45 protein-coding genes (1 of these 45 running past the window's edge) are annotated in these 57,671 nt (G+C 50.9%); 32 read left to right on the top strand and 13 right to left on the bottom strand.

All coding sequences use genetic code 11. From position 1 onward, the window contains the following. The coding region (locus tag ACWIUF_RS02440; protein ID WP_448570587.1) for an SDR family NAD(P)-dependent oxidoreductase at window positions 1-3,773 on the bottom strand (3,773 nt) is incomplete at its 3' end. A gap of 367 nt (window positions 3,774-4,140) precedes the next feature. Further along, a complete protein-coding gene (locus tag ACWIUF_RS02445) occupies window positions 4,141-5,610 on the bottom strand; it encodes a HAMP domain-containing protein (RefSeq protein ID WP_448570588.1) in 1,470 nt (489 codons plus the stop codon). A 164-nt stretch (window positions 5,611-5,774) separates the two neighbouring features. Here ACWIUF_RS02445 and ACWIUF_RS02450 point away from each other — a divergent pair, with 164 nt between their 5' ends. From ACWIUF_RS02450 to ACWIUF_RS02530, 17 genes are all read left to right on the top strand, one after another. Then, window positions 5,775-6,830, top strand: coding sequence for a glucokinase (locus ACWIUF_RS02450; protein WP_448570589.1), 1,056 nt, complete (start codon window positions 5,775-5,777; stop codon window positions 6,828-6,830). Between the two features lie 357 nt (window positions 6,831-7,187). After that, the gene (gene priA, locus ACWIUF_RS02455) at window positions 7,188-9,782 is read left to right on the top strand and encodes a primosomal protein N' (protein WP_448570590.1); all 2,595 of its coding nucleotides are present in this window, start codon (window positions 7,188-7,190) and stop codon (window positions 9,780-9,782) included. A gap of 325 nt (window positions 9,783-10,107) precedes the next feature. After that, window positions 10,108-10,452 carry a hypothetical protein gene (locus ACWIUF_RS02460; RefSeq protein WP_448570591.1) on the top strand — a complete coding sequence of 115 codons (345 nt, stop codon included), beginning with the start codon at window positions 10,108-10,110 and terminating at the stop codon, window positions 10,450-10,452. Window positions 10,453-10,465: 13 nt separating this feature from the next. Beyond that, the gene (locus ACWIUF_RS02465) at window positions 10,466-11,350 is read left to right on the top strand and encodes an Rpn family recombination-promoting nuclease/putative transposase (protein ID WP_448570592.1); all 885 of its coding nucleotides are present in this window, start codon (window positions 10,466-10,468) and stop codon (window positions 11,348-11,350) included. 2 nt (window positions 11,351-11,352) lie between these two features. Further along, window positions 11,353-13,149: an ABC transporter ATP-binding protein gene (locus ACWIUF_RS02470; RefSeq protein ID WP_448570593.1), complete on the top strand. Its 1,797-nt coding sequence runs from the start codon at window positions 11,353-11,355 to the stop codon at window positions 13,147-13,149. A gap of 83 nt (window positions 13,150-13,232) precedes the next feature. Then, window positions 13,233-13,670: a DUF29 domain-containing protein gene (locus ACWIUF_RS02475; RefSeq protein WP_448570594.1), complete on the top strand. Its 438-nt coding sequence runs from the start codon at window positions 13,233-13,235 to the stop codon at window positions 13,668-13,670. A gap of 14 nt (window positions 13,671-13,684) precedes the next feature. Continuing rightward, window positions 13,685-14,557, top strand: coding sequence for an Rpn family recombination-promoting nuclease/putative transposase (locus tag ACWIUF_RS02480; protein ID WP_448570595.1), 873 nt, complete (start codon window positions 13,685-13,687; stop codon window positions 14,555-14,557). A 120-nt stretch (window positions 14,558-14,677) separates the two neighbouring features. Beyond that, complete coding sequence (locus ACWIUF_RS02485) at window positions 14,678-15,124, top strand: DUF29 domain-containing protein (RefSeq protein WP_448570596.1); 447 nt, start codon at window positions 14,678-14,680, stop codon at window positions 15,122-15,124. A gap of 371 nt (window positions 15,125-15,495) precedes the next feature. After that, the gene (locus ACWIUF_RS02490) at window positions 15,496-16,356 is read left to right on the top strand and encodes a ribonuclease toxin HepT-like protein (RefSeq protein ID WP_448570597.1); all 861 of its coding nucleotides are present in this window, start codon (window positions 15,496-15,498) and stop codon (window positions 16,354-16,356) included. A 51-nt stretch (window positions 16,357-16,407) separates the two neighbouring features. Continuing rightward, window positions 16,408-16,902, top strand: coding sequence for a DUF4351 domain-containing protein (locus tag ACWIUF_RS02495; protein WP_448570598.1), 495 nt, complete (start codon window positions 16,408-16,410; stop codon window positions 16,900-16,902). Between the two features lie 93 nt (window positions 16,903-16,995). Further along, on the top strand, window positions 16,996-17,712 hold the full coding sequence (locus ACWIUF_RS02500) for a class I SAM-dependent methyltransferase (RefSeq protein ID WP_448570599.1): 717 nt from the start codon (window positions 16,996-16,998) through the stop codon (window positions 17,710-17,712). A gap of 34 nt (window positions 17,713-17,746) precedes the next feature. Continuing rightward, on the top strand, window positions 17,747-19,024 hold the full coding sequence (locus ACWIUF_RS02505; protein ID WP_448570600.1) for a glycosyltransferase family 4 protein: 1,278 nt from the start codon (window positions 17,747-17,749) through the stop codon (window positions 19,022-19,024). 9 nt (window positions 19,025-19,033) lie between these two features. Then, window positions 19,034-20,101, top strand: a complete 1,068-nt coding sequence (locus tag ACWIUF_RS02510; protein WP_448570601.1) for a glycosyltransferase family 2 protein — start codon at window positions 19,034-19,036, stop codon at window positions 20,099-20,101. 107 nt (window positions 20,102-20,208) lie between these two features. Then, on the top strand, window positions 20,209-21,525 hold the full coding sequence (locus ACWIUF_RS02515; RefSeq protein ID WP_448570602.1) for a hypothetical protein: 1,317 nt from the start codon (window positions 20,209-20,211) through the stop codon (window positions 21,523-21,525). A 51-nt stretch (window positions 21,526-21,576) separates the two neighbouring features. Next, the gene (locus tag ACWIUF_RS02520) at window positions 21,577-22,815 is read left to right on the top strand and encodes a glycosyltransferase family 4 protein (protein WP_448570603.1); all 1,239 of its coding nucleotides are present in this window, start codon (window positions 21,577-21,579) and stop codon (window positions 22,813-22,815) included. A gap of 6 nt (window positions 22,816-22,821) precedes the next feature. Next, the gene (locus tag ACWIUF_RS02525; protein WP_448570604.1) at window positions 22,822-24,024 is read left to right on the top strand and encodes a glycosyltransferase; all 1,203 of its coding nucleotides are present in this window, start codon (window positions 22,822-22,824) and stop codon (window positions 24,022-24,024) included. 73 nt (window positions 24,025-24,097) lie between these two features. Then, window positions 24,098-25,861: a carbamoyltransferase family protein gene (locus ACWIUF_RS02530; RefSeq protein ID WP_448570605.1), complete on the top strand. Its 1,764-nt coding sequence runs from the start codon at window positions 24,098-24,100 to the stop codon at window positions 25,859-25,861. 56 nt (window positions 25,862-25,917) lie between these two features. Here ACWIUF_RS02530 and ACWIUF_RS02535 read toward each other — a convergent pair whose 3' ends face one another. Then, window positions 25,918-26,499 carry a Uma2 family endonuclease gene (locus ACWIUF_RS02535; RefSeq protein ID WP_448570606.1) on the bottom strand — a complete coding sequence of 194 codons (582 nt, stop codon included), beginning with the start codon at window positions 26,497-26,499 and terminating at the stop codon, window positions 25,918-25,920. 406 nt (window positions 26,500-26,905) lie between these two features. Between ACWIUF_RS02535 and ACWIUF_RS02540 the strand changes: the two genes are divergently transcribed. The 3 genes from ACWIUF_RS02540 (at window position 26,906) to ACWIUF_RS02550 (ending at window position 29,153) form a co-directional block, all read left to right on the top strand. Further along, window positions 26,906-27,667: a hypothetical protein gene (locus tag ACWIUF_RS02540; protein WP_448570607.1), complete on the top strand. Its 762-nt coding sequence runs from the start codon at window positions 26,906-26,908 to the stop codon at window positions 27,665-27,667. Window positions 27,668-27,762: 95 nt separating this feature from the next. Then, window positions 27,763-28,734 (top strand): hypothetical protein, encoded by a 972-nt coding sequence (locus tag ACWIUF_RS02545; protein WP_448570608.1) that lies wholly within the window; start codon window positions 27,763-27,765, stop codon window positions 28,732-28,734. A 41-nt stretch (window positions 28,735-28,775) separates the two neighbouring features. Then, window positions 28,776-29,153, top strand: coding sequence for a hypothetical protein (locus ACWIUF_RS02550; RefSeq protein WP_448570609.1), 378 nt, complete (start codon window positions 28,776-28,778; stop codon window positions 29,151-29,153). Between the two features lie 106 nt (window positions 29,154-29,259). Here ACWIUF_RS02550 and ACWIUF_RS02555 read toward each other — a convergent pair whose 3' ends face one another. Beyond that, window positions 29,260-29,472 carry a type II toxin-antitoxin system HicB family antitoxin gene (locus tag ACWIUF_RS02555; protein ID WP_448570610.1) on the bottom strand — a complete coding sequence of 71 codons (213 nt, stop codon included), beginning with the start codon at window positions 29,470-29,472 and terminating at the stop codon, window positions 29,260-29,262. A 210-nt stretch (window positions 29,473-29,682) separates the two neighbouring features. Here ACWIUF_RS02555 and ACWIUF_RS02560 point away from each other — a divergent pair, with 210 nt between their 5' ends. The 3 genes from ACWIUF_RS02560 (at window position 29,683) to ACWIUF_RS02570 (ending at window position 30,985) form a co-directional block, all read left to right on the top strand. Further along, entirely contained in the window at window positions 29,683-30,276 is a 594-nt protein-coding gene (locus ACWIUF_RS02560; RefSeq protein WP_448570611.1) for a Uma2 family endonuclease, read from the top strand. 152 nt (window positions 30,277-30,428) lie between these two features. Then, window positions 30,429-30,695: a ribbon-helix-helix domain-containing protein gene (locus ACWIUF_RS02565; RefSeq protein WP_448570612.1), complete on the top strand. Its 267-nt coding sequence runs from the start codon at window positions 30,429-30,431 to the stop codon at window positions 30,693-30,695. An 89-nt stretch (window positions 30,696-30,784) separates the two neighbouring features. Further along, entirely contained in the window at window positions 30,785-30,985 is a 201-nt protein-coding gene (locus tag ACWIUF_RS02570; protein WP_448570613.1) for a type II toxin-antitoxin system RelE/ParE family toxin, read from the top strand. Window positions 30,986-31,029: 44 nt separating this feature from the next. Here the strand turns inward: ACWIUF_RS02570 and bchH are convergent, their stop codons facing one another. After that, window positions 31,030-35,067 (bottom strand): magnesium chelatase subunit H, encoded by a 4,038-nt coding sequence (bchH, locus tag ACWIUF_RS02575; protein ID WP_448570614.1) that lies wholly within the window; start codon window positions 35,065-35,067, stop codon window positions 31,030-31,032. Window positions 35,068-35,696: 629 nt separating this feature from the next. Here bchH and ACWIUF_RS02580 point away from each other — a divergent pair. The 6 genes from ACWIUF_RS02580 to ACWIUF_RS02605 all read left to right on the top strand — a co-directional run bounded on the left by ACWIUF_RS02580 (window position 35,697) and on the right by ACWIUF_RS02605 (window position 44,477). Next, window positions 35,697-35,840 (top strand): hypothetical protein, encoded by a 144-nt coding sequence (locus ACWIUF_RS02580; RefSeq protein WP_448570616.1) that lies wholly within the window; start codon window positions 35,697-35,699, stop codon window positions 35,838-35,840. 264 nt (window positions 35,841-36,104) lie between these two features. Next, complete coding sequence (locus ACWIUF_RS02585; protein WP_448570617.1) at window positions 36,105-40,061, top strand: PAS domain S-box protein; 3,957 nt, start codon at window positions 36,105-36,107, stop codon at window positions 40,059-40,061. A gap of 144 nt (window positions 40,062-40,205) precedes the next feature. Beyond that, a complete protein-coding gene (locus tag ACWIUF_RS02590; protein ID WP_448570618.1) occupies window positions 40,206-40,982 on the top strand; it encodes an HAD family hydrolase in 777 nt (258 codons plus the stop codon). A 76-nt stretch (window positions 40,983-41,058) separates the two neighbouring features. Then, window positions 41,059-42,048, top strand: coding sequence for an acetamidase/formamidase family protein (locus ACWIUF_RS02595; RefSeq protein WP_448570619.1), 990 nt, complete (start codon window positions 41,059-41,061; stop codon window positions 42,046-42,048). Between the two features lie 66 nt (window positions 42,049-42,114). Further along, the gene (locus ACWIUF_RS02600; protein WP_448570620.1) at window positions 42,115-42,945 is read left to right on the top strand and encodes a sulfite exporter TauE/SafE family protein; all 831 of its coding nucleotides are present in this window, start codon (window positions 42,115-42,117) and stop codon (window positions 42,943-42,945) included. A gap of 320 nt (window positions 42,946-43,265) precedes the next feature. Next, complete coding sequence (locus tag ACWIUF_RS02605) at window positions 43,266-44,477, top strand: 1-acyl-sn-glycerol-3-phosphate acyltransferase (protein WP_448570621.1); 1,212 nt, start codon at window positions 43,266-43,268, stop codon at window positions 44,475-44,477. An 18-nt stretch (window positions 44,478-44,495) separates the two neighbouring features. On the opposite strand, the gene ACWIUF_RS02610 is transcribed toward ACWIUF_RS02605, so the two are convergent. Then, window positions 44,496-45,761, bottom strand: a complete 1,266-nt coding sequence (locus ACWIUF_RS02610) for a CHAD domain-containing protein (protein WP_448570622.1) — start codon at window positions 45,759-45,761, stop codon at window positions 44,496-44,498. A gap of 377 nt (window positions 45,762-46,138) precedes the next feature. Between ACWIUF_RS02610 and ACWIUF_RS02615 the strand changes: the two genes are divergently transcribed. Next, a complete protein-coding gene (locus ACWIUF_RS02615; RefSeq protein WP_448570623.1) occupies window positions 46,139-46,357 on the top strand; it encodes a transposase in 219 nt (72 codons plus the stop codon). A gap of 189 nt (window positions 46,358-46,546) precedes the next feature. Here the strand turns inward: ACWIUF_RS02615 and ACWIUF_RS02620 are convergent, their stop codons facing one another. From ACWIUF_RS02620 to ACWIUF_RS02630, 3 genes are all read right to left on the bottom strand, one after another. Then, window positions 46,547-46,984 (bottom strand): RNA recognition motif domain-containing protein, encoded by a 438-nt coding sequence (locus ACWIUF_RS02620; protein WP_448570624.1) that lies wholly within the window; start codon window positions 46,982-46,984, stop codon window positions 46,547-46,549. A gap of 286 nt (window positions 46,985-47,270) precedes the next feature. After that, entirely contained in the window at window positions 47,271-47,552 is a 282-nt protein-coding gene (locus ACWIUF_RS02625; protein WP_448570636.1) for an RNA recognition motif domain-containing protein, read from the bottom strand. Window positions 47,553-48,485: 933 nt separating this feature from the next. Further along, complete coding sequence (locus ACWIUF_RS02630; protein ID WP_448570625.1) at window positions 48,486-51,239, bottom strand: adenylate/guanylate cyclase domain-containing protein; 2,754 nt, start codon at window positions 51,237-51,239, stop codon at window positions 48,486-48,488. A 142-nt stretch (window positions 51,240-51,381) separates the two neighbouring features. Here ACWIUF_RS02630 and ACWIUF_RS02635 point away from each other — a divergent pair, with 142 nt between their 5' ends. After that, window positions 51,382-52,065, top strand: a complete 684-nt coding sequence (locus tag ACWIUF_RS02635) for an esterase/lipase family protein (protein ID WP_448570627.1) — start codon at window positions 51,382-51,384, stop codon at window positions 52,063-52,065. A gap of 99 nt (window positions 52,066-52,164) precedes the next feature. Here the strand turns inward: ACWIUF_RS02635 and ACWIUF_RS02640 are convergent, their stop codons facing one another. The 4 genes from ACWIUF_RS02640 to ACWIUF_RS02655 form a co-directional block, all read right to left on the bottom strand. Further along, complete coding sequence (locus ACWIUF_RS02640; protein WP_448570628.1) at window positions 52,165-52,716, bottom strand: Npun_F5560 family protein; 552 nt, start codon at window positions 52,714-52,716, stop codon at window positions 52,165-52,167. Between the two features lie 32 nt (window positions 52,717-52,748). Beyond that, window positions 52,749-53,747: an NAD(P)/FAD-dependent oxidoreductase gene (locus tag ACWIUF_RS02645; RefSeq protein ID WP_448570629.1), complete on the bottom strand. Its 999-nt coding sequence runs from the start codon at window positions 53,745-53,747 to the stop codon at window positions 52,749-52,751. 27 nt (window positions 53,748-53,774) lie between these two features. Then, window positions 53,775-55,742 (bottom strand): ATP-dependent zinc metalloprotease FtsH, encoded by a 1,968-nt coding sequence (gene ftsH / locus ACWIUF_RS02650; protein ID WP_448570630.1) that lies wholly within the window; start codon window positions 55,740-55,742, stop codon window positions 53,775-53,777. Between the two features lie 258 nt (window positions 55,743-56,000). Next, complete coding sequence (locus ACWIUF_RS02655) at window positions 56,001-56,192, bottom strand: hypothetical protein (RefSeq protein WP_448570631.1); 192 nt, start codon at window positions 56,190-56,192, stop codon at window positions 56,001-56,003. Between the two features lie 858 nt (window positions 56,193-57,050). On the opposite strand from ACWIUF_RS02655, the gene ACWIUF_RS02660 reads away from it, so the two are divergent. Then, window positions 57,051-57,671 carry the 5' portion of a DUF2301 domain-containing membrane protein gene (locus ACWIUF_RS02660; RefSeq protein WP_448570632.1) on the top strand. The gene runs 48 nt beyond the window's last position, so only the first 621 of its 669 coding nucleotides appear in the window; its start codon is at window positions 57,051-57,053; the stop codon falls past the right edge of the window.

Here is a 57,671-nt window from a genome sequence, read left to right on the forward strand (position 1 = left end):
GGCTTGAGGGGAGCGATGTAGGCAGCGAGTGCCTGGGTTGGGTAGCTGGCCGCCTCAATGACGGGGGCAATTAAGGGGTGAAGACCATCGATGCCCGCCAGGATTTGGGCTTGATTGTGATACAGCGCCGTCAGCAAAGACAGGAGACCCTGGGGGATCGACATACCATAAAATCCCTGCGCCCGTGTCCCTTCCTTGCCCCGACTGGCCCCCACCTCATCCCAGGCGCTCGAGCAAAAGCCAAAACTTTGGGCAAACCCCTGTTGACGCTGATACGCACTGAAACTGTTCAGAAAAGTATTGGCCGCTGCGTAGGCCCCCACGGTTGCCCCGGCAAAAACGCTAATAACGGAGGAAAAATTGATAAACAGGCAGTTGGGATCATCTTTAACCAGTTGGTACAGACTCCAGGTGCCCTGAACTTTGGGGTAGAGGGTGGCGGCGAAGCTGGTGCGGGTTTCCTCCATCAATAACCGGTTAGGCGCAACTCCGGCCAGGTGGATCACCCCCTTAAGTTCACAGTGCCAATCCTGCTTCGCCTGCTGGACCACGGCCTGGAGGGCGATCGGATTCCCGATATCAACCGCTGCATAGGCGATCGCGCCGCCCAGTGATTGCAGGGCTTGGTAGGCCTGGAGGCGCTCGGCCTGTTTTCCCCCCTGGGCGATGCACTGGGGCCATGTCTCGTCAGGGGGTAAGGGGGTGCGGCCCAACAGGAGCAACTTGGCCTGATAGTGGGTTAATAGATAGCGGGCAATCTCAACCCCAATGCCGCCTAGGCCCCCACTGAGGACATACATTCCCCCGGTGTGGAATGGGAGGGGCTGGGTGGGCTGGTGCAAGAGATCAGCCGGTTCCAGGCGGGGGATCAACCGCTCCCCCTGACGGTAGGCGACCTCGCGGGCGCGGGGCAGGGCCGCCATCTCCGCCAGAAGCCGGTCGATCGCGGCTATCCCCAAACCAACGGGAACATCGATGTGGAAGCTGTCAAGCCAGGGCAGTTCCCGGGGAAAGGTTTTGAGCAACCCCAGCATTGGACTGTGGGCGTAGGCAATGCGATCGCCGGGGGTGACGGCCTGGACCTGACTGGAAACCACGGCGAGTTTCACCGATTCCGTGTGGCATTGGGCCTGGGCGATCGCCTGTACCAATGCCAGGAGGCTATAGGTCCCCACCGCCAGGATCTGTTGTAGGTGTTCGAGGCTATCCACCGCATCGATCGCCGCCTGCGGATCAGCCGCATTGGTCCAGGTGTGGATGATCTGACCGAGGGTCATCCCCTGGGCGGCGATCGCTGTGATCAATTGGGCATAGTGTTCCGGCTGGTGGGGGTCAAGGCTATAGTGATCGATCGCCCGTTGGGAAAATGCCGTTGCCGGGGTGACGGTAATGCAGCGATGTCCGGCCTGCTGGAGGCGATCGCACCACGCTACCTTCTGGGCCTCATCCACCAGCAGCAAGGTGTGCCCCACCGGTTGCCACGGCCCCTGATTAAGCAAGCGACAGGGCCGCCAGATGGGGCGATAGAACCAATCGGGGAGGGTATTGTTGTTGCCCAGGAGCAGATCCACCCGCTTGCGGATGGGGTCAAACGCACCGGCCTCAAATTGTTCCCGCAGTTGCGATCGCTGAATTTTGCCGATCGAGGTTTTGGGAATCACTGCTGGTTCTACGGGCAGGAGGGCCGCCGGCACAATGCCTAACTTTTGGACAACGGCGGTCTGAATTGCTTTGAGCAGGGTTCTAAGATCGACCTCGGCGGTTAAGGGGGTGTGGAAAAACAGGATCAGTTCATCTGTATCGCTGCCGACGGGGCGGCTGGCACAGGCCGCCGTATAGGAAACCACCACCCCTGGGATAGCCTCCACCACGGCTTCAATCTCGTGGGCGTAGTAGTTGCTGCCGTTGATGATAATGACATCCTTGCTGCGGCCCGTAATTGTCAATTGGCCGTGCTCGAGAAACCCCAGATCGCCCGTCTTAAACCAACCCGCATCAAAGGCTTCCTGGTTTAGGTCCGGGGCTTCATCGTAACCAGCCGTGACCGACGCCCCCTGCACTTGCAGCGCCCCGATCGTCCCCTCTGGGACCACGTGCCCGTGTTCATCCACAATCCGGAGGGCAATCCCCCGCATAGGCGCACCTAAATTGGCAAAGGCATCGCCATAGGGACCAGGGGGATCAACCAGGTAGGTGGGATTAAAGGTAACCCCAGAAGCGGTTTCCGCCATTCCCCAGGAGGCGTGCATCGCCGTGGGGGCCAAACCGTGGGGGGCCATGAGTTCCAAAAAACGGCGGGCGGTTGGGAGGACGATCGGTTCCGCCGTATTCAGCAGCGATCGCACACAGGACAGATCCCACCGCCGTTGCTGAATTGCCTCGGCTCGATCGTTCACCAACGCCAAGGCAAAGTTGGGTGCCCAGGCACTCGTTACCCGATGGGCTTCGATCCAGTCAAACCAGCGTAGGGGATCGGCTAACACGGCAGAAGTGGGGGCATGGAGCGCCTGCGCCCCCAAGTAGGCTGGGCGGATGACGCAGCGAATGATTGGCCCCGGATGATCCAGGGGCAACCAGTTGAGAAAGCGATCGCGGCTGCTAAAGTCACATTGTTCCGCTGTCGCTGCCACACTATGGAGCAGATTGCGGTGACTCAAGGTCACGCCCTTAGGCACACCGGTGCTGCCCGACGTGAGTAACAGGAGGGCTAAATCCTCTCCCTGGCTGGGATGGTGATCAGGGCTGGGGAGACAACCCTCGTAGTCTGCGATCGCCGCCACGCGCAGTTCAGCACCCACCGCCGCTGCCAGGGTCTGGATGGGGTCCCTCAGCCGCCCCTCGGTGAGGATTAGGGGGGACTGAAACCGCTGCCAAGCACTGAGCAGTTTTTTGACCACGCTGTTGTTGGGATCATAGACCGGGGCTGCCGCGATCGGGACGGGCACAAACCCCCCCAACACACAGGCCCAGAAGGCGGTAATAAACGCTGGGTGGCTTTCAAACTGGAACAGCACCTTATCCTGGGGCTGGAGTCCCTGTTGGCGCAGGCCCGTCAACAGCCGTTCCGCCTGGGCGAGTAAATCTGGGTAGGGTTGGGCGATCGCCGTCCCGTCCGCCTGTAGATAGGTCACCCCGTGGGTGGGAAACTGCTGGGCCGCTCGTACCAGTAAGGCCCCCAGGTTAGTTGGGAAATCTGGCCCCCAATCTTCCCTTGCCCCCGCACTCAGGGCGGGTGATCGGTCCGGGGCGACGATCGGCCTACGGGGTGAGGCATCGACGACCGGGGGAGCAGTCTCCGCGATCGTCGGGGCTGTTGCGATCGCGGCGTGATGTAAAAATTGCCCGTGGGGTAACAGATCGGCATGATGGAGGTAGGGCGTTGGCGGCGTGTACGGCTTAAGGACCACAGCCACTTCCGCGTCGGTTACCCTAGCCCGGAGGGTCTTTTCCCACGCCTGAGCTAGGTTGGCATCGACCACGCCGATCCGTGTCAACTGTTCCCGATCCACCTCACCCGTTGCCGTTAGGGGCAGTTGGGAAATGGGCACAAATACCAGATCCGTCAGCGCGTCAGCAGGTAATGTGTTGGCGAGGTGCTGGCGCAACCGTGCTTCGGAAAAGTTGCCACTGAGGACCACATAGGCGACCCGTTCCGGTTTAGCGGTGTGCTGATTGGTTCGCCGTAGGACCACACAATTCTCAACCCAAGGGGCCGTTAACAGAGCAACCGCCACCCGCTCGTCATAGGTTACATTTGTCTCATCTAGTAGCATGAATAGCGCCTATCGCATATAACCTTTATAGCGTTTGCCCTAACGGGTTTGGGAAGTGTCATTAAAGCGTCGTCGATCGCAAACTTACAAATTAAACGTGATAGTCGTCTCGGCTGTCTAGTGTGGGATAGCCTCGGCTGTGCTGATGAGTTGTGGGATAGCCGTCTCGGCTGTCTGAGTGGCAGGCAGGATGCCTACCCCACAACATCCAGCAAATCTAAAATCTAAAATCTAAAATCTAAAATTCCATCCGGCAGGATACCGACCCCACAACGCTGTTTGATGATCAACTGGACTACCTACCCTGACTTCAGTCTATTTGAGTATATTATAGTCACAGCGATCGTCACATCGGAGCCTGAGGGATTCAGGCATTAGGCGAGGAGGATCGCCGTTGACGCATTGTTCGCGCTTTTTTCTGGAGGTCTTTGAAGAAATCGCTTTCAACAATATCTTTTACTTCCTTCGCACGCTTGGCTTCGTCAATTTCAACCTGGAGTTGGGTAACCTGTTGTTTTAGTTCTTTCTCCCGGCCATAGATCTCTTGAGCCATACGGTTGAAGACACGGGCCAAATGCCCCAACTCATCCGTCCGCTCCATAACCGCAGCCAGGGCGATCGCCTTGAAATCACCCTGTTCGATCGCGGCAGCAGTTTTGGTAATCTGCAAAATTGGTTTGGCTAGCCAATACTTTGCTAAGAGAAATACCAGGCTAGAAATAATCAGAATCATGCTGATAAGCATGATGATTAAGGTTTGAAGATTACGCTGAATATCCTTGAGATAAAGTGCTTCAGGAATAACGGTACCAATCATCCACTGGTGGTAACCTAGGGGTGAGAATGAGACGAAGAAATTTTCCTTTGTCTCAGGATTCCGATACCGAAAGCTCTGTTGTGTTGACAGGTTATTAAAACTAAGTGCCTCTGCTTTGATGACTTGATTGGCAATTCGCAAATTAGGATCGGTTGCATCTGCCAATTTTTTTAGCATAAGTTCGTCATTTTCACCAGTTGTATACATCGCTTCTTCCGAGCTAGAAGAGGCGATAATCTCCTGTTTGAGATTGCTTAGAAAGATGAATTGTCCATGTTTATCATAATCCTGTAGATAGGTGGAGACCTGTTTTAATTCAAAAGCGATACTAACAACTCCTAATAAATCGCCACTATCCGGATCTTTCAGGACTAAGCCAGAGGAAACGCCAGGGGTCCGACTTGTCCGAAAAATATATACATCACTCCACGCAATTTCTCCCGGTGTTTCTAAGGCAGCTTTATACCAAGAGCGTTGGGGTGAGTAAAAATCTTCCCGGACAATTTCTGTGCGGCCAATTTTTAGATTTCCTTGAGCATCGATTGTATAGAAGTCTGATGTCTTCAAGGCGATTTGCTCAAGATCATTCCATCGACGGTTAACAACACTTAAGGAATCAGAAACTCGATTCGCTCCAAAAAAATCACCATTTGGAAAACCAAATTGTAACCAGGAAAAACCAGGATTTGCTTCTAAAATTTTCAAATAGAAAAGCTCTCTTTTGTATGGATTATCCAAGCTGATTTGACTCAGAAAGGATTGTTCGATAAAGTGATGGACAAGAGCGACGTTATTAAAAATACGTTCAACTTCGGCTCCTGTGCCTTGCGTAACCTGGTTATTCACGTAACTAACAATATCATCAATATTGCGACGAGCGGTAATCAGCCAGGGAATATGCACTACCATAACCGTTGTTCCCATAATGAGAAAGACGGCTCCTAATAGCTTGGTTGTTAAATTTATTTGAAAGATCTTGGGTAGTTTTTTAGCAATTTCCTGAGTAAGCTCTGGAGCCATTACGATCGCCCCTAGTATCATTGATTCCCCATGATACCGCGAAAAATCGTCTGTTTGTGGTAGGGTTTTGCCTGAAGGACCGTCGGGCAGATCACGGCTGAGCGAGTGGGGTCAGATTGTTGTCACATTCGGTCCAGTATCTTGAAACTGGGAGTCAATACACCATGACCATTCTCCTCGCTGGTGACATTGGCGGCACGAAAACGATCCTGCGCCTAGTCGATTCTGCCGTACAGGTGGAGGACCTCCCCACCCCCACGACGTTATATCAGGAAACCTATGCTAGCCAGAGTTTCCCCGACTTGGTGCCGATGGTGCAGACGTTTTTGGCAACGGCGGAAACTGTGGTGGGGCACTCTCTGCCGGTGGCCCGTGCTTGTTTTGGCATTGCCGGACCGGTTATTGACAATAGCTCGAAGCTGACTAACCTCAAGTGGTCGCTGGCGGCTGATCGCTTGGAGCAGGCGTTACAGATCCCCAAAGTAGCCCTCATTAATGACTTTGCCGCGATCGGCTATGGGGTTTTGGGCCTTACGGCAGATGAGTTATTGACCTTGCAGGCCGCCGAGGTGGACCCGACCGCACCGATCGCCGTGCTGGGGGCGGGGACTGGGTTAGGGGAGTGTTTCCTGATTCCTTGCCAGGGCCACTATCACGTCTATGCCTCCGAAGGTTCCCATGCCGACTTTGCCCCCCGCTCAACCCTAGAGGATGAGTTGCGGATCTATCTCCAGGCAGAGCGCCAAATCAGTCGGGTTTCGGTGGAGCGGGTGGTTTCTGGCCGGGGGATTGCGTCGATCTACCAGTTCCTACGCCAGCGATCGCCGGCGTTGGAGTCGCCAGCCCTGGCCAAAATTTTCCACACCTGGCAACAGGAACAGGCCCAAGGGCTAAAGGGCACGGATCTGTCGGCGGCGGTTTCCCAGGCGGCCCTAGCGGGGGGCGATTCCCTGTGTGTCGAGGCGATGCACCTGTTTGTTAGTGCCTATGGCGCGGAAGCGGGGAACCTGGCCCTCAAACTCCTACCTTACGGTGGGTTATACGTGGCGGGGGGGATTGCCCCCAAGATTCTCCCCCTCTTGCAGGCCGGGGAGTTTATGGCCTCGTTTAAGGATAAGGGGCGGTTTCGCTCAGTGCTCGAACGCATCTCGGTACAGGTGGTTCTAAACCCCCAGGTGGGCCTGCTAGGGGCAGCCCTCTATGCCGCCCAGGAGATTTAGGGCTATTACCTGCCGGTGAGCAGTTCAGTCTGCCAGTGCCCTAGTGGTCTGTCAAACTTAATTTGGCTTTGTTGGGTCTTGCAGAGCTACAACACTAACCTATAACCCATAACCTTAGGCATGACGGACCACTAGTCCCCCTGCAAGCAACAACTTCGGTCAGGCGCGAATTTTTATAGTACAATTAAACTATGCTGTTATGATTCAATTCAGCCATTGTGGCAGGAGTGCCCTTGAACCGGGGATGGCCGTCGCGGCTGTCGTCAGGACTAGGGCGGTACTCAGGACTAGGGCGGTACTCAGAACTAGGGCGGTATATGCTCAGGAGCAGGCAGGATACGATCAGGAGCAGGCAGGATGCCTACCCCACAACATCCAGCAAATCTAAAATCTAAAATCCCAAAATCTCAAATCCCATCCGTGGGAGCGGCTGATCCCCCCGCGATCTATGCCTGGCCCAATCCAGGTATGGGATGGGCGGAGGTCCTGGTGGATTGTCCAGGAGCGGCTGGGTTATTTACCTATGAGGTACCGCCGGATCTAGGGGTACAGCCAGGGGACATTGTGAGTGTGCCCTTTGGGAGTCAACAGGTGGGGGCGATCGCGGTCCGGCTCCTCAGCCATCTGCCTGCTGATCTGGCCCCAGCGCAAGTACGTCCGATTACGGAAGTGATTGCCCGTGGCTTTTTCTCCCCGACCTATTGGGAACTGTTACAGCGGGTGGCAGCCTATTACTATACGCCCCTGATCCAGGTGATCCGCACAGCCCTTCCCCCCGGCCTACTGGGGCGCGCCCAGCGCCGTATCCGCCTGACACCGGCATTATGTCAGCGGTTGGTCCGGCGATCGCTGCCGGATGCTCCCCTCGCTGACCTGCTTGCTCACAGCTTACCCCTGAGTCCCCCGGCCACCCAGTTGCTCGAACACTTACGGGCCGCCAAAACCCACGACTACAGTTGGCAACACCTGCGCCGCCAAGTGCGTGGGGCCGATCGCGGTCTGCGGGAGCTGTTGGCACGGGGCTGGGTGGAGAGCTATCTAGAACCCCCCCGGCATACGCGTCCCAAGGTGCAGCAGGCGGTGACCTTGGTGGCTGACCCTAGTGCGGAACTGGACGTTACCCCTAAGCAACAGCACGTTCTTATGGAATTACGCCGTCATGGGGGTGATCTTTGGCTACGGGAGCTACTCCAGATTTGCGGGGTTCAAAGTTCGGTGGTCAAAACCTTAGCCAGCAAAGGGTATGTGGTGTTGCAATCACGGGAAGTACTGCGGGCATCCCCCCATGCGGTGGCCAGCGATCGTCCCCAAACCCTCACCCCCGCCCAGGCCGAGGCAGTGGCGGTAATTGGGCGGTTGACGGGCCATGCCCAGGTGTTGCTGCATGGGGTGACGGGGTCTGGTAAGACCGAGGTGTATTTGCAGGCGATCGCGCCCCTGTTAGCCCAGGGGAAATCGGCACTGGTCTTGGTGCCGGAAATTGGCCTGACCCCCCAACTCACCGATCGCTTCCGGGCACGGTTTGGCAGCCAAGTCTGTGTCTACCACAGTGCCCTCGGTGACGGGGAACGCTACGATACCTGGCGACAATTGCTCAGTGGCCCCCCCCAGGTGGTGATTGGGACGCGATCAGCGGTGTTTCTCCCCCTGTCCCCATTGGGCCTGATCATCCTGGACGAAGAACACGATAGTAGTTTCAAACAGGATGCCCCTGCCCCCTGCTACCACGCCCGTACCGTAGCCCAATGGCGATCGCATTTAGAAAACTGCCCCTTGCTGCTGGGATCGGCCACCCCTTCCCTCGAAACCTGGTGCGCGGTGCAGTCGCCACCGCCCCAAGCTACCTGTCCCTACCACTATCTTTCCCTACCCGATCGTATCCAGGCCCGTCCTATGCCCGCGATTGAGGTGATTGATATGCGTCAGGAGTTGGCAGCGGGGAATCGATCGATCTTTAGCCGCGCCCTCCAGGCAGCCCTCCAAACCCTCCAGGATCAGAAGCAACAGGGGATTTTGTTTATCCACCGTCGGGGGCATAGTACCTTCGTCTCCTGCCGCAGTTGTGGCACAGTGATCGACTGCCCTAACTGTGATGTGTCCCTGGCCTACCATCATCCCCATGCCCACGCCCAGCCCTTGCTCCGCTGCCACTATTGCAATTACACGCGATCGCAGCCGTCCCAGTGTCCTACCTGTGGATCGCCCTACCTCAAGCACTTTGGCAGCGGTACCCAACGGGTGATGCAAGAACTGGCTAGCCTGTTCCCGGACCTGCGTGCCCTCCGGTTTGATAGTGATACCACCCGGACGAAGGGTGCCCACCGGACCCTATTGACCCAATTTGCTACGGGTGGGGCCGATCTCCTGATTGGGACGCAAATGTTGACGAAGGGGATTGATTTACCCCAGGTAACGCTGGTGGGGGTTGTCGCCGCCGATGGTCTCCTGTACCTGTCGGACTTTCGGGCCAGTGAGCGGGCGATGCAAACCCTGACCCAGGTGGCGGGCCGGGCCGGACGGGGGGAAGAATTGGGCCGGGTCCTGCTGCAAACCTATACCCCCTTGCATCCGGTGGTGCGATCGGTTCAGCAACACACGTTTACGGAATTCTTGGCAGCGGAACTGCGGCAACGTGCCCAATTACACTACCCGCCCCAAGGGCAATTAATCTTATTGCGCCTGAGTAGTCCTGATCTAGAGTCGGTGCAGGCGGCTGCCGAGGCTCTGGCGCGGTTGCTGACCCCTGACGATCACGATGCAGCCGGTTATGATGTCCTAGGACCAGCCCCGGCCCAGGTGATGCGGGTTGCTCGCCGGTATCGTTGGCAAATTTTGCTAAAGGTGAACCGCGATCGTTCCCCCCGGTTTCCCCTGCCCCTGCCTGATCTGCGCCAATATTGTCCGGCTAATGTTAGCCTAACGATCGATGTCGATCCCCTGAATTTGCTCTGAGGCAAATGCGATCGCTATCCTGACACCAGTTAAAGTTGCTGGAATGGGGGGAAAGCATGACGCATCGCCGCTGTTGTGATCGCTAGCCTCCCTGGTCGCTCCGGCGATCGTGGGCTAGACTGATCGATAACTTAAGGATTCATAGGTTTAAGGAGTTGGGCTTTGACGGTCCTAGAGATCTCAGTCCCTCCCCCGTAGCCTCCCACTTGCTGTGTCAGAAGTACCGTGAGAGGAGGCCGAAGTGGGGAGAAGGTGTGACCGAAATCGGAAGCGTTCTAAGCGGCGGGCTATTTACTGCCCCACGCATGGTTGTTACCTGGAGAGTGTGAGCCAAAAACATCCCTTGTATGCCGATCGCCCCGGACAGCTACAGGCCCGTGGGATCGGGCGGCGGGTGTCATTACTATTGATTGCGACGAAGACCGCTGTCCCCATCAGCCAGGAGTGGCTGGAGGCGTTTTGGTGTGATCAGTGTGGGGAGACGCGGTGGTATCACGTTCATCGCCAGGGCGATCGACACTATGAGGTGAGGCTGGCCCCGAAGGATCTCTGGCAACAGGCGCAAGGGGTGATCCAGCCCAGTGGCAACCCATCCGTGGGTGAGTTTACGCGCCGTCAAGCTCGCCAGATGTCCTATCAAGGGAGCAAGGATTTTCGGATCATTGGCTGAACGGGGGTGAATCTTGAAGACAGATAGCTTGTTTTATCGGCTGTTCCAGCGTCGGCCTAGCCTATTGTTTGAGTTGCTAGGGGAAGTTCCAACTTCGGCGAGTGGCTATCGGTTTCAGTCGGTGGAGTTGAAGCAGACGGCGTTTCGCATGGATGGGGTGTTTGCGCCCCCGGCGGGAGATACGGTATCACCGATCGTATTTGTTGAGGTGCAGTTTCAGGGGGAGAAGGGCTTCTACGGTCGCTTTTTCAGTGAGGTGTTTCTGTATATTCGGCAGGATCAGCCCAAGAACCCCTGGCTGGCGGTGGTGATTTATCCCAACCGAGCGACGGATACAGGGGAGACGCAACACTTTGAGGTGTTGCTCAACAGTTCCCAGGTACAACGCATTTATCTTGATGAGTTGGGTGAGGTCGGCGAGCTACCGTTAATCCTGGGGTTGGTGAAGCTGATTGTGACACCAGAGCCGCAAGCGGTAGGCGCAGCCCAAGCATGGGTGGCTAGGACTCGCAGGGAGGTGAGGACCCCTCAAGAGCAGGAACAACTGCTGGATTTGGTAGAGACTATCATGGTCTATAAGTTCAGTCAGTTGAGTCGTCAGGAGATCCAGCAGATGTTGGGATTTACCGAGACCGATTTGAAGCAGACTCGCTTTTATCAGGATGTCTTTGCAGAAGGTCGACAGGAAGGTCGGCAGGAAGGTCGGCAGGAAGGCCGACAAGAAGAAGCCACTGCTTTGCTCATCCGGCAATTGACCCGGCGATTTGGGGATTTACCGATCGCGCTGCAAATGCGCATCCGGCAATTATCCATTGCCCAACTGGAGCTATTAGCAGAGGCCCTGTTGGAGTTTACAAATGTGGCAGATTTAGTTGGGTGGTTGGAGCAGGCTGAATAAAGGTGGCAAACCCGGCAAGTACCTGGTCGGTTCTAGGGCGAATCTGGCGGCATTTAAGTCGGCGGCGGCGATGGCAGTTGCCGGGGTTGGCGGTGTTGATGTTGGTGAGCGGGCTGGCGGAGGCGTTGACGCTGGGAGCGGTGTTGCCGTTTTTGGGCGTGATTGTGGCTCCGGAACGGGTGTTTCAGTATCCGATGGCGGCGCGGTTGGCGGCGATTTTAGGGATAACGACGAGTGAACAGTTGGTGTTGCCGCTAACCCTCACATTTGCCCTGACGGCGTTGGGGGCAGGGGCGATGAAGCTCTGGGTATTGTGGTGTAATTATGGGTATGTACAGCGGGTGAGCCATGAATTGGCGGTAGCCGTTTATCGGCGGACGTTATACCAGCCCTACCCAGTCCATATCGCTCGCAATACGAGTGAAATGATTAGTGCGGTGGGTAAAATTGAGAGCGTGACCGCAGCTCTTGTACAAGCTCTGACGCTGGTGAGTGCGATCGTGACGGCGGGGGCTATTATGCTGACGCTGGTTGCGATTGAACCGTTAGTTGCCGCAACAACCTTTTTGGGGTTTGGCGGGTTATATGGGGCGCTGATCTATGTGACACGGCAGCGGTTAGTGCATAATAGTCGTCTGATTAGTCGCAAGCAAACCTTGCGAATTAAGGCGCTTCAGGAAGGGTTGGGGAGTATTCGCGATGTTTTGCTGGGGAATAGTCAACCGTTTTATTGTCAGATCTATCAGCAGGCGGATTGGCCGTTGCGACAGGCGCGGGCTAGTAACGCATTTATGACTGCGAGTCCCCGCTATGTGATGGAATCGGTGGGGATGGTGCTGATTGCGGCGATCGCCTATGGGCTGCGCCAAGAACCCGGTGGCGGGGCCGCAGCATTGCCGATGTTGGGGGCATTGGCGGTGGGGGCACAGCGGTTATTGCCGGCTTTACAACAAATGTTTTCCGCTTGGGCCTGGATTCGCGGGGATCAGCGATCGGCGGAGGATGTGTTGGATTTGTTGGACCAGTCGGTCCCGGCTATTGCCTTGCAGCCCGCCCCTCCGGCGTTAGAGTGGCAGTCGGCGATCGCGTTTGCAGGGGTTAGTTTTCGCTATGGGGAAGATGGCCCGTGGGTGCTGACGGAGGTGTCGTTCAAAATCGCCAAGGGAATGCGCGTCGGCTTGGTGGGGACTACGGGGAGTGGCAAGAGTACGACGGTAGATTTGCTCATGGGGTTGTTGACACCCACGCAGGGGGAGGTGTGGGTGGATGGGATGCCGTTGGTCGGGGAGTATTGTCGAGCTTGGCAGCAGGCGATCGCCCATGTGCCGCAGCATATTTATCTGGCGGATACGACGATCGCGGAGAATATTGCGCTGGGGGTACCGAAAGCGGCGATTGATTTGGTACGCGTGCAACAGGCAGCCGCACAAGCCCAAATTGCGGCCTTTATTGAGGAACTACCAGAGGGCTATTGGGCTGAGTTAGGAGAAAGGGGCATTCGCCTCAGTGGGGGGCAACGGCAACGGGTGGGGATTGCACGGGCGTTATATCGGCGGGCATCGGTGTTGGTGTTTGATGAGGCGACGAGTGCGCTGGATAATGCAACAGAAAAGTCGGTGATGGGGGCAATTAATCAGTTGGGGGGGGACTTGACGGTGATTTTGATTGCCCATCGGCTGAGTACGGTGCAGGATTGTGATCTGATTATTGAGTTTGAGCGGGGGCGGGTGGTGGCTCAAGGGACTTATGAGGAGTTGCTAGCGCGATCGGCAAGTTTCCAACGGCTAGCAACCCGTTGATAAATCGCGTAGGTTTCGGCATCTTGTTTGTACTGGTGTTTGAACCGTGTTGAATTAAGTTAACGAGATGATGCACTCGATTCATGAAATCCTCTTCTCTTTACGAAAGTGACTTTTATACTTGGTCTTTGCAGCAAGCTCAACTATTGCGTGATCAGCAATATCATCAAGTAGACTGGGAGCATTTAATTGCAGAGGTTGAAGACTTGGGACGGAGTGAATACAGGGCTTTTGTCTCAGCGATTGAACAACTCACTCTGTATCTGTTGAAATGGCAATTTCAGCCGAGCCGTCGCTCCCGAAGTTGGAAGCATTCCGTTGATAAACAACGGATTCAACTAGAACGCATACTAGACGATAATCCAGGACTCCAAGTTCACTTAGATGAAATGATCGAAAAAGGTTACAAGTATGGGCGCAAAGGCGCTATTAAGGAAACCACATTGCCTGAAACAACCTTTCCTCTGCGCTGTCCCTACGCTTGGGCGGATCTCATAAATGACGATTTCTTCCCAGACTAGACAGTGGATTCGAGATGAAGACGGATAGTTTGTTTTATCGGCTGTTCCAGCGTCGGCCCAGTTTGTTGTTTGAGTTGATCGGGGAGATGCCTGCGTCGGCGAGTGGCTATCGCTTCCAGTCGGTGGAGTTGAAGCAGACGGCGTTTCGGCTGGATGGGGTGTTTGCGCCGCCGGATGGCGATGAGGTGTCGCCGATCGTGTTTTTGGAGGTGCAGTTTCAGGGGGAGAAAGGCTTCTACATCCGTCTGATTAGTGAGGTGGCGTTGTATATTCGTCAGTATCAGCCGGCCAACCCGTGGAAGATTGTGGTGCTGTATCCGAGTCGGGTGGTAGATACAGGCGAGACATACCACTTTGAGCCATTGCTCAACAGTCCCCAGGTACAACGGATTTACCTGGATGAGTTGGGGGAGGTTGGGGAGCTACCGTTAATGCTGGGATTGGTATGCTTGATTGTGACGCCGGAACCACAGGCGATGGGCGCAGTGCAGCAATGGGTGGCGCGGGCGCGGGCCGAGGTTGGGGACGCTCAGGAGCAGGGGCAACTGCTGGATTTGGTAGAGACTATCATGGTCTATAAGTTCAGTCGGTTGAGTCGCCAGGAGATACAGCAGATGTTGGGATTCACGGAGACAGATTTAAAGCAAACGCGCTTTTATCAGGATGTGTTTGCTGAGGGGCAACAAGCGGGACGACAAGAAGGACGGCAAGAGGAAGCGGTTAACCTGCTATTGCGGTTATTAACACGGCGGTTTGGCGAGGTAGAGGGGAATGTTCAAACGCGCATTCGTCAATTAACGGTGGCGCAGTTAGAGGCATTGGCGGAAGCATTGTTAGAGTTTACGAGTGTGGCGGATTTAGTTGGGTGGTTGGAGCAGTCCGAATGAGGATAGTTGTTGCTTCTGGCAGGACTGACCGTTGGGCTGGCCATTCTGCTTGGCGGTTAGGTACTTTATGCTTGAGGAAACAAAATCGAGTGGTGTCAATACTTTTAGTAAGACCAAGACATGGATGACAGGCTTTATGAGCAAGATTTTTATTCCTGGGTTCGGCAACAAGCGAGCCTATTAAGACATGGCCAATTTGATCAGTTAGATATCTCCCACTTAATTGAGGAACTCGATGATTTGGGAAATCGCCATTATGACCAACTGGAATCTCGCTTGATGCAATTGACTGCTCATCTTCTAAAATGGCAAGTCCAGCATTGGAGGCGCAGCAATAGTTGGCGAGCGACAATCCGAGTGCAGCGAACAGCGATCGCTAAGCTCCTACGGCGTAATTCCGGCTTACAACCCCGTCTGTCAGAAGCGATGGCTGAGAGTTGGTCAGAAGCTAGGGATCTGGCGATCGCTGAAACCGATTTACCCGATGAGCAGTTTCCTGATATCTGTCCGTTTTCTGTGGAGCAGGTGTTGAGTGCAGACTTTTGGCCGGAACCCTGGTCTCAGTGATCTGGGTTCGGTGATCTGGGTGAGGTCGGGCAGCTACCGTTAATGCTGGGGTTGGTGCGGTTGATTGTGAGACCAGAACCGCAGGCAGTGGGTACAGCCCAACGATGGGTAGCCAAGGCCCGCAGGGAGGTGAGGGACCCCTAGGTGCAGGGGCAACTGCTGGATTTGGTTGAGACTATCATGGTCTAATGGTCTATAAGTTCAGCCAGTTGAGTCGTCAGGAGATTCAGCAGATGTTGGGGTTTACCGAGGTGGTTAGAGTAGGCTGAGCTATGAAGGCAGGTCTGGGGTTTACGAGGCTGACAGATCTATTGGATTGACTAGACTCGGCTTGATTAATAAATATCTCGATATTCGCCAGTCTTTTGAGTATGAAGCTCTCTAACAGCCTAGTCATCGATAGACAAAAACGTCGCCAGCAAGGTTGGCTGCTTGCTAAAGCAGCAGCTAAACTCCTCCTAGATACCTATCAGGTTAAAAAAGTGGCGCTATTTGGTTCCTTGTTATATGCGCATAGCCTGCGCCACCATTCTGATATTGACTTGGCAGTGTGGGGATTGTCTGATAGTCAGTATTATCAGGCTGTCAACGATTTATCGAGTTTGAGTTCAGACTTTTCCTTTGATCTGGTTCAGTTCGAGTCGGCCCAGCCCAGTCTGCAACGCGCTATTTTGGAGCAAGGGTTGCCAATGACAGTACAAAATACCCAGGCATTGACCCTAGCCTCGATTCCTCGACAATGTTACCCAGAGTCATTCATGCATGATCACGCGATTCTATTGGGTCAAATTGAACAGGAACTTCTAGAATTGAGAACTTTAGTGCAGAAAAATCAGGTGCTGCTCAATAAGCTAAGGGTGACGCAGGATGAAGACTATATCGGTACGATTGCCCTGAATGTGCATAGTTTTTATTCAGGGGTAGAGCGCATTCTGAAGCAAATTGCGCAAGCGATCGAGGGTTCTGTTCCTGATACGGCGGATTGGCATCGGCAACTGTTGCGGCAAATGGCGGCTCCGGTTCGGCATGTTCGACCCAGTATTTTGAGGCCGGAAACGCTGACTATGCTGAATGACTATTGTTCTTTTCGTCATCTAGTCCGCAATATTTATAGTTTTAATCTCAAGTTTGCTCGTGTTGAACAGCTAGCAGCGGAATTGCCTACTTGCTTAAGCTATCTGCAAGCAGATCTGGAGAATTTTATGGGCACGCTTGAGACACCAAGAGAATGAGGATAGCGAGCTTTGCTGAAATATATCTCCATTGAGACTTAGCTTGATGGGTTGGGGAAGGTTGGGGAGCTACCGTTAATGCTGGGATTGGTACGCTTGATTGTGACACCGGAACCACAGGCGATGGGCGCAGTGCAGCAATGGGTGGCGCGGGCACGGGCCGAGGTTGGGGACGCTCAGGAGCAGGGGCAACTGCTGGATTTGGTAGAAACTATCATGGTCTATAAGTTCAGTCGGTTGAGTCGCCAGGAGATACAGCAGATGTTGGGGTTTACGGAAACGGACTTAAGGCAGACGCGCTTTTACCAAGATGTGTTTGCTGAGGGGCAACAAGAAGGTCGGCAAGAAGGTCGGCAAGAAGGTCGGCAAGAGGAAGCCGTTAGCCTGTTATTGCGGTTATTAACACGGCGGTTTGGCGAGGTAGAGGAGGATGTTCAAACGCGCATTCGTCAATTAACGGTGGCGCAGTTGGAGGCATTGGCGGAGGCATTGTTAGAGTTTACGAGTGTGGCGGATTTAGGGATGTGGCTTGATCTAGTTGAGTAAGTAGCTAGATTAATTGAGGGTTGGAAATATACTGGGAATATGTCTCATGGTGCTCCAATAGCAAAGACTACTTTTTGAATTTGGAATACTCAAATGTGGATTGTAAATATAGTACGAAAATATCTCAATAAATTCTTTGTGCCTACACGGGCGGATCTATTCGCATTACAGCGGCTTTCGGCACTGAATCTTGGCTTTTTGCCAACTTCTATCTCAGCCATGCGGCCTGGGGCTATAAACATTATTTTGAATGATATTATTGTCAATGAGCGAGAAAATATTGTTGAATTTGGCTCAGGTATTTCAACTGTATATATTGCTGCTCTAATAAAACAAAAGGGGAGTGGAAGGCTCATTAGCTTTGAACATGATCAAGGATGGATAAAGGTTGTTGAGTCAATGTTAAGACAAAACAATCTCTCTGAGTTTGTATCCTTAGAATATGCTCCCCTAGTTTCAGAACATCCGTGGCAATCTAAGTCAAGAGCAGATTGGTATGACACAGATATTGTTTATCAAGCCTTGAAGGATGAAAAGGTAGATCTTTTAGTGGTTGATGGTCCTCCAGCTTATGGTTCAGAAGGTAAACGTGAGCTTGCTCGTCTTCCTGCTTTACTAGTATTAGGATCTTACCTAAACTTGTCTTCCGCTGTGATTTTAGATGATCTAAACCGTTCTGGCGAACAAAAAATCATTAAATGTTGGCTTGAGAAATATAAAGACTTCAACTTTTACGACTATACACTTGAAGCGGGAATTGCTTATCTCAAACGTGGTTTAGGGTATACTATTGCTATTCAAACGCGTTAGAGCTATCTAGAAGAATTAAACACCCACAAAACTCATGAATCAAGAAAAAAGCTCTAGAATTTTGACAATTGTTGATGGCCTTAGTAAAGGTGGTGTACATCGTAATGCCCAATTATTTGCTCAAGGCTATCAAAAAATAGGTATGGACTCGCGTGTATTTGCCTTGAAAAAAGGAGGTATTCGTGAACATATTCTATCAAGTTGCCAGATACCATATTGGTTGTTTCTAACAAAGGAAAATTTAGCAGAGATTGAAAACTGGGACCCAGCTTTTATTCATATACATTCACATGGTTTTGATGAACATGATTACAGAAAACTTACTAAATTATTTCCTGGGCGTATTGTTTTTGAAAAAAATGTATTCTCTAAGCCAAAGCCTTGGACTCACGAAATGAGTGTCAGTCTTCAAATGTCAGCTTGGTGTGATTGGCGCTTTCGGCAGAATTTGAATGCTAAAAATATAAGAACAGCAATTATTCCAAATGTAACTAACTCCCAAGCGTTTTATAAAGCGAGTGATGATAAGGTTCGAGAATTTAAAAAAATATGGGAAATACCTCTAAATGCAGTCCTAATAGGAAGAGTTGGTCAGTCTAATAATGGAAAGTGGTCAACACTACTCATCGATGTTTTTGAAAAGCTATGTTCTAAAGTTAAGATTGAATTCCACTTACTAGTAGTTAATGCTCCAACGTTAATCCTAAATAGAATTGAGAGATCACTTTTTCGCAAAAGGATAACAGTTATTGATGAAGTTCTAGGTGATGACAATCTAAGTGTTGTCTACTCTGCGATAGATATTTTTGCACTTATTGCGGAGAATGGAGAAAGTTTTGGCAATGTCTTAGCTGAATCTATGCTCTGTCAAACTCCTGTTGTGGCTTTAAGTACACCGTGGGCACATAATTCACAATGTGAAGTTGTAGGGAATATGGAAGGTGGTCTTATTGCAACGACTCCAGATGGTTTCTATAATGCAGTTTTAGAGCTAGCAACTAATAACTCTCTAAGAAAAGAGTTGGGAGAAAAAGGCCGTTTAAGAATCATCAATAAATATGATTATATAAATGTTGCTCGTGATGTATTGAAGGTAATTCAATCAAATTTTTCAAGCATGCCAAGTTCTGAACTACAGCAAAAAATTTTATCAATTTATACAAACACCTATGATAATCCAAATTTTTTGACAATTGAGATTATTAAATCTAATAAGGGTAAGCTTCTACCCCTAACTAGATATACAACAGGGTATGAGTCAGTTAGCAGCCTTCCTAAACGAGTCATTAAAGTTTTTTTGAGGAATATGTAGTGAGCTAGCATGAAAATCTCTGTTATTATTGCCACATTCAGACGTGGGGATAATCTGCTTATAACCCTGCAAGATCTTAAGAAGGTTGATTATAAAGATCTTGAGATAATTGTTGTTGATCAGACTTCAAAAGATGAATATCCTACTGAAATTCGTCAAGAACTAGACAATCTAGCTACCTCTGGAATCTTTCAGTGGATTTACTATCCACGAAACTACGTTTATGAAGCGCGTAATTATGGTGCTGCTATTAGTACAGGTGATTGGCTCTTATGGCTGGATGATGACGTTAGAGTTGGTCCAGATCTGCTAAATAGGTTTATCTCTATTTTAAGAGAAGATAATGGAATTTCAATTATTCAAGGTGGTATTATATCAGAAAGTACTTTTAATGAAGTCTGCAAACTATACCCTGATCTGGGTCTTCAAAAACAAATTGATATATCTTGTACAACTGCTTATGCAAATATGCATGAGAGCAAACAAGAAAAACTCCTCCAACTAAGTCCTGAATTACAGGCGTTTTATTGTGAAGGTGGATTTAGCCAACCTGTAAAGAACTGCTACTGGGTGGCTGCCAACAATATGCTTATTAAGCGTTCAGCCTTTGAAAAACTAAATGGATGGGATGAGTTTATCTTAAATTATGGTGATAGAAATTTGGGAATTAGAGCCGCTCATCAAGGAATGATAGTTCAATGGTATCCAGAAGCTTCTATTATTCATCTTGTAGCGAAGAGTGGGGGTAGTAGGCTTTCTGATCCTAGAAATCCAATTAGAGGATGGCGTGCATGTGTTTCAATTTGGTATCTTGCTTTTAAGTATCTAAAACTATATCCAGTAGCTTTTTGTAAATTTGGAGCTTTTAAAGCCGCACGTTATTCATTTTTATTGAAGTATAACTTTTTTTCAGTCAATCGATTTCTGTATAGCTTATTTTCTTATTTCTTGGCAGCAATAATTGGATTATACTGGAGTTTTCTAGAACCAATATCTTCCTATCATAAATGGAGACAAGAATATTTACAATCCACAAATATTCTACCTAATTCTGATCCATTAAGACGAGTTCCTTAAATAGGCTCGAATAAAGCTAAAATATAACAACGAACTTCAATCAATCATAGCTTAGAAGATAAAGATTTTAAGATTGCTATATAAACCACCTACCTTAGAGATTGAACATGCTTGAACGAGAAATTTGGTTATTTATAATTTATTTATTAACTGCTTCAGGTTTAGCATGGGGATTATATGACAATCGACGTTTGATTGAAGCTCCATTTCTTTATGCTGTAGGTATGTTCTTAATTATCTGTCCTCAGTTATATGTAGCAACATATCACTACTGGCGAGTGCCTGATCAAGCATTCAGAATATTTTCTTTAATGGTTGTCCTTTGTACAATAGCAATTTATTGGGGTTATAGTCAGGGCAATAAAATTCTTAAACAAGAATTTCACTTGCCTAATTATCGATGGATTATCAATGATAATCGTCTTTTCAAAGTAGGTCTTAGTATTGGCATTTTAGGAACTATTGGTTGGATTCAAGCTCAAGCTATAGGTGAAACTGAAAGTCTTTTAAAAGGTGGCTTAAGAGGCTGGCCAGTTTATTGGTATACCTTATCCAAACTAACATTACCTGGCATTAGTTTAATACTAATTTCATATTTTCAGTCTCAGAAAATTAATCGACTTCTTTGGGCAATCGGATTGTCAATTTTTCCAGTTCTGTTAATTACAGAATACGGACGACGAACAATGACGTTTGTTTTGCCATTTGTATATTTATCACCATTGTTGATTTATAAACCCAAAGTCAAAATCCCTCGATGGCTAATTATGACTTCTTTAGTCCTTGCTCTTATAGTTGTGTATGCTTTCCCTTATTGGCGATGGGAATTCCAAGAAGGTCGATATTTTTCTGTAATTCAAGAAAAACCAATATCTGCAATTATAAGCGATATGTTTTCTGGTAAAAAAGACAGAGTTCTTGAAGTGATTGATGGCATGATTGTTACAGGCGCACACTACACAACTAATCAGTATGGTCTAGGCATTGATCTGGTTTATAATAAACTGATTCATCGTTATGTACCAGGTAGTATTCTTGGTTATGATTTCAAAAACTCTCTCTTGATCGGCAGAAGACTTCAGCAAGACTGGATTTCAGAGATATACGGTATTGATATTGCTCGCTATACAACCAAGACCGCTTTTTCAGAGGTTTTTAGTGAATTTTCATTTTTAGGATGTCTTATATTCTTTTATATTGGCTATCTATTTCGTCGCACTAATGATGCTATTATTTATTATTTTGATGGAAGAGCAGTTATTTTCCTTTGTTTCTTTGTAACCCTACCTGCATCATTACCTTATAGTGGCATCCTTACATCTGTCATTACGCAAGTTCCAAGCATATTAATCATGCTTTTTGCTTTTAAATTCTGTTTGTATAAACAAAGACTCTCTTTCGATAATTTATACTATTATGATTAATGGTTTACTGGGTAATCTGAACTGCTAAGAAAATCGTGACTCAATTAATTTATGTTTTTATCTAGCGTTATTGTTGCTCAACTAGGAGCTAGAATGCACTATGCTGTGCCACAAATATTGTATAAGTCTAATTTGTTGACACATTTTTATACAGATATTTGTGCTGTAAAAGGATGGCCTCGTTTTTTATCACTCATTCCTCCCAAAATGCGCTCCCCAGCAATCAAACGACTTCTTGGTCGTGTTCCAGTAGATGTACCACTTGAATTTATTACAGCATTTACAAACTTTGGTTATGAATACTATCAACGTCGCAGAAAAGTTCATACTGCTGAAGATATGATGGCAGTTTATCTTTGGGCAGGAGAATATTTTAATCAGCTTATTTATCAAAATGGTTTCAGAGATGCATCTTATATTTATGGATTTAATTCCGCGTCTGAGACTCTATTTAGATTTGCTAAAAAACAAGGTTTGAAAACAATATTAGAACAAACTATCGCTCCAAAAGCTATTGAATTAGCTATCTTAAATGAAGAAAAGTCTAATATAATTTTTAATAAAAAACAAATAGATTACAGCTACGCCAATAAAATTATTGAACGTGAGTACCAAGAGTGGCAACTTGCAGATGTAATTGTTTGTCCTTCGGAATTTGTACGTCAGCATACTATTTCAGCAGGGGCATCAGAGAATAAATGTATAGTAGTGCCTTATGGAATCAATTTATCTAATTTCATCGTTGATAGCCCTAAAATATACTCTTTTTTATCTGAAAATTTACTTAGAGTACTTTTTGTGGGTACCGTTGGATTTAGAAAAGGTGTCAACTACTTAATTGATGCTATGCGACAATTAGAAGGTTTTCCGATTCAGTGTCGTATAGTAGGTCCTATAGATGCTAATTTCGAGATAACTCTAAAAAACATTCCTCCCAATATAAAATTTATTGGCTCTATCCCTCGTTCTGAAATTATCCGTGAATATGCTCAAGCTGATGTATTTTGCTTACCAAGCTTGTGCGAAGGTTCAGCAACAGTGATTTATGAAGCTTTGGCAGCTAGTCTTCCAATAGTAACAACTTATAACAGTGGTAGTCTTGTTCGGAATGGAATTGATGGCTTTATTATTCCTATTCGTGACTCTTATGCAATAGCCACAGCCTTGAAGTGTTTTCTTGATAACCCTATCTTATTAGAAAAAATGGGATCAGAAGCACAACAACGTAGTCAATATGGATCTATTGAGGCTTATGCTATGCGATTAGTTGAGATTTTTTCATCCTCATAACTTAATATGAAAGTTCTTCATGTTATTCCTTCTGTCAGCCCAATACGAGGAGGTCCAAGTCAAGCTATTTTTGGAATGACTCAAGCGTTGCAAGAGAAAAATATTAGAGTTGAGATTGTTACTACAAATGATAACGGAACTAATCTTCTAAAGGTTCCTCTTAATCAACTTATTCCTTATCAGGGAGTATCTACTCGTTTTTTTAATCGTTTTTCGCCTAATCATCTTGGAATAATTCGAGAATTTTCTATTTCTGATAAATTAACCTACTGGTTGTGGCAAAACATTCAAGAATACGATTTACTACATATTCATGCTATTTTTTCTTATCCCTCAACAATTTCAATGCTCATCTCTCATCTCAAAGAAGTTCCATATATTAATCGCCCTCTAGGCCAACTTTGTCACTGGTCTCTTCGCCAGAGTTATCTTAAAAAGAAGATTTACTTTGAGATGTTTGAAAGACATAACCTTAATTACAGTTCTGCCCTACATTTTACTTCTCAACGTGAGCAAGAAGAGTCTAGAAGCGTTAAATTAAAAACACCAAGTTTTGTTATCCCTCATGGTTTAGTGATACCGAAAGAAATATCCACAGCGTCACAAAGACTCCATGAGCATTTTAAAATTCCCATTAAATCACCTATTATCCTTTTTTTGTCTCGTCTACATCCTAAAAAAGGCTTAGATTTTTTAATTCCTGCCTTAGGAAAACTGAAGCATTTACAATTCTCATTGATTCTTGCAGGAGATGGCGATTCTGAATATATTCATAAAATTAGACACTTGTTGACTACATATTCTATATACGATCGAACTTATTTTCCTGGTTTTGTAGAAGGTGAGTTTAAAGAACTTTTGTTACAGGGATCAGATCTTTTTGTTCTTACCTCCTACTCAGAAAATTTTGGAATTGTAGTTCTAGAAGCCTTGGCAGCAGGTCTACCAGTCTTGTTAACTCCACAAGTAGCTTTGTCTAATCAGATCAAGAAATATAACCTCGGCTATGTCGTTAATCTTGAAGTTTATGAAATTGCTACTCAATTAGAATATTGTCTTCTAAACGCAGATGTCATTAAACAAATCGGCGATCGCGCTCGTCAATTTGTTCGTGATAACTATACCTGGAATCGAACTGCCGCTCAATTAATTGAGGTATACACTGCTATTCTGAACAAACAACCTATTCCTGAACAATTTTTACCCTAATTAAATCAGGCTTAAGACAAAATTCAACCTCAAATTTAAAATGTGATTGATTTATTTTAACGTAATATACTTCTTGCTAATCATCCCATTCTATTTTCTAATGTCTATGAACATTCTTGGCATCAATGCTTTTCACGGTGATGCTTCCGCTGCCTTGGTCCAAAATGGCCGACTCATTGCAGCCATTGAAGAAGAACGCTTCAACCGGATTAAGCATTGGGCTGGTTTCCCATCTGAATCTATCCGCTACTGTCTGGCTGCGGGCGGGATCACCCCCCAAGACTTACATCATGTTGCTGTTTCCTTCAATCCCAAAGCTAACCTCAGTCAACGGATTCGCTTTACCCTTCAGCAGCGACCCTCCCTGAAAAGTCTTGTCGATCGCTTGAGTAAACAGCGTAAATCTGCCAGCCTCAAAGACTACCTTGCACAAGCGTGCCAGTGTGATGTCGAGAGTTTGCGTGCTCACTTCCACACCCTTGATCACCATTCTGCCCACCTAGCTTCAGCCTTTAATGTTTCTCCCTTTGGACAAGCCGCGCTCCTCTCCATTGATGGGATGGGAGATTTTGTCAGCACACTCATGGCCGCTGGTCGAGATACCCATCTCGATTACTTCTCCCGTATTTATTACCCCCACTCTTTGGGTTATCTTTACAACGCCATCACCTTATACCTGGGTTTTCCAGCCTATGGTGATGAATATAAAGTAATGGGTCTAGCCCCCTATGGTGAGCCTGAATATTTAGAAGCATTCCGGCGCATTATTTTTCCCACAGAACAAGGATTTGCGTTAAACCTAGACTACTTCACCCATCCCCAGCAGGGCATTGCCATGACGTGGGACAGGGGCGCACCTGTCGTTAATCCTTTTCATAGTCCTGAATTAGAAAAGCTCTTGGGACCAGGACGTAATCCCAAAGATCCTGTAACCGATCGACATCAAAACATTGCCGCCTCACTACAAGCCATGACTGAGGAAATTATTTTTCACCTACTAAATCAACTGCATAAACGGTTTCCTAGTAATAATCTCTGTCTGGCGGGTGGAGTAGCAATGAACTCAGTTGCTAACGGAAAAATTACTCAGAATACTCCTTTTAGTCATGTCTATGTACCACCTGGGGCCGCTGACAATGGCACCTGCATTGGTGCAGCTTTTTTTGTTTGGAACCAAATACTAAAACATCCCCGCGAGTTTTGCCTGGAACACGCTTATTGGGGTAGTGCCTTCGACGATGAGAGTTGTTACCAAGCTTGCCTAAGCCATAAGCTCAAACCTGCTTTCTTAGATACTGAAGCGTTGCTAGAACGAGTCGTCAATGATCTTTGTCAGGGTAAAGTCGTCGGTTGGTTTCAAGGTCGTATGGAATTTGGTGCCCGTGCCCTGGGTAATCGATCGCTCCTTGCTGATCCGCGCCGCGCTGATATGCGAGATATTATCAACCTTAAGATTAAATTTCGCGAAAAGTTTCGTCCTTTTGCCCCCAGCATTCTTGAAGAAAGCATCAGCGAGTTCTTTGAGTTGGGAGAGACCTCTCCCTTCATGGAGCGGGTCTTGCAGGTGCGTCCAGAAAAACGCAACCTTATCCCTGCTGTAACCCATGTAGACGGCTCAGGACGATTACAGAGTGTCAGTGCCCGTACCAACCCCCTCTATTGGCAGTTAATCCATCACTTTGGCCAGCGTACTGGAGTACCTATTGTCTTGAATACCTCGTTAAATGAAAATGAACCCATTGTCCGAACCCCAGATGAGGCCATCAACTGTTTTCTCAGAACTAAAATGGACAGTTTAGTTCTAGGTAGCTATTACATCGATCGCGAACAGAAATAAAAAATAAACTGACATTATCACAATGAATTTTAGGATTAAAATACCCTGATTTTGACCTAGCCAAAGACACGATCGCACTTAAACGTAAATCCTGGCAAAACCGCCTCACCAGAAAGCACAGACGGAGCCATGATCACCTCCACAGACTGATCCTGACGATAAATCTCAACCTGGCGATGTTGCGGATCAATCAGCCAGCCTAACCGACAGCCATTAGCGCGGTACTCCGCCATCTTCGCCTGTAAATCCTTCAGCCGATCGGTTTTCGATCGCAACTCCACCACAAAATCCGGACAAATCGGCGGAAAACCCTCCTGCTCCTCCGGCGTCAACGCCTGCCACCGAGTCAATGCCACCCACGCCGCATCAGGTGTGCGATCGGCTCCATTGGGCAAATGAAACACCGTAGATGAATCAAAGACTTCTCCCAAACCGGATGCCTGATTCCAGTTCCAGAGCGCTGCAATAATCCCCGCATTGCGCTTGCCAGTAGTTCCCCCCGTGGGTGGCATAATCTCTAATTCCCCCGTCGCCGATCGCTCCATTGCCACATCTCGATTGGCCCGCGCCAACGCCTCAAATTGCGCCTGGGAAACCTTAAAAGCGACTGGGATTTGCACCAACGGTTGCATATTCATGACATACGGTTAAACTTTGAAACTAGCAACTTTGAATATCAGTGCGTGAGAAATCACACTCTTTGAATAATAGTGGCTTACTAGTTACTTTTGCTAAAGTAATGAGCGCATTTCAATTTCGTAGCGATCGCTATTTCTACTGCTTCACTAGGGCTACACCTAGCAGCCTCAACCTCTAGGGCAAGATATTCCTCAACAGAAAAGCCTTTTTTAGGAAGTGATGTTGTGGCCATCTCAACAATCCTAATCTGTCCATTAATACTATAAAAATCCTAGCATCCTTCAACCACATTGCCCAGATATCTGACTCCAATAATGCCTCTATAATGGTTACAGATGGGGCCGCGATCGCCTCCTGGCTGGGTAGGATTGGTACAATCAATCTATTGCCCTGATTCAACACCCAATGACCACCGAACGCCTCGAACGTCTCGAACGTGACCTGGATGCTATGCGCGACATTATGGTATCCACTGTCCGCCATGCCGAACTTGCCCAGAGTCGTCTCGATCGCGTCGAGGCCAGCCTTGACCGTATCACCGAAAGGCAAGAGCACACTACTGAGCAACTTCAGGCGCTAACCGAACGACAAGATCGCAATGCCGAACAAATCCAGGCCCTCAATCAACAGCAGGAAGAAGCCGCTATCCGCTTAGCTGAGCAACTTCAGGCGCTAACCGAACGGCAAGATCGCAATGCCGAACAAATCCAGGCCCTCAATCAACAGCAGGAACAAGCCGCTATCCGCTTAGCTGAGCAACTTCAGGCGCTAACCGAACGGCAAGATCGCAATGCCGAACAAATCCAGGCCCTCAATCAACAGCAGGAACAAGCCGCTGCCCGACTGGATGAATTTATTTTTCAGGCCCAGCGACTCCTTGGAAACAACGCCGAACAATCGACCCAAAACAGTGGCCGCCTCGATCGCTTAGACGGTGTCGTCGCCATGTTAAGCCGCCTGCACGATCGACAAGATGCCCAACTGGAGCGCCACCAAGCCCAACTGGAGCGTCAGCAGGCCCTCCTTGAACACCAGCAGGCTCAGATTGAGCGCATGGATCGGGAGTATGCCGAATATCAACGCACCACCAACGCGGCCCTCGAACGCATCGATCGCCTCCTAGATTACCTGATTAACCGCGATCGGGATCAACCTAACAATGCTTAACGGAGCTAGCCTGACTGCCAGAATGCCTAGTCACAACTTTACCACTTTCAGAAATACTCTCTAGGATTTAATTGATAAAAAAAAGGAGCAAGTACTTGCGAAAAATACAAAAAATCTCCATCTTGTTCACTACAGCACTTGTGGTTACAATCACTAGCGGAGAGATCTTTTCTCGATATTATCTGGGCTTAGGTACACCACCGCTTTCAATCGCACATCCAACCATCGAATATATGTTTAAGCCGAATCAAGATGTGTATAGATTTGGCAATCATATCATTATCAATCAATATGGAATGAGAACAGCACCATTTTCTGTGGATGAGACTGATGATGAACTTCGAATTATGGTTTTTGGAGATTCGGTTTTGAATGGCGGTAACCTAACAGATCACGCCGATCTCGCAACAACCTTTTTACAAGAGAAGCTCAATCAAACACAGAAGCAAAAAGTAGTTGTTGGTAACATATCAGCAGGTAGTTGGGGACCTGGTAATTGGCTTGCCTATGCTAAGGAATATGGCTTCTTTGGAGCCGATGTTGTTGTTCTAGTTATTTCAAGCCATGACTATGCTGATAATCCCAGCTTTAGTGATTTGAATCAGAATACACACCCAACTAGGTATCCTATCTTGGCTCTGGTTGAAGGAGTTACGCGATACTTGCCTCGCTATCTGCCACACCTTAAAACAAACCAAGTCAATAGTGAATCTGATAAATTTTCTGAACAGATAAATGAACAAGAAGGATTGAGAGGGCTTAAGTATTTAAGGAGTTTTCTTCAATTATCTCTTGAGCATTCGTCCAACATTTTGGTGCTTCAACATTGGGAAAAGGAAGAAATAGAAAGGGGTTTTCCCAAGCATGGAGGTCAGCGAATAAAAGAGCTTTGCCAGTCAATGGAGATCACTCCTGTGTCGTTAGAACCCTACTTTAGCCATTCAATTGAAAATGGCAAGAATCCCTATCGTGATAATATTCACCTCAATCAAATTGAACAGAAAATTATCGCCCAAGTAATATTTGATAACCTGCCTAAGAAAGTGCTGATGCAGTCCCCAGAATAATATAATTGTCCTAGTTCCCAGCCCGTCCAGGGATACCCGCCATGACCCAGGGCCTCCCCCAAAACTACCCCAATCCTGGTGCGAACCAATTCCCGGCTCCCCCCACAGATCTCCCCTACGACGACGCTGAACCCTTGGCAACACCCCGCCACCGCTTTGCCATGAACCTCTTGATCGACAGCCTCGATCGCCATTGGCAACACCGCAACGACTACTTTGTCGGCGGCAACATGTTTCTCTACTACAGTGCAGCCCCAGTTAAAAATCAAGTCAAAAATCAAGACTTTCGTGGCCCCGACTTCTTTGCCGTCCTAGGGGTTGAACACCAGCGCGATCGCAAATATTGGGCAATTTGGGACGAAGGGGGCCAATACCCCGACGATCGCGGTTGGCTCTGGAGTCAAGCCTTAGGGTTATGATTAGGACTATGGTAAGATGAAATCCACCGTGAATCAGCCCTGTCGCTACGGTTTTATGATCCAGACGGCAACCTCGTTCAAGCAGAAACCCTAGGCAGACGAGTACTCAAACCTGTACCTCCACAGTTGTCAAGCTCATCTGAGACATTTGGGGAATTTCTTCCCCATTTGCAAGTCTATCCTCAAGGTGAAGATGGATAGCATCTTGAATATTGTGGATAACCTCCTCGTAAGAGTCTCCCTGGGTATAACAGCCCTGCAACATCGGGCATGAAGCAAAATAACCCTCTGCATCTTTTGCGATTAGAACCGGAAACAAAAAACGACTTATATCCTCAATACTTTAACGATGAATTTATATATCGTAACCCTGATCTAAAGCCTTCAATAACAGAAGTTTAACACACGATATTTTTTAGGAAAATGATCTAGCTTAACGTACTGAAACAACGCTTTTCTGTAAGACTAACCCGTTAGCCCTGCCTGTTTGATAAAATATAGATCTAGTGGTATAGGAGAATATTCGCTGATGATCGTTCAAATTGAAAAGCGACACTATTCACCGTCAGAATACCTCGATCGCGAGATCCATTCCCAAGAACGCCACGAATACATCAACGGGGAAATCCGAGTCATGACAGGTGGTACACCCAACCATAACGATATCGCCAGTAACCTGTTGGTGGCTCTCAAGCTTGCCCTAAAAGGCCAACCCTATCGCACCTTCATCACCGATCAGCGCCTTTGGATTCCCGCTGCTAACCTGTATACCTACCCGGATGTCATGGTCGTTCCTAAACCGCTAGAGTTGCAAACCGGTCGCACCGATACCGTCATGAATCCTGTTTTTATCGCAGAAGTCCTCTCAAAATCTACTCAAGATTACGATCGCGGCGAAAAATTCCTCGCTTACCGGACCCTAACCAGTTTCCAAGAGTACCTTTTAATCGATCAATATCGGATTCATATCGAACACTACGTCAAAACTGCTGCGAACCAATGGCTACTAACTGAATATGATGATCTCAGAGTTGTCTTGTCGTTCAGAGTTTTCACTTTCCAGATCACAATCGCCAGTCTTTATGATAATCTTGAGATAACGGATGACGGCAGAGAACTGTAAGTTAACTTACAGCACTTACATACCTGATGAGATACAGAACCTGATGAGGTACAGATAAGGGGCTTAAGCCCCTTGTTCGCAAGGCTTGATCGTACTTCATTAGAGAGAAAACGGCTGTAATGTTTATTTAGCTTATTTTGCGAGAGAAACTAATGGAAATCATCCTAAATCCTGATTTAGAGACATTGATTCAAATGCAGATCGATCGCGGACATTATGCCTCGCCAACAGAGGTGATTGCGGCAGGAGTGAGGCTACTTGCTACGACGGAGCAGATCTATCAGGGACGTTTTGAAGAATTACGCCGTGAGATTATGATTGGGGTGGAGGCGGCTGATAAAGGAGAAATGCTGGATGCAGATGAGGTATTTCGCCAGATGCAGGAAAAGTTAGATCAGAAACGTCATACAAGCTCATGAGTAGAGTTTTTAAGTTTACAATTCCTACAACTCGTGATTTAGCAGAAATTTTAGACTACTTAGCAGAGTAGAGTACTTTTGAAGCTTTTTTGAAAAAGGTTAACAAGACATGCCAGAAACTGGCTAGTTTTCCAGAGATAGGCCGAAAGCGAGATGAACTTAGATCTGGTTTGCGCAGTTTTCCGATCAATGACTACCTAATCTTTTATCGTTCCACAGAGAACACGATTGAAGTTCTGAGAATTGTCAGTGGATACCGGAATTTAGGAGCTTTGTTTGAAACTGATTAATTCAAAGATAATGCAAAGAGAATAACTCAGAAGTAGGCCGTAACTTACTCGATCGCGACCCCCTCAATTTCCGCATCCGACAGATCATAGAGTGATTGCAACTTCGCCAACATCTCTGGTTTCGCGTGCCAAAAACCGCGCCCGTGGGCCTCTAACATCCGCCCAACAATATTCCGAAATGCCTCCGGATTCGCCTTGCGTAACTTCGCTGCCATCTCTGGATCAAGGGCATAGGTGGTAGCAGCTTGATCGTAAACCCAGGCTTCTTGAAAATTGGTGGTACCACCCCAGCCAATTAACGCCGTCATCCGTTGGGAAATTTCATAGGCTCCCCCCGATCCCTGATTCGCCATTGCTTCAGCCCATTTCGGGTTGAGTAACTTTGTGCGGTATTCCATGCGGAGTAAATCTTCCAATTTGCGTGGCGTCGTATCCTTCGAGAAACTTTCCACAAAACTGGTGTGTACCCCACTGCGACGACCATTTGCCCGACGACGTTGTTCCGCCGCCTGTTTCAGCGCCCCTGTATTGGCGTAATACTCCTGAATATCCGTCAGACCGTATTCCACCGAATCGATTTCCTGGACAATACGATCGGTACTTTGCAACAACGTTTGTAACACCGCTGGCCGCGCCTGCCCCTGATCCTGACGCCCATAGCTAAAAGCATTGCGACCTTCCCAGGTTTGGGCTAATTCTTCCCCGGACTCCCAACTCGAACTCACGACGCGATCGTTCACCAGGGAACCAAAATCTCCTGCCGGATTAGAAAACAACCGGGCCGCTGGATTCTCGATCCCCTGGGTTTGCATCGCGAGGGCGTGTTTACGAATAAAATTTTTCTCTTCCGGTTCATCAACAAGGGCTGCTCGTTGGAACAGATCATCCAATAATTCCAGGATATTGGCAAAACTATCCCGGAAAATTCCCGACAGGTTGGCTAACACATCAATGCGGGGATGATCGAGTTCGGCTAGGGGGATTAATTCATAGCGCACAATCCGTCCCGTCCCTTCCTTCAGGGGGACTGCGCCCACGAGTTCCAGCAGAATCCCTAACGATTCGCCCTTGGTTTTAATCGCATCCAACCCCCAGAGCATAACTGCGATCGTTTCCGGATACTGGCCCTGTTCTTCGAGGTGTTGGGCAATCAGTTTACGGGCGATCGCGCGTCCCCGTTCGTAGGCCGCAGGTGAGGGCATCCGGTAGGGATCGAGGGCATGGATATTGCGCCCCGTGGGCAGCACACCGGGACCATCCCGCAACAAGTCACCGCCGGGTGCTGGGGGAATGTATTCGCCATTGAGGCCGCGTAGTAAGTTCGTTAATTCGTCCCCAGTTTGGGCCAATAAATCGCAAATTTGGAGGGCTGTTTCCAGGCGATCGCGGGGCACCTGATATTTGGTTTCTGGCCCATATTGGGTTTCAAGATCTTTGAGGGTGAGGGGTTGATCGTCTGGTAGGGGCAGGTTCACCAAGGTTTCTGTCTCTCCGGCAAGACTTCTGGTAAACCTGCCCCTACAACCATGCTGGCAGAGGGTATCAATCACGGCATCAGGCAGATCGTCGCCGAAATAGGCCCGTAGGTAGCTAGTTAAAGTTTCAGTATCGGGGGCTTCACCGAGGGTGTGAAGGCCGGAGGAGAAGAGGCGTTCTTCCAGGACTTGCAGATAGCTATAGAGATCGATCAAATAACTGTTAAACACTTGATCGCTAAACATCCGAGCATTTTCGGGTGTGAATTCAATCCCTAGACGATGGGCTTCCTCAAAGGGGCGATCGGCATCCAGACCCGTATCCAAAATCTTTTTACAAATGGCTTCCTTCAGGGCAAAATTCTTCTCCGGATCTTCGCGATATTCATTAATCAAATCCCGTAAATTGACCAATTCCTTATACAACCCAGCGCGACCATAGGGCGGCACATTATGGGAGATTAAGACCCCGTAACCCCGTCGTTTGGCTAGAATCGATTCCGAGGGATTATTGGCTGCATAAATATAGAGATTGGGCAAATTCCCCAGCAAAACGTCCGGCCAGGAATAGCCCGTATTGCCTAAGGGCGCACCCGGTAGCCATTCCACCGTGCCATGCATCCCAAAGTGGATGACCGCCTGGGCACCGAACTCTTTTTGTAGCCATTGGTAAAACGCCGCGTACTGGGGATGGGGCGTCAAGTCCCGTTCAAACATCAACCGCATGGGGTCCCCGGCAACCCCCAAGGGCGGCTGCACCCCAATCCACACATTGCCCAACTGCAAGCCACCGAGCCAATAGACTTCCCCCAGCGTGCGAATGCCACAATCCGTCAACGACTGCCAACAATCCTCAACCCGTCGCGTCAGCAAATACCCCAACCACCGTTCCAACTGGGGCACTGTCACCGTCGTTAATGCAGGCATGGGAGGGTGATGGGTTTCTGGGTCCAATGAGGGTGGGTTTACGGAAGTTTCGAGTTGCCCGCTAGGGATTGGTGTCAACCCGCCCCTACCCATCAATGCCCTACCCATCAATGTTGGTGCCGCCATTGCCCGATCACCAGACGTTCCCTTTGGAAAATCGCGTAGCCGCATCTCCTCATCCGCAAACCGCACCTGCGCCATCAGACTTTCCGGATCATCCGGCAAATCCCCCACCGTATACCCCTGTTCTTGCAACGCCTGAAGCACCTTCAACAACGATCGCGGCACATTCAACAACGCCGCCGTCCCCGTCGCCCCATATCCCGGCGGGAAGCCATAGAGAATAATCGCGATCTTGCGCTCGGCCACGGGCGTGCGCCGCAGGTTAATCCATTGCCACAACCGCCCCGTCAAGCGTTGCAACCGTTCCGGGATCAGATAAATGCGATCGCCCACCAGGCCCCCCAACGGCACCGTATCGATCGCCCCATCCAACTCCGGCAACGCATACAGCACCACACTTTGCAGCCCGCCAATTCCCCGCCGTGTCCAGGACTGGATATCCTGAATCAACAACGGAGCCGCCACAATATAGGGCACATTCTTCGCACTCAGGATGCGCTTAGCTACCTCGACCTGCCGTCCCGCCTCCATCGATCCCGCTGGACCCCCCACCAGAGGAAACCCGATCGTCGAAACGATCGCATCCACCTGAACGGCATCCGGTGACAGCGAGGGCGTTGGATTCTGCCCCTGTTCCCGTTGCGCCTGTTCCGCCGCCGTCGTCAGCCAATCCCGTACCGCCACATGGCCTTCCACCCCATTAATAAAAATCGGCACCGGAATTAACCCCTGGTCCTCAAAATGGCGAATCAACTGGGGAATATAAGGCTGCTGCGTAATCACATGCTTGCGATACAGCAAAATCCCCACCACAGGCGCATCGGCCACCCCTCCCCTTCGTGCCCCTTCGTCTCTTAGGGTCTTAGTGGTTCCAAACCATTCCAGATAAGCCTTCGGCGACTCAAAATACCCCACATAATCCGGATGCACCAGACCAATATTGGGAATCGTCACCGGCTCCGGCAACACCGTCAACGCCTCTAGACTTTTTGGCGGCAACTGCAAATAATACTTCGCCAAATGCCAAAACATCGCCGCAACATTTTCCGGCCCCCCCGCATTCCAATAGCCATAAACAATTAGCCAATTGCGCAGGTCTTGAACCTTTTGCACCGGAATGAACTTGAGTAACTTCGGACCCGTTTTCAGAAAGCTAATATAGCCCGCCAGCTTATCTTCCTCACGCCCCGTACTGAACTTATCCAGAATAAACTTCACCGGCTTTGGCATCCCCTTAGGCCGATCGCCGATCGCGAACTTGCCCAACTGGGTCAAACTCATCAACTCCAACGCCGACTCAAACACCAGACGGATGGGAATAGCCTGGACCCGATCGCGCAGCCACATCACCTGCTCATAGTCAAAAATCAGGCTAGCAAAAAACACCTGGGCATCCTGAAGTGCCGCCTCAATGCGATCGGGGTCCTGGGCCAAATCGCGATCGCTAAACACGCAAATCTCCAGTTCCGGGCAGCGAGCTTGGGCCAACTGGGCCGCCTGCCGATAGAGATCTGTATTAAATGACTCAAACCCTGTCAGTAGAACGATCCTAGCCATAACTCCCCTCCCGTCATAGACCCAGCCTATCCCCACAGCCAGGGGAACCTTCCTATCTCTATTGTAGTGACGCTGTCGGGATGGCCCTTGGCAGTGCCCAGCGGCTCCCAACCCCCCCGATTCCTTTACCGCTGGATAAAACAACAAACTAAGAACCGAGGTCAAGTACCAACTTCACGTCCAAGGGTCCGCAGTAACCCCAAAGATAGCTGGGATCAACATTGGGCAGAATTTCAACTATGAGCTAAGTGCCTACCACGCTTGAGCCTTAGAAACGCCATGCTCATCTTGTCCTTGCCCCGCGATCGTGCCAATGTGCCGAAACCCAACATTACTTATCAAATACCTTAATGTTATTAGATTCACTCATCAATCATGCTTGGGAAGTGCTGAAGATCGGGCCAGTTACAGCTAAACGCAGGCATTTATTACTAATTCTAAAGACCTATGAAGAAGCATGGAATTCTTTGACAGGATCAAACCTCTTTATTATGATCAAAGCATAGACGGTAAGAAGAGGGAACGTTCCAGATATTTTTAAAAGCGATCTGGAAGCGATCTGGAGACAATCATCAAGCACAAGCAACGAAACCTAAAAACCAACGTGAGACTTGCTGGGGAGAAAGATTATGAAACTCTGGGAAAATATCAATAGTGCAATTCGTTATGTTATGGAAGCCGTAGGTCGGGTTTTCACACCGATTGAAGATACCTATCCCGCGATCGGTGTACAGCCGTTTGATGGGGAAATTCCAAGGGCACACAACTACTAGCTAAAATGTGCAGTTATCAATGGAAGTGGGGAGACAATACCCCACTTTTTCATGGTTTTTCATAAAATTATTGAGCGACTGGCTTATCGACTAGCTGCTCGACCGCTCAACATCAATTGTGTTGACGAAGGCAGTTGGGTTGGGCTTTGACAGGTATAAATTAAAAATCAATACGATCCCAATGCGCTTATATTTACGTCTGAACACGGTTTCATTTTGGGAAGGGGTTGGCTACATTGGTAATATTACGGACTGGCCCCCCGCATGAACGAGACGGTTTTGGCAACCTCCTATTACCCCGATCGCTACCTGAAAACCCTGATCGCCATTCAACAGGATTTGCTAGCTGCCCATTCCCCAGAGAGCATCTATCCAAAAATCCTGCGGCGATTGGGGCAAACCAGTGGTGCATCACGGGTATATGTTTTTGAGAATAGCCGCGATGCTGCGGGGCGTTTGATCATGTGCCAACGGGCGGAATGGTGCAACGTTGGGATTTCACCTGAAATTGATAACCCCCTGCTCCAAAACCTTGCCTATGCAGACTATGCCCCTAACTGGGAGGCGATATTAAGCCGGGGGGAAATTATTGCCGACTTGGTAGCCGCGTTGCCAGCCCCGGAGCGGGATATTCTCGCTGCCCAAGATATTCTTGCTGTTTTAGTCTTGCCTTTACTCGTCCAGGGGAAATTTTGGGGTTTTATTGGTTTTGACAACTGTGAAGTAGCCCGTCCCTGGGATATGGCTGAGATCGCCTTGCTCCAAAGTGCAGCCGTGGCCCTATCCCTTAAGCTTGAGCAATTTCAAGCCGCTCAACTACAACAGCAGCAGTTGTATCAACTCCAAACCTGGCAAAAGCGCTACGAAGCTGCCGGACAGGCTAGCGGCCAGATTCTCTACGAATGGGACCTCACCCACGATCACATCACCTGGGGACCCAACCTGCAATTTATTTTGGGGTATACCCCCCTGGCTGCGCCCCAAAGCCGACAAGCTTGGATTGCCTGTATCCACCCCGACGATTACCCATCCCTACAACACCTGCCGCCCCCTGCTCCAGAGTGGGCGGTCCTGCGTCAGGAGTACCGGGTACGCCACCACGACGGGCATTGGGTATGGGTTGAGGATAAATCCTGCCTATTGACTGATGCCGACGGCCACCACCAACGCTTGGTGGGCCTTATTGCCGACATCAGCGATCGCAAGTCGGTTGAGCAAACCCTCTCTGAAAACCAACAACTACTGACGTTGATTACCGATAACCTCCCTGGCTCGGTCTATCGGTTTCGGGTCGATCGGACTGGTCAGGTTGACTTTCTTTACGTCAGTGATGGGGAACGGGAAGTCAGTGGCCTTGAACCGGAGCAAATTGTTGCTGACTCGGCCTTATTTTTTGACATCATGCATCCGGACGATCGGGTCCGATTTATGGCCAAGCTGAAACAGGCGATCGTTAGCCTCGAACCCGGTGTCTTTGAATATCGTATTTTTGACCAACAGGGAAAACAACGTTGGTTGCAAGACTCCATTCGCTTCACCCGCCTGGAATCCGGCGATATTATTGGTGATGGTGTGACTTTAGATGTTACCGAACGGAAGCAGGCTGAAATCGCCCTTCAGGCCAGTGAGGCCCGTTTTCGAGCCATTTTTGAGCAGGCTGCGGTGGCAATGGCGCAGGTGAGTAGTACGGGGTGTTTTATCCAGGTGAATCAACGCTTCTGTGACTTTACGGGGTATAGCAGCACCGAACTGCTACAGAGAGACTACCAGAGCCTAACCCATCCGGAGGATCTCACCGTTGATCTGGAACTCACCCGGCAGCTATTTGCCGGAGATATCGAATCTTTTTCGCTTGAAAAGCGCTTTATTCGACGGGATGGGGCTATCCGCTGGGGGTACTTAACGGTTTCCCTCGTTCGTGATGAAACCGGGGAGTGCCAGTCGGAAATTGGGATCGTGGAGGACATTACTGAGCGTAAACGCACCGAAGCCGCCCTACGGGATAGTGAATCGCGATCACGGGCTATCTTTGAGCAGGCTGCGGTGGGGATTGCCCGTACCGATCTTAATGGCTGTTTCTTGCAGGTGAATCAACAGCTCTGTGATCTCCTTGGCTATGCAGAAACCGAGTTACTTGCTAATACCCAGCAGGGGACTAAAGGACTCTCCCTCTTGGCCTTGGCCGAGCCATCGCAGCCCAATGGATTTAGTCGCTATTGGCAACAACTGTTGGCGGGTGAAATTTCCTCCTTTGCATTGGAAAAGCAGTTTATCCGCCAGGGAAGGGACAGCCTCTGGATGCACCTGAGTGTTTCTTTAGTGCGAGATGTGCATGGCATACCGGATTACACGATCGCTGTCTTTGAGGATATCGATAACCGCAAACAGGCTGAAGCTGCCCTCTGCTTACAAGCCCAACGGGAGCGGGCACTCAATTCGGTGCTCCAAACCATTCACAATTCCTTGGATCTTGAGCAAGTTTTTAATACGGCCATTACCGAGATTGCCGAACTCTTGCAGGTAGATCAAGCCGCGATCGTTCAGTACCTACCCGACCAACAGGTTTGGCGGCATGTGGCTGACTATCACCGTCTGTCCGAGCGGGAGAATGTGATGGGGCTAGACATCGCCGATGCTGCTAATCCTCTAGCCGAGCGGCTCAAACGACGGGAAGTTGTCCAAATTGATGATTCCCGTCAACTTAGCGATAGGGTCAATACCGATCTTGTGGCTCGCTTCCCCGGTAGTTGGCTGCTCATCCCTCTCTATTTTGGTGGGGCTACGGAGGCGAGCACCTGTCCAGTTTGGGGCAGCCTAAGCCTGTGCCGAGAGCAACCCCACGCTTGGCAACCGCTGGAAGTGGAATTAGCCGTAACGATCGCCACCCAATTCGCGATCGCGATTCAGCAATCAGAACTCTACCAGCAAGTGCACATCCTCAATGTGGGGTTGGAAGCGCAAGTCCAGGAACGCACGATCGCCCTCCAGCGGGCATTGGAATTTGAGGCCCTGCTGAAGCACATTACCGATAAGGTGCGCGACACCCTAGATGAAAACCAAATCCTACAAACGGTGGTAGAATCCCTGACCAAAACACTGCATATTGAAGGCTGTGATGCGGGGATTTATGACGAAGCTATCCTTACCTCCACGATCGCCTTTGAATATACCCAAACCCTCCCACCTGCCCAAGGCAAAGTGATCATTATTGCCGACTATATGGAAATCTATCGTCAAGTGCTAATGGGGCAAAGTCTTCAGTTTTGTTGGGGGGATTTTGATTCGGTGCGTCAGGGTAAACATGACTATACGATGCTAGTTTGTCCGATGCGGGATGATCAAGGTCCCCTCGGTGATCTATGGTTATTTAAACCCCGTGATGATATTTTTGATACGTTAGAAATTTTCCTCGCGGAACAAGTTGCCAGCCAGTGCGCGATCGCGATTCGACAGGCCCGGTTGTATAAGGCTGCCCAGGCTCAGGTCCAGGAATTGGAACGGCTCAATTACCTAAAAGATGACTTTTTGAGTACGGTTTCCCACGAACTGCGATCGCCGATGGCCAATATTAAAATGTCGATCCAAATGCTAGAGGTGTTTCTGGAGCAGGAACATTATTTCCAGAATACTAATCAGAAAATTGAGCAATATTTTCATATTCTACAAAATGAATGTGAACGAGAGATTAGCCTCATTAACGACCTGCTTGATTTGTCGCGATTGGAAGCAGGCAGTCAACCCCTTGACTTAGGGATGCTCAACCTGGAAGATTGGATTCACCATATCATAGAACCCTTCCTACAACGCGCTACCGAACATGACCAGAACTTAGTCATCAGCATCTCGCCAGAGATCCCCCTGGTAACTACAGATTTCTCTTGTCTGGGACGGGTGTTGACCGAGTTACTCACCAATGCTTGCAAATATACGCCAGCGGGGGAGCGGATTGAAATTCGGGCCAGTTTGGTATTGGGCAACCTATGCATTCTCGTGAGTAATTCCGGGATCGATTTGCCAGCATCCGAGGTCGATCGCATTTTTGACAAGTTCTATCGTATTCCCAGTAATGACCCCTGGAAACACGGGGGAACCGGCCTAGGCTTAACCCTAGTGAAACGCCTAGTGGAACATTTGCAGGGAGCGATTACCGTTGAGAATGTTAACCATTGCCTCACCTTTACCATTACGCTGCCCCTTCATTGTCCACTCCGCCCCTGGTAATTTTGAATTTTGGGCACCTCGCAAAATACCACTTCGGCGCTCCCCGGCAACGTTATCTCGTCGGTTGGGGCAGTTGAACTGGCCTCATCCTACCTTAACCGCAATGCCCTTTTAATGGTGAATTTTTAATTTTGAACGATGCCTATGTCTACCTTACAAGCCCTCATTTTTGATGTCGATGGGACGATCGCGGAAACCGAGCGGGATGGCCATCGTCTTGCCTTTAACCAAGCCTTTGCCGAGGCAGGCCTAGATTGGCATTGGTCCGTCGAACGGTATGGCCAATTACTGGAAGTGGCCGGTGGCAAAGAGCGCATTCAGTTTTACCTCGATTCCCTCCCCCCCGATCGCGCCGCCCGCCCATCCATCCCCGTGGAGCAGATCCCCGCCTGGATCGCAGACCTTCACACAGCCAAAACTCGCCACTATCGATCGCTCCTCCAAACGGGTTGCATCCCCCCCCGTCCAGGGATTTTCCGCCTGCTGCAAGCGGCTCGTGCCCAGGGCTTACGGCTCGCGATCGCAACCACCAGCGCCCCTGACAATGCAATCGCGTTGCTGCAAACTGCTCTGGGACCCGACAGTCCCGATTGGTTTGAGGTCATTGCCGCTGGGGATATCGTGGCTGCCAAGAAACCCGCCCCGGATGTGTATGCGTATGTATTGAAAGCTCTGGATTTACCGCCCCAAGCCTGTTTAGCGATCGAAGATTCCCAACAGGGCCTGGAAGCGGCCACCCAGGCCCAACTGGTTACCGTTGTCACCTGTAACGACTACACCCGCCACCAGGACTTTCGTCTGGCCCGCCTTGTTCTAGATCATTTGGGCGATCCCGATCGCCCCTTTCAAATCCTTCAAGGTCAGGTCGAACCCCCATCCCCCTATTTCACCCTTGATCTAGCGGAACACCTGTTACGTTGACCTGAGTGGGTTGACCCAAACCTCTTTTCTCTTTTCTCTTTTCTCTTTTCTCTTGTTGCCCTCTTACCGAGTTCCTATGCGCACCCATCACCTCCCGGCCACCTGCGACACCGTTCACCTGGGCGGCTTTTCCGATCAACTCCCCCCTGCCCTGATCGTCGATTCCGGCGATCGCATCACCGTTGAAACCTTCACGGGTTTTTACCTGTGTGACCAGGCCCCCCCCAAATTTGCCCCACCGGAACTGCTGGCCATTCGTGCGCAACTCCCGGACGATCGTCGCGTCGGGCCAGGGTCCCATTTACTGACAGGACCGATCGGGGTACGGCAGGCAGAACCGGGCATGGTGTTAGAAGTGCAGATTGAGGCGATCGCGCCGCGTTTGGCAATGGGCTTTAATGCCATTCGCCCCGGCTGGGGGTTGCTAGCCCACCGCTTCCAGACCCCCGCGCTGAACTTTATCCCCTTGGATTTGGCCCAGGGGACCGCTGAATTTCCCCCTGGCTCTGGCATTCAGATCCCCCTACGCCCCTTTTTTGGCATCCTGGGGGTGGCGACGGCAGAGGCACAACGCAGTTCGATTCCCCCCGGTCGCTACGGTGGCAATCTGGATAACCGCCACCTACAAGCTGGGTCCCGTCTGTTTTTACCGATTTTTCTGCCCGGTGCCCAATTTTCCATCGGGGATGGTCATGCTGTTCAAGGGGATGGGGAAGTCGATGTCACCGCCCTGGAAACGTCAATGAATGGGACAATTCGGCTCATCGTCCGGCCCGACTTAGCCCCTACGCTCCCCCTACCCTTTGCCGAAACCCCAACCCATTGGATCACGATGGGCTTTGCCGAAACCCTGGATGCCGCCTGTACGATCGCCCTGGAACATATGATGACCTTTCTGGAACAGTGGGTTGGCCTAACGGCTCAGGATGCCTATATCCTTTGTAGTTTGGCCGTAGACTTTCACATTACCCAGGTGGTGAACCAGCCCATGCGGGGGGTACACGGGGTATTAGCCAAGACCCTTTTGCCCCAGACAATTACGGTATCATCACCGCCTGGCTTGTAAGTTGCCTTGAGCATCGGCAGGATGACCCGCAACGACAGATTGGTATCAAGAGGATCGGGATAAGGAATGGAGTTGGAGTGGCTGATTTTAACGATCGCGGGGTTATTGGCCGGGATTATGGCCGGTTTCCTGGGCATTGGCGGGGGAACGGTTCTGGTGCCGATCTTAATCGCCCTAGGGCATACCACCGTGGAAGCTGTTGCCACCAGTAGTCTATCGATCGTCATTACCTCCCTGTCGGGTAGTCTGCAAAACTGGCGGATGGGCTATCTGGATATCCGGCGGGTGCTGACCCTGGGTTTCCCGGCCCTGGCCACGGCCCAGGTGGGGGTTGGGTTAGTCAACCTGAGCAAACAATTTTCGCCCGCCATTCTCACTGCGGCCTTTGCGGCCTTTTTACTAATCAACATTGCCCTAGTTTCCTGGCGTAATCACCTTGTGGCGCAACAACAGCGTCGCCTGGATGCGATCGCCCAAACCCCAGATAGGCTCGTGGCCGAAATCGCACCCCCGGCGACTAAAACCGTTAATCCCCTCATCGCCCGTTTGCTCACTGGCGGCTTGGCGGGTCTGTTGGCAGGTGTGTTTGGCATTGGCGGCGGCATTATTCTGGTGCCGTTACAAATGCTGTTATTGCATGAACCGATCAAGCTGGCGATTCAAACCAGCCTGGGGGTGATCATCATTACGGCGCTCTCGGCCAGCGTCGGCCATGCGCTGAGTGGCAATATTTTACCGATCGCGGGGTTGCTGTTGGGCTTGGGGGGCCTCGCAGGGGCACAGATCAGCACCCGATTACTCCCAAAACTCCCCGATCAAGTGGTCAGTCTGCTATTTCGTAGCTTTTTAGGTTTGATGTCCCTCTATTTATTTTGGAAAGCAGGGCAGCAATGGTAAGCCATGACAACACTGGCATGCTTGGTGAGGTACAGGCAAGGGGCTTAAGCCCCTTGTTGACAAGGCTTGACCGTACTTCATTAGAGAGGGAACGGCTGTAATATGCAGAAATATGCACTGGGGGCATCCCCGTTTTGCCCCCCGCATGCTTATATTTTGCGATGACCTCTGTGTCCGCCGCGCCGCTGTGGTAAATAGGCATGGCGACACAGAGAGTACAGAGAAAATCCTAGTCTCTGAGGGCCACGCGCCTGGAATCACAAATTTGGGATGCTCCCTAGTTCACTCATCACCTCGACTTGTCTCCTCCGGTTCCTAGCATGTCAGACTTCTATCCGCCTCGCCTCAATCCCCTGCTAGTGCGAGCCTGCCAACTGGTGGGACCGCTCGTGGGGCGCTTATATTACCGAATGCGACTGCGGCTAGACCCAGAGAGCTTACATAACCTCAGGCAACTCCGGCATGAGCGGGTCCTATTTCTGCCCAATCATCCGACGTTTCATGATTGGATTGCGGTTTTTTTACTAGCAGCCCGTCTACCAGATCAGTTTTATTACCTGGCAGCCTATGAACGGTTTCAGGGCTGGGAAGGTCGATTTTTGCAGGCCGTGGGAGCCTATTCAATTCGTCGCGGCTTGGGCGATCGCGCCAGCTTCGCCCATACGGTTGAACTGCTCATGCAGCCGCGTGCCCGGCTGGTAGTCTTCGCCGAGGGGGGCTGTTCGTTTCAGAATGATACGGTGATGCCCTTCCGGGAAGGGGCCGTCCAGTTGGCCTTTCAGGCGATGAGCCGTTGTGCCAAGCAAACAGGGGAGGTTCCCAATTTATATGCAGTGCCCCTTAGTCTGAAATATCGCTATCGGGGTAATATGGAACCGGTTTTAGATAGCACCCTTAGGCGGCTAGAAAAACGGTTGCAGGTGACGATCGCGGCTACCCCCTACGATCGTCTGCGGCAGGTAGCGGGTCAGGTCTTGGCCGGCTTTGAGCGGGACTACGGTTTTGATCCCGCCGCATCGACAGACCTAAGTTGGAACGATCGCATCCAGCGCTTAAAAACAGAAGTTTTGCACAACTGCGAGCAGGCGCTGGGGATTAATCCCCCACCCCAGAGTTCCCTACGCGAACGGGTTTACCGGATTCAACATACCCTGGAAACCCAAGTCAATACGGATGAGGTCGTGGATTCAAATCGCTACAGGGCAATCCAGCAAGCAACTTATCGATTGCTGAATTTCAATGCCATTTATGATGGCTATGTCGCAACCAATCCAACGCCAGAGCGTTTTTTAGACACCCTAACGCGTTTAGAGCGAGAAGTTTTTAAGATTGATCAACCCCCTCCCAAGGGCGATCGCGATGTGTATATCAAGCCGGGTGAGATAATCAATTTGCGAGAGTTTTTCCCCCAATATCAAACCCAGAAAAGTCAAACCATTAGTGCATTAACGGAACGCTTGAGGCAAGCGGTACAAGCGAATCTAGATCATTGGTCAACCACAATAGGGTCTGCCCCCTTAGACTGGCAATAGCCTGACTGAGTGACCGGTTTAATTGCCGGCGGGGGACTGGGGCCGCCGTCGTGGCGATCGCGGGGTTCTAACCCCAGGGGATTTGCGTGTTGTCGGTGTCTGCCGTCTTGTTTTTGTAACCGTGGGTGAAGACGGCTCCACTACTGACGCCTTAACCGAATCTTCCCCAGCCTTGGCTTCCGAGATCGGCTCAGCCTCCCCCCCAGCAACACCCCCATTGGACTGAGCCGCTAGGGCTACCCTCGCTTCAGGGTGATCCCCCTGCGATTGATCATCCTCAGGAGTGGCTGCGATCGCTTCCCCCTTTACCCCATTGCTCGGCACAGGCATTACCGATCGCGCTAAGAGCGGCGATAACAGCAGTTGATGGAGGAACAGACGATAGTCGGGGCTGAGATATTTCGCCTGTACCGATCGCCAGAGTCCTAATGCCTTCTCATGCTCTGCCTCAATCATCTGGCGGAGATGAATAGACTCACCCCATTCTGGCACTGACTTGAGCAGAATTTGCTGCAAAACCTGAATATCGTGTACCTGCCCCAGGCTATCTTGCAACCCCTTGATCTCCTGAATCCATTGCTTAAATGCCGGTTCATAGAAGTCCGTAAAAAATTCCGCCTGATAGCGTACATGCTTACAGGTTTTACGCAGATCATGCAGGATGGGGCTGGTGATCGCCGTCTGATCATTGGCCGCAATGAGCCACCCTGGATGTAGCAAGAGTTCGGCGAGTAATGGACTCAATAACTCCGGTAAAACCAACGCCAAAGATTGTTGGGCCGATAGCGTATAACGGGGCCGATCGAGCCAATTTTCATAGGCCACTTTCAGATCTTGATAAACTTGACTTTTCAGGACGGTTTTAACCTTAGCAAAGACCTTTTTACGTTGCTTGGCTAACGCCGCGATCGCCTGTTGTAGCAAACCCTGTTCCGACGGATCAAGCTTTTCCGCGTATTCCGTTTTAAGGGTATCCAGTTGAACATCCAGATCCCGGAGCTTACCGAGTTGCCTGGTAATTCCTTGGAGGGACTTAATCTGAGCCGCCTTCGGTAGGACGATCGCCGCCTTAAAAATTTGCAGGGCTGTTTGTAACCGCCGAATCGCTACCCGCATTTGGTGCAGATCCTCCGGATCTTTATCTTTGAGCACCAAAGCTTCCCGGCTAATCATGCGGCGATAGTGCTTCTGGATTAGCGCGTGGGCATACTGCTCTACTGTTGCCGTTGCCGCTGCTGGGATGCGGCCAATCGCTTGTGAGTCATCTGTAGGAACCTTAGCCATACTCTCCCGTTTCTGCGACAGACGATCACACGCCCTTGGTCACCCTCCATTATAGGCGATTGTCTCTGGGCTGCCTCTGTTGGGAGGTGTCAAGCAAGTGCAGTGTCAAGCTGAATTGGGTAGATTGGGCCAAACATGGTGCAGCTTAACAAGGCTAGGGTGTGTTTTAAAACTCTTTGGCAGAATGGGAGTAGTACAGCTACCTAATTGATTGGCATGACCGACCACGCCTCAGAAACCATCCACCGAGGTGATCTGAGTCACCAACAGTGGGAGCGGCTCCAGCCCTTACTGCCCCCACAAAAACCGCATACTGGCTGCCTGGCCAAAAACCACCGCACGGTCATCAATGGCATCCTCTGGAATTTTGTGCACGGGTGGCACCCTGGCACGACTTGCCGGCACACTATGGGGCGTGGTCAACGGTTGCTGGACGGTTTTACCACTGGCGTAAAACCGGTTTATGGCAGCAGGTGTTGGCTGCCCTCCAGGCCGAAGCGGATGCCGAGGGTAAGCTCAATTGGGCGATCCACTTTGTCGATGGCAGTGTCATCCGTGACCACCAACATGCGGCAGGGGCAAAAAGGGGGACCTAGACCCGGCAGCTACGGGAAGTGCGATTGAGCAAGTGCAAGCACGCGAGGTGTTAGGGCGTTCCCAAGGGGAATTTAGGACCAAACGGCATCTCTGCTGTGATGGCAATGGGTTACCGATCACCTTTGTGCTGACGGCGGGCGAACGCCATGAAACCGTTGTCTTTGAGCAGTTGATGGCGCAAGGTGCCGTCAGCGACGAACCCAAGATTCACGCCTCCGATCGTCATCGCCTTCGTACCCATAGGATCTAGTCTTACTAACTTGCAACTGCCGTCCCATCCAGTCAGCCCCATCCAGTGCTGAGATGGCCGCGTCTTCCTGGGCATCCACCTCCATGATGACGAAGGCAAACCCTCGCTTCCGTCCGGTCTCTCGATCGCTGGGCAACGCAATGAGCTTGATGCTACCGTATTCCTCAAGAAGCTGCTGTAAGTCATCTTCCGTGACACGATACGACAGATTACGGATGTGGATAGTCATGTGGAATTGATCGAATGTGAACAGACGCACAAAGGTTCGGGCTAAACCTCGATGTCGGCGTTGCAAGAGACTGGGGACGTGTCGCACTCCCATTGCATTGCCGTCTTGTTGAATCACCACGCCTAGGTTGTGAAGATGCGCAAGCACGATCGTGCTGAGAGACCAAACCCTTTTGCTAGTCCCATCATATCTTGTCTGCTCTTGTCTGCCTAAATTCGCAAGTCCCCCGCTGCAATGGCGTCGAAATCAGCCGAGGCCCCACTTAATCAGGCATCATTTACAACCCCTCATTAAATTAAGCCTGACAGACTACTAGATGTCCCAAGCAAACGAGGGAAGGCATCAAAATGACGACTCCCATCTCAAAGCATAATTGCCCTGGTCAGGAACTAGCCAGGGAGAAATTCAGCGCTATCGCGTAGAAACCTAATGCTCAGAAACCAGATTGACGCGCAACCTGCTTATTGTCGTGATCGCGAGGTCTAGCCTTATTGACCCGCAACTGCCGTCCCATCCAGTCAGCCCCATCCAGTTCTGAAATGGCTGCATCTTCCTGGGCATCCTCATCCATTTCGACGAAGGCAAACCCCCGCATCCGTCCGGTCTCTCGATCGGTGGGCAACACAACGCGCTTGATGGTACCGTATTCCTGAAAAACCTGCCGTAAGTCCTCTTCCGTTGCCCGATACGACAGATTACCAATGTAGATAGTCATGTGGAATTGATCGAACGTGAACACACGCACAAAGGTTCGGGCTAAACCTCGATGCCAGCGTTGCAAGAGACTGGGGACGTGCCGCACTCCCATTGCATTGCCGCCTTGTTGAATCACCACGCCTAGGTCGTGAAGATGCGCAAGCACGATCGTGCTGAGAGACCAAACCCTTTTGCTAGTCCCATCATATCTTGTCTGCCTAAATTCGCAAGTCCCCCGCTGCAATGGCGTCGAGATCAGCCGAGGCCTCCCTTAGCGAGTGTTTGAAAAGTCCAGAAACAAGTTGTAGTGGTGACTTTAGTCGCCACTACAAACGCAAAGCAACTCTTAGGACAGCTAAACATCGAGGTTCGTAGTTGCGGTTTTAACCGCGATCCCCCCTTAAAACACCCTCTAAGCCTTGTCAGCCCCCAATCTGGGGCCATTGGCTGGTCTGCCCACGCATCAGGAGTCCGCTTCGGTGGACAAACGGGGAACCCCCGCGCCTTCAGGCTGGGGAGGATGTCAAAGTTGGTAACATTCTGCCGGGATGGGCGTGTGCAACTTTGGGAAAGTGGGTTATCGTAACTCCGTGGCCAATGGCCGCATAAAAAAACCCGCCTTTGGGCGGGAGTTGATGTGAGAAGAGAGCGGTTGAACCCTGCATCTGTTCGACCGCTTATTTCTATACTCTTACGTTTCCCCGTTCTGCGCTAGTCCCCTAGCAACATTTATTTGGAAAGTTGTTAAAGTTTAGCGATCGCGATCGCGGCTAAACGACCACGAGACAAGCTTTTCCCCACATCCCCCACCTTGGCACCCTGTTCCTCGGATTTTTCCCCGCCTCCCGCGCTTAAGCGATCCCGCTAGCCGGACGCCCCACCGCACCCGCGTCAATGTTTAGGAAGGTTTAGGGGTGCCCATTCCCCTGGGGGGCCGCGCGGCCAACGGTACTCAGAGACTGCGACGATCGAGCAGCCAGTAGGTTTTCATCAAGCCCTTACCCTTGACATCAACCAGGCCCCGCTCCTCAAAGATGAACTTGTGCTTCAGTAGGTTGAAGGTTGTGTCTGTGACCTGGATACGTTGCACCGCCCCCTGGGATTCCATCCGGCTAGCCACATTGACCGTATCCCCCCAGAGGTCATAGATAAACTTCTTATGGCCAATGACCCCCGCGACCACGGTGCCCGAATGGATACCGATCCGAATCTGGACGGGGTGATGGTAATGCTTTTTGAGGTGCTGGACCGCATATTGCATATCGAGGGCCATATTGGCGATCGCTTCGGCATGATCAGGGCGGGGGCTGGGCAGACCACCGGCCACCATATAGGCATCCCCGATTGTCTTAATCTTCTCTAGTCGGTATTGCTCTGATAGATCATCGAAGAGAGAAAAGACATGGTTTAATAAACCGACCAGTTCACGGGGCGAAATGTGGCTGGAAATCTGGGTAAAGCCCGCAATATCGGCAAACAGGATACTGACATTATCAAATTGCTCAGCGATAAAGGCGCTATGACCGCTGGCAGAGGGGAGGGTGGAATGTTCGCGGAGGCGATCGGCGATCGTCTTGGGCAAGACATTGAGCAGGAGCGACTCTGACTTCGCCTGTTCTGCCTGGAGGGCACTTTCCGCCTGTTTGCGCTCAGTAATATCGTTAACAACATACAGGCCATATCGCACACCGCTGATATCAATAATATCGGCAGAGAGGAGGCCCGTCTTGCGTTCACCCGATCGGGTACGGAATTCATACTCATAGTTATTAAAAGCTCCCTGATCCCGCAGTAGGGAGATCATTCTGGCCCGCGTATCTTCATTCACCCACAGGTTCAGTTCGGTTGCGGTTTTGCCAATAATTTCATCGCGGGTATAGCCACAGGCATCCACAAAGCTATCATTCACTTCAACGAACCGTTCATCCTCTAATAAGGTAATTGCAATCAGACTGGGACTCGCTCGAAAAACCTTTTCAAACTTTTCCTCTGAGAGTTTGAGGGCGGCTTCTGCTCGTTTACGATCGCTAATATCGCGTACCACCCAAATTACGGAATCACGGGCGATCGGCGTGATCGTGGCCGAAAACCAGACTTCCCGCTGTTGAATCGGTAAACTATACTCCACCGTAATCATGCTTTTAATCGCCAACGCCTGGTGGATATAGGCGATAAATAGCTCGGCCTTATCGGGGGGGAAAACCTCATGGACCGTTTTGCCAATCAGTTCTTCGGCGGGCCGGTACAGTAAATCAGGGCTAGTGGGGGCGATCGTCAAGTAGCGTCCGTTGATATCCTGAACAAAGATCAGCTCCTTCATCGCCCCAAATAGCGATCGCAGCTCGGTTTCCCGTTGCTGGAGGCTAGCGGTCAGTTCATCCACTTGCCGCCGGACTTCCGCATCCTTTTGGGCAAGGGCCACCGATGACTGCTGTAATTGCCCCGCGATCTGGCGAAAGGACTGGGCGATGATGTCCACTTCCGCCGGATAGGGGGTGGGTATCTCCCGCTGTCGGGTATAGATGAGGGGATGCCAGCGCCCTGCTGATAAATTTTGGGCAGCTTCAGTTAACTCATAAAAGGGATGGGCCAACCAGCGTGACGTTTTTGTGGCTAGCACACTGGTGAGGATGAGTACCACCAAACAAAGCAGCAGGGTTTGCTGCCGATTGCGATCGATCTGGTCACGAAAATCGGTTTCAGGCAGCACGATCGCGAGTTGCCAATCCATCCCCCCTGGCGCTTTGAGTGAGGAAAAGGAGACGAAGTACCTGCCAGCCGCCGTGCTTAGGCGTAAGGGCGAACCCCGTTCCTGGGTATTGGCTTGGGGGGGATGGGCTTGGAGCAAAGGAACTGTTTCTACAATCACCGGGTTCTGACTCGCGATCGCCAAGATCGCCTGGGTTTGCCCTGCCCGTTGTTGAAAAAGCTCTTCGGGTTGGGACGTAGCAATGAGGTGCCCCGCCCCATCCACAATAAAGGCTTGCCCGGATTGGCCAATGGCAAGCGTTTGGAGAAATTGACTAATATCCGAGAGATCAAAGTCAGTGGCTAGGACGCCTTGGAGCTGCTGTCGGGCCGCATAGACCGGGTAGACATGGGAAATTCCTAAGGGAGAGGCGAGAAAGTAACGATAGGGTGTACTCCAGCCGGGATGGCCCGCCGCAACCGCACTTTTATACCACGGACGTTCACGGGGATCATAGTGGGGTTTCTCGCGGAGCAATTGGCGAGATTGGCCATTGGTATCGGTGCTATAGGTGTATAGGGTGTCATTGCGGCGGCGATCGACCCGCAGAATTTCAAAACCGTCCCCCTCAAGATTACGGCGAACCGCCACATAATCCCCAGTGGCAGACCCAAAGGAAATGTGATTGACCGTATCAAAGAGCTTGTGCAGCGCCATAAACTGGGCTTCCAGTTGATCGAGGTCAGTGGGGTGCAATTGGCTATTCTGGAAGGCGATCGCGTTAAGTTCGTTGACCCGACCCGGAGCCGTTAAATAATCCTGAACCTTTTCGGCAATGCGATCGCTCATCTCATACTGAAGCTGTTCCGCCAATCGCATGACACTGCGCTGCCCACTCAGCAGCGACAGGTAGCCCGTCAGGACCACCGCCAGTGTTACCTGCAAGCCAAAACATCCAGCCAGCAGGAGCCGCAAGGGAATTCGGGACCTTAGGGGTAATCGTGGTATTGCACCCATGCAGCCCATCCTAGCTGACGTGGAAAGCGGGCGACTAGCCCTAGGCAATGGTGGCGGCTTGCCCTGATCATAATTTCTCCCTGGGGAGGCAACGACAACCGTTACGATCAATAACGAAGTTCTGGATGCCCTTGCTAAGCCGATGCCGCGACCGATTGTCATTATTCCGGGATATTTTGCTGGAGCCGCGACCTATGCATCCCTAGCCCAAAATCTGCGGAGTCGGGGATTTGCCGCCACGATCGTGCCACTCCAGCGACGTGACTGGTTGCCGACCCTAGGGGGACGCCCAGTCAACCCTATTGTTGATCAGATTGATCGCACGGTCATGGGGGTATTAGAGCAGTCGGGCAGTGACAAAGTGCACCTAATTGGCCACTCTGCCGGCGGGTGGATCGCCCGGATCTACCTGGGGGACAAACCCTACTCGCCCGCAGCTCGCACCTGGAAAGCCAGAGGCCATGTGGCCACCCTCCTTACCCTGGGGACGCCCCACCTGAGTCAAGAGCGTTGGACGCGGAACAACTTAGAGTTTGTTAACACCACCTATCCCGGCGCTTTTTATCCGGACGTGTCCTATGTTTGTGTGGCGGGAAAGTCGATCTTTGGTCGCCGCCGTTGGGGGACCTGGTTGGCCTATAACAGCTACGAGTTGACCTGTGGCCAGGGGGCAACTTGGGGGGATGGGATTACACCGATCGTCGCCGCCCACCTAGAGGGAGCCAAAAACCTCACCCTGGCCGATGTGCAGCATTCCCCCCGCCCCGATCGTGCCTGGTATGGTTCGCCGGAAGTTGTAGGGCAGTGGTGTTCCCATCTCGATTGAAGCTCAGTCGCTCACAAATAAAATGGGGGATAGCCGTCGCGGCTGTCTGGATGGCAGGCGAGACGCCTACCCCACAAGAGAAGGATGACGACTCACTAATTACGCATTGCCAAAATTGGGCATCGATACCTGGGGCAACGGATTGCCAAAGCTGGGCAGATCCAACTTGGAGGAACCTCGCGAAGTCATTGCCAGCCGATAGCTGACACTTTGTAATTCTGCGTGCAATTGGCGATTTTCCCGTTGCACTTGGGCGATCTTTTCGCGAATGGGGGCCATACGATCGGCGAACTTTTGGCGATAGACCTTGGGCAACTCCTGGACCACCTGCTCCAACATCCGCGAGCGATCGGTCAGCTCCTGCACCGACTGGCGCAATTGCTGCACCTCCGTATCCCGCGCTGCTAACTGTTCCTGGTAAAACGCCACCTGCTCCTCAACGTGTTGCAATTGTTCACGAATCACCTGCATTTCCGCCTGGTGCCGCTCCGACAACTCCGGGTTCGGCATAAATTGCTGATTGCCCTTCACCAAGCGAAACAACTCCTGGGAAAGTTGCTGCACCAATTGATCGCGGACTTGCAACTCCTCCCGCATTGCGGCCATTTCGGCCTGAAGGGCTTGAAGATCTTGGGTTTCGGTTTGGGGCATGGTCACGTCGCTCCCGTAGGTATGGCCGGTAATTATGGCTCAGCCGTAGCGGGGTCCGCCTCCCAACGACGGGGTGGAGAAGCCCGACGAATCTCCCGCCAAATGGCTGTCGCTGCTAATGTACCATCTGCAACCGCGATCGACACCTGGTTTAACCCCTGTTTTAGATCCCCTAAGGCAAAAATCCGGGGATGAGACGTGCGGCACATCCCATCCGTGACTAAATTCTCCCCGTCCTGCTTGAGGTTCAGCCCAGCCAGGTAGTCCTTATGGAAGTGCGCCCCCATCGCCACCAGCCCCGTCTCCAGGGGAATCACCGTGCCATCGGTCAACTCCACCCCCGTCATCTCATGCTTTTCGCCCAGGAATTGCTTAATCGGCGTTTCAATCAGGCGATACCCATGATCCGCTAGCTTGTGGCGCATGGCATCGCTCACCGGAAACAACCCCATCGTGAACACAAACAGATAGGGGGTAAACCAATTCAGCACGAACGCTGTGTTGATATTTGCCTCCGAGTTGACAAATAATCCGCAGCGCCGATCGGCCATCTCATAGCCATCACAAATCATGCACACATGTAGGTTATAGCCCGCATAGTCATAGACATTTTGCATATTCTCCAGTTGGGGCAGGTTGTCAATGATGCCGCTGGCCGCAATTAGGTATTTCGATCGAAACACCGGATAAATGCTATCCTTCATCCCGACCTTAACCTTGACGCTAAAATAGTCCCCCTCGTCCTGCACGGCTTCCACATAGGCCCGCAGGTAATCGCCCCCTAGGGAAAGGTAATGCTCCTGCCCCTGCATCAGCAGATCGCGTCCGGGGGTATTGGGCGGTAGGCCCAGATAATTGCGCAAATCCTGCATCCAGAAGGAGCGGCCCCGCCCCTTCTCAATCATCAGCGAGGAGAGTAAATAACGCTGTGTGTAGATCCCTGCCGAGAGGCCACCGGCACCCCCACCGACGATAATCACATCGTAAAGATGATCCAGGCGTTCATCCAGGGTCTTTTTCGCGAGTTTCATAGGGAGTCGTTACGCAGGAAAGGTCTATCAGGCCGGAGTCGTCACCAAGGTGGGCAGTTTCTTGCCCTTGTGCAGGTCAGTTTCCGGCACATCCATATATTCCGCCACCAGCTTCCGGAAGTCATCCCCCTCGATCGTTTCCTGATCCAACAACAGATCCACCAGGCGATCGACTAAAGGCCGATTTTCCCGAATAATCCGACGGGCTTCACTATAGCAACGGGTGGCAATCTCCCGCACCTGGCGATCGATCTGGGCGGCAATTTCTTCCGAATACTCCGATCGCGGCACCCAATCCCGCCCTAAGAACACCTCATTCCCCGGTGTTTCCAGGGCCAAAGGTCCCAAATCCGACATCCCAAATAGGGTCACCATGCGTCGGGCCAGATCCGCCACCCGGCGAATATCACTGCTCGCCCCCGTCGTCACCTCATCGGGACCAAAGACTTCGGCTTCGGCGGCCAACCCCCCCAGGGCGACGGTGATGCGATCGAGCAACCAACCACGGGTGTAAAGGCCACTGTCGATCGTGTCCTCATCGGGGATCGATTGGGAGAACCCTTCAATGCCGCCCGAGCGCGGAATAATTGTCACCTTATCGAGCAAATCCGAGTGCTTCAGCAGTGTCATTAGCAGGGCGTGGCCAACTTCGTGATAGGCCGTCATGCGCTTGCGGCTACTGTCGAGCAGGGGATTCAGCATCAGGCCAATGGTGACGCGATCGATGGCATCATCAATTTCCAAGGGACCGATCGCTTCCTTGCGGCGACGGGCGGTCAGGATGGCCGCTTCGTTCAGTAGGTTAGCCAGATCGGCTCCGGAAAACCCAGGGGTGCGACGGGCAACAATTTCCAACGAGACCGTATCTTCTAGCTTCTTATTGCGGGCGTGGACCTCTAGAATTTTCAACCGTCCCTTATAGGTGGGCAGATCGACAGTAATCTGGCGATCGAAGCGTCCGGGCCGCAGCAGGGCCGAATCCAGCACATCGGGACGGTTGGTGGCCGCGATGACGATAATCCCCGTATTGCCCTCGAAGCCGTCCATCTCGGTGAGCAGTTGGTTCAGGGTTTGCTCCCGTTCGTCGTTCCCACCGCCAATCCCGGCTCCCCGCTGGCGACCCACCGCATCAATTTCATCAATAAAGATCAAACAGGGGGCACTTTCCTTGGCTTTACGGAACAGGTCGCGCACCCGTGAAGCGCCAACGCCCACAAACATTTCCACAAATTCCGAGCCGGAAATGCTGAAGAAGGGCACCCCCGCTTCCCCGGCGATCGCCTTGGCCAGGAGCGTCTTCCCCGTCCCCGGTGGGCCGATGAGGAGAACGCCCTTGGGAATGCGGGCACCGATCGCCGTAAACCGTTCCGGTTCCTTGAGGAAGGTCACCACCTCCTGAAGTTCTTCCTTCGCTTCCTCGACCCCCGCCACGTCCTCGAACATCACCCCAGTTTGGGCTTCCATCTGGAACCGGGCACGGGATTTACCAAAGTTCATTGCCTGATTCGAGGCCCCACTGGAGCGACGCAGGATCATCATCAGGCCCATGATCACGAGCAAAACGAGCATCAGGTTGAGAAAGAGGCCAACTACGGCCCGATTGTCGGCAGAGGGCTGAACGGAAAATTCGACATTGTTGACACGGGCACGTTCAACCAGTTCCGGATTGTTATTAAACAGGGTCACTTCCTGGGTAGCGTTGGGGCCACTAGCCCCCTTGAGTTGGACCTTGGCTTTTTGGCGTTCTGGGTCGTACTCAATTTTGGCTACTTCACCCTGGTCAATTTTAGTCAACAGTTGGCTGTAGCTGAGGTTTTCCTGGGCTAGCACTGGACCACCCAACAAGCCAGCGAGGGCACCTTGCAGCAGCAACCAACCCACAGCGACTTGCCCGATCGTCCGTCGTTGGCGGGGGGTGGCGGCGGCACTTGTGGGGGACGCAGGGGAGCTAGGGCAGGAAGGTTGAGGGTTTGCGGCTAGACCAGGGTGTCTCATAGGAGGAAATGCCAGAGGGAGTCGCGTTTCACAAGAAAGTCTGATCCAAGTTTAGCGCCCCTGCCTGAAATGTTTGGGTGCGCCCGGTGGTTGAACACCAAGGTCAGCGCATCATGACTGGTTACTGGATAGAGTGTGGGATCGGAGGGTATGGCGGCAGGCAGGATGCCTACCCCACAAGAGCATTGGCAACAAGAGAATCATGGCAACAAGAGACGATTCGCTGGCCTGCTCGCAAGGTTAAGAAAGCCAGCGGCGTTAGGTATCCTGGGCTTTCTCCCGCAGACCCAATCCCACAATTTCCATCATCAAAGCCACACCCACATAGCCCGGTCGTAGACTTCTCAGGGCTAGCCGCCCCGTCGAGATCCCAATACCACCCACTAGAAGCAGGGCAATACCTGCCACAGCTAGGGTTGATCCCAATTTCGCATCTGTTCGCTTACTCATACTCAGGTTTGCAACCTGCTAACGCTAAAGGAATTTACACGGTTGGCCTCAGTCACTCGCGGTTTTGCGTTGCCGCTCCTCAACAGGCAGTCTTGCCTCATCCAACCGACTCTCAATCCTGCTGAGAGATTTTAATCTATGGTATTGCGCAAAGTAACGAAACCGTCAGGAAAACTTTATGAATTTTTGTGAAAATGGCGACTTTATTGAAAACCTATTATTGATCCAACCTACACGCCCCAGCCCCGGAAGATCGACTGAACGGGGATCACAGCTATGCTCCCTGGGTAAACGTTACCCGCAGTGGTAGCTATTACGTCCCAGGTTCGTGGGAGACTTCCCTGAGCCAAGACTTCTACCTTTATTAAGCACCGTCCTGAATTCACGGGCTTAATCGGTAGATTCATACAGATAACATAGAACCGGTCAATTACTCTCCGTGGTTATGCGTAACTTATTAGTCTCGTGCCCAGTGTGTGAGAGGTGCGATCGGCGACAGTCTTGACCGTGTCTTGCTTGCAGCCAATGTGCCAGTTTCCTTGCTTTCTGTATTTGATGGGACTGATCGCCAGGGGCTGTTGTCTGTGAATCGAGTTCTAGTCTTAAAGTTCCCCGTCTCTGATGTAAACATAACAGGCGACAGCGGGTCCGGAGGGTGCCGCGATCGATGTTTGGCAGAGGCATCCCGATCGGGCGATCGCCGGAATCTACCCATTGGTAAGATAGGGCCAGTGGGACTGTCCCTGCCCCGGTCGGTTATATTGACGGTTTTGGGCCGACTTTAATTCTGGCTTTGCTGCCTGTCTGCCAAGCTACATCTGGCGTTTAACTTTTGTTGTCCTTCTCGCAACCTGCTTTATGACTGCAACTTCAGCCCCTTCCCCCATCTACCAAGGCCAATTTGGTGAATTTACGATCACCGCCAACGATCGCCGCGGGGTGATTGTCTATCGCATGGGTCTCGTGATCGCGGCCCTCAGTTTCGCGATCGCCACGGGGCTTGCCCTGACCCTGCCGAATTTTCCCTTCACCCCCTGGGTGCTGACCGGGTTATATGCTGTTTTCGGGTTAGCCCTAGGGGTTAGCCTATTAACTATTCACATTTATCTGATCATCCTCCATCGGTTCCTGCAAGCTTGCTGGCTGATTGGTGCGATTGCGTCCGTTGTGATTGCCGTAAAATTTGAAACCCCGCTTGTTGTAACGGTCTACGAACAGCCCTTTCTTCTGCTCGGTGTGGGTTGGCTATTTGTTGCCTTAACAGGCATTTTCTTTAAGGAAGCTTTTTGCTTCGATCGTCTAGAAACTAAGTTGCTCACGCCATTAGTTCCAATGGTTTTACTCGGCCACATGAGCGGTCTTTTACCCCTTTATGCTGGACAACTCCTATTAGTGATTTGGGCTGGGGGGTTTCTGATCTTTGCCGGTCGAAAAGCCTTCCAGGCGATCCCCGACGACATTGGTGACAAGTCGGTATTT

The organism is Trichothermofontia sp., assembly GCF_053493415.1.

Excerpts from the sequence above, each read along its gene's own strand:
- ACWIUF_RS02580 (WP_448570616.1), top strand. The coding sequence starts at position 35,697 with ATGAAACTCTGGGAAAATATCAATAGTGCAATTCGTTATGTTATGGAA.
- ACWIUF_RS02505 (WP_448570600.1), top strand. The coding sequence starts at position 17,747 with ATGAATCAAGAAAAAAGCTCTAGAATTTTGACAATTGTTGATGGCCTT.
- ACWIUF_RS02450 (WP_448570589.1), top strand. The coding sequence starts at position 5,775 with ATGACCATTCTCCTCGCTGGTGACATTGGCGGCACGAAAACGATCCTG.
- ACWIUF_RS02560 (WP_448570611.1), top strand. The coding sequence starts at position 29,683 with ATGATCGTTCAAATTGAAAAGCGACACTATTCACCGTCAGAATACCTC.
- ACWIUF_RS02595 (WP_448570619.1), top strand. The coding sequence starts at position 41,059 with ATGCGCACCCATCACCTCCCGGCCACCTGCGACACCGTTCACCTGGGC.
- ACWIUF_RS02630 (WP_448570625.1), bottom strand. The coding sequence starts at position 51,239 with ATGGGTGCAATACCACGATTACCCCTAAGGTCCCGAATTCCCTTGCGG.
- ACWIUF_RS02480 (WP_448570595.1), top strand. The coding sequence starts at position 13,685 with ATGAAGACGGATAGTTTGTTTTATCGGCTGTTCCAGCGTCGGCCCAGT.
- ACWIUF_RS02600 (WP_448570620.1), top strand. The coding sequence starts at position 42,115 with ATGGAGTTGGAGTGGCTGATTTTAACGATCGCGGGGTTATTGGCCGGG.
- ACWIUF_RS02535 (WP_448570606.1), bottom strand. The coding sequence starts at position 26,499 with ATGAATATGCAACCGTTGGTGCAAATCCCAGTCGCTTTTAAGGTTTCC.
- ftsH (WP_448570630.1), bottom strand. The coding sequence starts at position 55,742 with ATGAGACACCCTGGTCTAGCCGCAAACCCTCAACCTTCCTGCCCTAGC.
- ACWIUF_RS02475 (WP_448570594.1), top strand. The coding sequence starts at position 13,233 with ATGAAATCCTCTTCTCTTTACGAAAGTGACTTTTATACTTGGTCTTTG.
- ACWIUF_RS02510 (WP_448570601.1), top strand. The coding sequence starts at position 19,034 with ATGAAAATCTCTGTTATTATTGCCACATTCAGACGTGGGGATAATCTG.
- ACWIUF_RS02500 (WP_448570599.1), top strand. The coding sequence starts at position 16,996 with ATGTGGATTGTAAATATAGTACGAAAATATCTCAATAAATTCTTTGTG.
- ACWIUF_RS02605 (WP_448570621.1), top strand. The coding sequence starts at position 43,266 with ATGTCAGACTTCTATCCGCCTCGCCTCAATCCCCTGCTAGTGCGAGCC.
- ACWIUF_RS02625 (WP_448570636.1), bottom strand. The coding sequence starts at position 47,552 with ATGACTATCTACATTGGTAATCTGTCGTATCGGGCAACGGAAGAGGAC.
- ACWIUF_RS02585 (WP_448570617.1), top strand. The coding sequence starts at position 36,105 with ATGAACGAGACGGTTTTGGCAACCTCCTATTACCCCGATCGCTACCTG.
- ACWIUF_RS02590 (WP_448570618.1), top strand. The coding sequence starts at position 40,206 with ATGTCTACCTTACAAGCCCTCATTTTTGATGTCGATGGGACGATCGCG.
- ACWIUF_RS02635 (WP_448570627.1), top strand. The coding sequence starts at position 51,382 with ATGCCGCGACCGATTGTCATTATTCCGGGATATTTTGCTGGAGCCGCG.
- ACWIUF_RS02520 (WP_448570603.1), top strand. The coding sequence starts at position 21,577 with ATGTTTTTATCTAGCGTTATTGTTGCTCAACTAGGAGCTAGAATGCAC.
- ACWIUF_RS02565 (WP_448570612.1), top strand. The coding sequence starts at position 30,429 with ATGGAAATCATCCTAAATCCTGATTTAGAGACATTGATTCAAATGCAG.
- bchH (WP_448570614.1), bottom strand. The coding sequence starts at position 35,067 with ATGGCTAGGATCGTTCTACTGACAGGGTTTGAGTCATTTAATACAGAT.
- ACWIUF_RS02640 (WP_448570628.1), bottom strand. The coding sequence starts at position 52,716 with ATGCCCCAAACCGAAACCCAAGATCTTCAAGCCCTTCAGGCCGAAATG.
- ACWIUF_RS02550 (WP_448570609.1), top strand. The coding sequence starts at position 28,776 with ATGACCCAGGGCCTCCCCCAAAACTACCCCAATCCTGGTGCGAACCAA.
- ACWIUF_RS02655 (WP_448570631.1), bottom strand. The coding sequence starts at position 56,192 with ATGAGTAAGCGAACAGATGCGAAATTGGGATCAACCCTAGCTGTGGCA.
- ACWIUF_RS02485 (WP_448570596.1), top strand. The coding sequence starts at position 14,678 with ATGGATGACAGGCTTTATGAGCAAGATTTTTATTCCTGGGTTCGGCAA.
- ACWIUF_RS02540 (WP_448570607.1), top strand. The coding sequence starts at position 26,906 with ATGACCACCGAACGCCTCGAACGTCTCGAACGTGACCTGGATGCTATG.
- ACWIUF_RS02645 (WP_448570629.1), bottom strand. The coding sequence starts at position 53,747 with ATGAAACTCGCGAAAAAGACCCTGGATGAACGCCTGGATCATCTTTAC.
- ACWIUF_RS02610 (WP_448570622.1), bottom strand. The coding sequence starts at position 45,761 with ATGGCTAAGGTTCCTACAGATGACTCACAAGCGATTGGCCGCATCCCA.
- ACWIUF_RS02490 (WP_448570597.1), top strand. The coding sequence starts at position 15,496 with ATGAAGCTCTCTAACAGCCTAGTCATCGATAGACAAAAACGTCGCCAG.
- ACWIUF_RS02445 (WP_448570588.1), bottom strand. The coding sequence starts at position 5,610 with ATGGCTCCAGAGCTTACTCAGGAAATTGCTAAAAAACTACCCAAGATC.
- ACWIUF_RS02525 (WP_448570604.1), top strand. The coding sequence starts at position 22,822 with ATGAAAGTTCTTCATGTTATTCCTTCTGTCAGCCCAATACGAGGAGGT.
- priA (WP_448570590.1), top strand. The coding sequence starts at position 7,188 with ATGCCTACCCCACAACATCCAGCAAATCTAAAATCTAAAATCCCAAAA.
- ACWIUF_RS02515 (WP_448570602.1), top strand. The coding sequence starts at position 20,209 with ATGCTTGAACGAGAAATTTGGTTATTTATAATTTATTTATTAACTGCT.